General features: G+C 39.7%; 51 protein-coding genes and 1 tRNA gene (1 of these 52 only partly in view). 13 read left to right on the top strand and 39 right to left on the bottom strand.

From position 1 onward, the window contains the following. Nucleotides 1–339, top strand: partial view of a response regulator gene (locus KO513_RS00265; RefSeq protein ID WP_215911795.1) — the 3' portion only. 306 nt of this gene lie to the left of the window's left edge; the window shows 339 of its 645 coding nt (coding positions 307–645); the start codon falls outside the window, past its left edge; it ends in the stop codon at nt 337–339. On the opposite strand, the gene KO513_RS00270 is transcribed toward KO513_RS00265, so the two are convergent. The 6 genes from KO513_RS00270 to KO513_RS00295 form a co-directional block, all read right to left on the bottom strand. After that, complete coding sequence (locus KO513_RS00270; protein ID WP_215441266.1) at nt 340–849, bottom strand: PepSY domain-containing protein; 510 nt, start codon at nt 847–849, stop codon at nt 340–342. It abuts the gene before it with no gap. 21 nt (nt 850–870) lie between these two features. Next, the gene (locus KO513_RS00275; protein WP_252735625.1) at nt 871–3,252 is read right to left on the bottom strand and encodes an outer membrane beta-barrel family protein; all 2,382 of its coding nucleotides are present in this window, start codon (nt 3,250–3,252) and stop codon (nt 871–873) included. A gap of 134 nt (nt 3,253–3,386) precedes the next feature. Beyond that, complete coding sequence (locus KO513_RS00280) at nt 3,387–5,381, bottom strand: heavy metal translocating P-type ATPase (RefSeq protein WP_215911796.1); 1,995 nt, start codon at nt 5,379–5,381, stop codon at nt 3,387–3,389. 142 nt (nt 5,382–5,523) lie between these two features. Beyond that, nucleotides 5,524–6,720 carry an efflux RND transporter periplasmic adaptor subunit gene (locus KO513_RS00285; RefSeq protein ID WP_215911797.1) on the bottom strand — a complete coding sequence of 399 codons (1,197 nt, stop codon included), beginning with the start codon at nt 6,718–6,720 and terminating at the stop codon, nt 5,524–5,526. A 3-nt stretch (nt 6,721–6,723) separates the two neighbouring features. Then, on the bottom strand, nt 6,724–11,061 hold the full coding sequence (locus KO513_RS00290; RefSeq protein ID WP_215911798.1) for a CusA/CzcA family heavy metal efflux RND transporter: 4,338 nt from the start codon (nt 11,059–11,061) through the stop codon (nt 6,724–6,726). Nucleotides 11,062–11,189: 128 nt separating this feature from the next. Further along, on the bottom strand, nt 11,190–11,498 hold the full coding sequence (locus KO513_RS00295) for a DUF6660 family protein (protein WP_215911799.1): 309 nt from the start codon (nt 11,496–11,498) through the stop codon (nt 11,190–11,192). Nucleotides 11,499–11,723: 225 nt separating this feature from the next. Between KO513_RS00295 and KO513_RS00300 the strand changes: the two genes are divergently transcribed. Continuing rightward, nucleotides 11,724–12,686, top strand: a complete 963-nt coding sequence (locus KO513_RS00300; RefSeq protein WP_215911800.1) for a tRNA dihydrouridine synthase — start codon at nt 11,724–11,726, stop codon at nt 12,684–12,686. Between the two features lie 80 nt (nt 12,687–12,766). On the opposite strand, the gene KO513_RS00305 is transcribed toward KO513_RS00300, so the two are convergent. The 15 genes from KO513_RS00305 to mraZ all read right to left on the bottom strand — a co-directional run bounded on the left by KO513_RS00305 (nt 12,767) and on the right by mraZ (nt 28,900). After that, nucleotides 12,767–12,840 (bottom strand) — tRNA-Arg (locus tag KO513_RS00305). Nucleotides 12,841–12,844: 4 nt separating this feature from the next. Next, on the bottom strand, nt 12,845–13,291 hold the full coding sequence (locus KO513_RS00310; RefSeq protein ID WP_215441255.1) for a GatB/YqeY domain-containing protein: 447 nt from the start codon (nt 13,289–13,291) through the stop codon (nt 12,845–12,847). A 98-nt stretch (nt 13,292–13,389) separates the two neighbouring features. Beyond that, nucleotides 13,390–15,351: a cell division protein FtsZ gene (gene ftsZ, locus KO513_RS00315; protein ID WP_215911801.1), complete on the bottom strand. Its 1,962-nt coding sequence runs from the start codon at nt 15,349–15,351 to the stop codon at nt 13,390–13,392. A gap of 36 nt (nt 15,352–15,387) precedes the next feature. Beyond that, a complete protein-coding gene (gene ftsA, locus KO513_RS00320; RefSeq protein ID WP_215911802.1) occupies nt 15,388–16,731 on the bottom strand; it encodes a cell division protein FtsA in 1,344 nt (447 codons plus the stop codon). A 3-nt stretch (nt 16,732–16,734) separates the two neighbouring features. Continuing rightward, the gene (locus tag KO513_RS00325) at nt 16,735–17,454 is read right to left on the bottom strand and encodes a cell division protein FtsQ/DivIB (protein WP_215911803.1); all 720 of its coding nucleotides are present in this window, start codon (nt 17,452–17,454) and stop codon (nt 16,735–16,737) included. Beyond that, nucleotides 17,444–18,796, bottom strand: a complete 1,353-nt coding sequence (gene murC, locus KO513_RS00330) for a UDP-N-acetylmuramate--L-alanine ligase (RefSeq protein WP_215911804.1) — start codon at nt 18,794–18,796, stop codon at nt 17,444–17,446. Before murC ends, KO513_RS00325 begins: the two co-directional genes overlap by 11 nt. Before the next feature lie 20 nt (nt 18,797–18,816). After that, on the bottom strand, nt 18,817–19,920 hold the full coding sequence (gene murG, locus KO513_RS00335; protein ID WP_215911805.1) for an undecaprenyldiphospho-muramoylpentapeptide beta-N-acetylglucosaminyltransferase: 1,104 nt from the start codon (nt 19,918–19,920) through the stop codon (nt 18,817–18,819). Continuing rightward, nucleotides 19,907–21,106 (bottom strand): FtsW/RodA/SpoVE family cell cycle protein, encoded by a 1,200-nt coding sequence (locus tag KO513_RS00340; protein WP_215911806.1) that lies wholly within the window; start codon nt 21,104–21,106, stop codon nt 19,907–19,909. Before KO513_RS00340 ends, murG begins: the two co-directional genes overlap by 14 nt. 12 nt (nt 21,107–21,118) lie before the next feature. Then, entirely contained in the window at nt 21,119–22,453 is a 1,335-nt protein-coding gene (gene murD, locus KO513_RS00345; RefSeq protein ID WP_215911807.1) for a UDP-N-acetylmuramoyl-L-alanine--D-glutamate ligase, read from the bottom strand. 1 nt (nt 22,454) lies between these two features. Further along, entirely contained in the window at nt 22,455–23,675 is a 1,221-nt protein-coding gene (gene mraY, locus KO513_RS00350; protein ID WP_215441245.1) for a phospho-N-acetylmuramoyl-pentapeptide-transferase, read from the bottom strand. Nucleotides 23,676–23,712: 37 nt separating this feature from the next. Next, the gene (locus KO513_RS00355) at nt 23,713–25,176 is read right to left on the bottom strand and encodes a UDP-N-acetylmuramoyl-L-alanyl-D-glutamate--2,6-diaminopimelate ligase (RefSeq protein ID WP_215911808.1); all 1,464 of its coding nucleotides are present in this window, start codon (nt 25,174–25,176) and stop codon (nt 23,713–23,715) included. Then, on the bottom strand, nt 25,173–27,179 hold the full coding sequence (locus tag KO513_RS00360) for a penicillin-binding protein (protein WP_215911809.1): 2,007 nt from the start codon (nt 27,177–27,179) through the stop codon (nt 25,173–25,175). Before KO513_RS00360 ends, KO513_RS00355 begins: the two co-directional genes overlap by 4 nt. After that, nucleotides 27,179–27,505 carry an FtsL-like putative cell division protein gene (locus tag KO513_RS00365; RefSeq protein ID WP_215911889.1) on the bottom strand — a complete coding sequence of 109 codons (327 nt, stop codon included), beginning with the start codon at nt 27,503–27,505 and terminating at the stop codon, nt 27,179–27,181. The genes KO513_RS00360 and KO513_RS00365 overlap by 1 nt, the downstream gene beginning before the upstream one ends. A 17-nt stretch (nt 27,506–27,522) precedes the next feature. After that, on the bottom strand, nt 27,523–28,449 hold the full coding sequence (gene rsmH, locus KO513_RS00370) for a 16S rRNA (cytosine(1402)-N(4))-methyltransferase RsmH (protein ID WP_252735635.1): 927 nt from the start codon (nt 28,447–28,449) through the stop codon (nt 27,523–27,525). Then, a complete protein-coding gene (gene mraZ / locus KO513_RS00375; protein WP_215441241.1) occupies nt 28,427–28,900 on the bottom strand; it encodes a division/cell wall cluster transcriptional repressor MraZ in 474 nt (157 codons plus the stop codon). The genes rsmH and mraZ overlap by 23 nt, the downstream gene beginning before the upstream one ends. A gap of 255 nt (nt 28,901–29,155) precedes the next feature. Between mraZ and KO513_RS00380 the strand changes: the two genes are divergently transcribed. Then, nucleotides 29,156–29,920, top strand: coding sequence for an alpha/beta fold hydrolase (locus KO513_RS00380; protein ID WP_215441239.1), 765 nt, complete (start codon nt 29,156–29,158; stop codon nt 29,918–29,920). 33 nt (nt 29,921–29,953) lie between these two features. Beyond that, the gene (yihA, locus tag KO513_RS00385) at nt 29,954–30,571 is read left to right on the top strand and encodes a ribosome biogenesis GTP-binding protein YihA/YsxC (RefSeq protein ID WP_215911810.1); all 618 of its coding nucleotides are present in this window, start codon (nt 29,954–29,956) and stop codon (nt 30,569–30,571) included. Here yihA and KO513_RS00390 read toward each other — a convergent pair. Continuing rightward, entirely contained in the window at nt 30,568–30,948 is a 381-nt protein-coding gene (locus KO513_RS00390) for a GTPase (RefSeq protein WP_215441235.1), read from the bottom strand. The genes yihA and KO513_RS00390 overlap by 4 nt on opposite strands. A gap of 49 nt (nt 30,949–30,997) precedes the next feature. On the opposite strand from KO513_RS00390, the gene bla reads away from it, so the two are divergent. The 3 genes from bla to KO513_RS00405 are packed head-to-tail and all read left to right on the top strand — an operon-like array spanning nt 30,998 to nt 34,107. After that, nucleotides 30,998–31,738, top strand: a complete 741-nt coding sequence (bla, locus tag KO513_RS00395; RefSeq protein ID WP_215911891.1) for a subclass B1 metallo-beta-lactamase — start codon at nt 30,998–31,000, stop codon at nt 31,736–31,738. Nucleotides 31,739–31,763: 25 nt separating this feature from the next. Then, nucleotides 31,764–33,389, top strand: a complete 1,626-nt coding sequence (locus KO513_RS00400; protein ID WP_215911811.1) for an alkaline phosphatase D family protein — start codon at nt 31,764–31,766, stop codon at nt 33,387–33,389. Between the two features lie 4 nt (nt 33,390–33,393). After that, nucleotides 33,394–34,107 (top strand): pirin family protein, encoded by a 714-nt coding sequence (locus tag KO513_RS00405; RefSeq protein ID WP_215911812.1) that lies wholly within the window; start codon nt 33,394–33,396, stop codon nt 34,105–34,107. A gap of 5 nt (nt 34,108–34,112) precedes the next feature. On the opposite strand, the gene gldC is transcribed toward KO513_RS00405, so the two are convergent. Next, nucleotides 34,113–34,448 carry a gliding motility protein GldC gene (gene gldC / locus KO513_RS00410; RefSeq protein WP_215441230.1) on the bottom strand — a complete coding sequence of 112 codons (336 nt, stop codon included), beginning with the start codon at nt 34,446–34,448 and terminating at the stop codon, nt 34,113–34,115. Nucleotide 34,449: 1 nt separating this feature from the next. After that, nucleotides 34,450–35,433, bottom strand: coding sequence for a gliding motility lipoprotein GldB (gene gldB / locus KO513_RS00415; protein ID WP_441375522.1), 984 nt, complete (start codon nt 35,431–35,433; stop codon nt 34,450–34,452). A 71-nt stretch (nt 35,434–35,504) separates the two neighbouring features. Between gldB and nadE the strand changes: the two genes are divergently transcribed. Together nadE and KO513_RS00425 are read left to right on the top strand one after the other, a co-directional pair. After that, nucleotides 35,505–36,293: an NAD(+) synthase gene (gene nadE, locus KO513_RS00420; protein WP_215911814.1), complete on the top strand. Its 789-nt coding sequence runs from the start codon at nt 35,505–35,507 to the stop codon at nt 36,291–36,293. A 169-nt stretch (nt 36,294–36,462) separates the two neighbouring features. Next, nucleotides 36,463–37,092, top strand: coding sequence for a response regulator (locus KO513_RS00425; protein ID WP_215441227.1), 630 nt, complete (start codon nt 36,463–36,465; stop codon nt 37,090–37,092). Nucleotides 37,093–37,178: 86 nt separating this feature from the next. On the opposite strand, the gene dnaG is transcribed toward KO513_RS00425, so the two are convergent. After that, nucleotides 37,179–39,158 (bottom strand): DNA primase, encoded by a 1,980-nt coding sequence (dnaG, locus tag KO513_RS00430; RefSeq protein ID WP_215911815.1) that lies wholly within the window; start codon nt 39,156–39,158, stop codon nt 37,179–37,181. Nucleotides 39,159–39,329: 171 nt separating this feature from the next. On the opposite strand from dnaG, the gene KO513_RS00435 reads away from it, so the two are divergent. Continuing rightward, nucleotides 39,330–39,755, top strand: coding sequence for a hypothetical protein (locus KO513_RS00435; protein ID WP_215441225.1), 426 nt, complete (start codon nt 39,330–39,332; stop codon nt 39,753–39,755). A 56-nt stretch (nt 39,756–39,811) separates the two neighbouring features. Continuing rightward, on the top strand, nt 39,812–40,420 hold the full coding sequence (locus KO513_RS00440) for an SIMPL domain-containing protein (RefSeq protein WP_215911816.1): 609 nt from the start codon (nt 39,812–39,814) through the stop codon (nt 40,418–40,420). A gap of 62 nt (nt 40,421–40,482) precedes the next feature. Here the strand turns inward: KO513_RS00440 and KO513_RS00445 are convergent, their stop codons facing one another. The 9 genes from KO513_RS00445 to rsgA all read right to left on the bottom strand — a co-directional run bounded on the left by KO513_RS00445 (nt 40,483) and on the right by rsgA (nt 51,132). Next, complete coding sequence (locus KO513_RS00445) at nt 40,483–41,460, bottom strand: polyprenyl synthetase family protein (protein WP_215911817.1); 978 nt, start codon at nt 41,458–41,460, stop codon at nt 40,483–40,485. A 178-nt stretch (nt 41,461–41,638) separates the two neighbouring features. Next, nucleotides 41,639–42,679, bottom strand: a complete 1,041-nt coding sequence (gene rlmN, locus KO513_RS00450; RefSeq protein WP_215911818.1) for a 23S rRNA (adenine(2503)-C(2))-methyltransferase RlmN — start codon at nt 42,677–42,679, stop codon at nt 41,639–41,641. A gap of 85 nt (nt 42,680–42,764) precedes the next feature. Next, on the bottom strand, nt 42,765–43,814 hold the full coding sequence (gene queA / locus KO513_RS00455; RefSeq protein WP_215441218.1) for a tRNA preQ1(34) S-adenosylmethionine ribosyltransferase-isomerase QueA: 1,050 nt from the start codon (nt 43,812–43,814) through the stop codon (nt 42,765–42,767). 171 nt (nt 43,815–43,985) lie between these two features. Continuing rightward, nucleotides 43,986–45,215, bottom strand: coding sequence for a 3-phosphoshikimate 1-carboxyvinyltransferase (locus KO513_RS00460; RefSeq protein ID WP_215911819.1), 1,230 nt, complete (start codon nt 45,213–45,215; stop codon nt 43,986–43,988). A 103-nt stretch (nt 45,216–45,318) separates the two neighbouring features. Continuing rightward, entirely contained in the window at nt 45,319–45,645 is a 327-nt protein-coding gene (locus KO513_RS00465; protein WP_215441214.1) for a nucleotide pyrophosphohydrolase, read from the bottom strand. Beyond that, nucleotides 45,611–47,671, bottom strand: a complete 2,061-nt coding sequence (locus tag KO513_RS00470; protein WP_215911820.1) for a DUF3857 domain-containing protein — start codon at nt 47,669–47,671, stop codon at nt 45,611–45,613. The genes KO513_RS00465 and KO513_RS00470 overlap by 35 nt, the downstream gene beginning before the upstream one ends. Before the next feature lie 29 nt (nt 47,672–47,700). Continuing rightward, on the bottom strand, nt 47,701–49,611 hold the full coding sequence (locus KO513_RS00475; protein ID WP_215911821.1) for a DUF3857 domain-containing protein: 1,911 nt from the start codon (nt 49,609–49,611) through the stop codon (nt 47,701–47,703). A 79-nt stretch (nt 49,612–49,690) separates the two neighbouring features. Next, nucleotides 49,691–50,143 carry a D-aminoacyl-tRNA deacylase gene (gene dtd / locus KO513_RS00480; RefSeq protein WP_215911822.1) on the bottom strand — a complete coding sequence of 151 codons (453 nt, stop codon included), beginning with the start codon at nt 50,141–50,143 and terminating at the stop codon, nt 49,691–49,693. Nucleotides 50,144–50,178: 35 nt separating this feature from the next. Continuing rightward, a complete protein-coding gene (rsgA, locus tag KO513_RS00485; RefSeq protein WP_215441206.1) occupies nt 50,179–51,132 on the bottom strand; it encodes a ribosome small subunit-dependent GTPase A in 954 nt (317 codons plus the stop codon). Between the two features lie 175 nt (nt 51,133–51,307). Between rsgA and KO513_RS00490 the strand changes: the two genes are divergently transcribed. Further along, nucleotides 51,308–51,751, top strand: coding sequence for a hypothetical protein (locus KO513_RS00490; RefSeq protein WP_215441336.1), 444 nt, complete (start codon nt 51,308–51,310; stop codon nt 51,749–51,751). A gap of 58 nt (nt 51,752–51,809) precedes the next feature. Here the strand turns inward: KO513_RS00490 and KO513_RS00495 are convergent, their stop codons facing one another. Genes KO513_RS00495 through KO513_RS00510 form a run of 4 tightly spaced genes read right to left on the bottom strand, consistent with a single transcriptional unit; the run spans nt 51,810 to nt 55,745 of the window. Then, nucleotides 51,810–52,892: a bifunctional 3-deoxy-7-phosphoheptulonate synthase/chorismate mutase type II gene (locus tag KO513_RS00495; RefSeq protein WP_215441204.1), complete on the bottom strand. Its 1,083-nt coding sequence runs from the start codon at nt 52,890–52,892 to the stop codon at nt 51,810–51,812. Next, nucleotides 52,892–53,752, bottom strand: coding sequence for a prephenate dehydrogenase (locus KO513_RS00500; protein WP_215911823.1), 861 nt, complete (start codon nt 53,750–53,752; stop codon nt 52,892–52,894). Before KO513_RS00500 ends, KO513_RS00495 begins: the two co-directional genes overlap by 1 nt. Before the next feature lie 23 nt (nt 53,753–53,775). Further along, nucleotides 53,776–54,921 carry a pyridoxal phosphate-dependent aminotransferase gene (locus KO513_RS00505; protein ID WP_215911824.1) on the bottom strand — a complete coding sequence of 382 codons (1,146 nt, stop codon included), beginning with the start codon at nt 54,919–54,921 and terminating at the stop codon, nt 53,776–53,778. Next, nucleotides 54,918–55,745 (bottom strand): prephenate dehydratase, encoded by an 828-nt coding sequence (locus KO513_RS00510; protein ID WP_215441198.1) that lies wholly within the window; start codon nt 55,743–55,745, stop codon nt 54,918–54,920. The genes KO513_RS00505 and KO513_RS00510 overlap by 4 nt, the downstream gene beginning before the upstream one ends. Before the next feature lie 431 nt (nt 55,746–56,176). Between KO513_RS00510 and gldA the strand changes: the two genes are divergently transcribed. After that, nucleotides 56,177–57,073, top strand: a complete 897-nt coding sequence (gene gldA / locus KO513_RS00515) for a gliding motility-associated ABC transporter ATP-binding subunit GldA (protein WP_215911825.1) — start codon at nt 56,177–56,179, stop codon at nt 57,071–57,073. Nucleotides 57,074–57,129: 56 nt separating this feature from the next. On the opposite strand, the gene KO513_RS00520 is transcribed toward gldA, so the two are convergent. Then, nucleotides 57,130–57,597, bottom strand: coding sequence for a hypothetical protein (locus KO513_RS00520; RefSeq protein WP_215911826.1), 468 nt, complete (start codon nt 57,595–57,597; stop codon nt 57,130–57,132). Nucleotides 57,598–57,671 lie beyond the last annotated feature (74 nt).

Genomic DNA, 57,671 nt, shown 5'->3' on the forward strand with positions numbered 1-57,671 from the left:
GACGGTTATGTTCCAAAAAACGCCGAAAAAGATGAGCTCCTGACCGCTATGCGAACCATTGTAAAGGGCGAAAAGTATTTCTCTCAAGAAATTAAACGCGCATACACGGATGCTATGTTCGAAAACAAAAAACAGGAGGAGGTTCACCTTACGGACCGTGAAAAAGAAGTACTAAAACTCATTGCCAATGAATATACCACTCAAGAAATTGCGGACGAACTATTTCTGAGCAAACACACCATAGAGAGCTACCGCAAAAATCTCATTTCTAAATTAGAAGTGAAAAATTTAGCCGGGCTCACCAAACACGCCATTAAAATTGGACTCCTGGATTCTTGATTAAACAAAGAGCAAAATAAGGGTAAGCACCAGACCGCCAAGAGCAAAGTAAATGCCCTTCTTAAATATAGGTGCGCTAGGGCGAAACATCCAAAAAGCGGATACCACAAAAAACAGTAACGCAGCCCCAAAGAAGATATTTAGAAAATACAAAGGCTGGCTAGAAGTTGCCTTGTGTATTTTGGTCATCTTGTCTAAAACGAAGGGTAATTTTTTTTCGGTATAATTGGCCACTCCGGTTTTACTATCGTACGTACCTCCTTCAAAATGAACCATATTACCTTCTTCTTTTTGAAGTTTAAAATGCTTTATTTTTAGAGCCTTACCTACTTCATTGGCCTTTATATTTGGCTTTATGGTCTTCTCAACAGCTACTTCTTTCTTAAGAAAATCGGTATTTCTATAAATTAACACAATACCGCTAATTGCATACATGGCCATTATACCCGCTAGGAAAAAGCCTAGGTATCTGTGATAGGTACGCATTTTTTCTTCAGTTTTTCTTCCCATTTTTAAAAGTAGTTAGTTGATTTATCTTCGTCTTCCAGAATATTCCATGGCCTCTCCTTTACCAAAGCCATAGCTAAAGCCAAATGTAATAAACCTGCCTCTTTGTCTCCGGTTATAACTTGAAAAAGTTTCCTGAAAAGTTTCGGACTCTTCTATACGTGAAGCAAATAAATCCCTGATGCCTAAATTTACGACTCCCTTACCCTTTAAAATTTTCTTACGCGCTCCAAGGTCCAAGAATACGTTTTCGCTGGTCTTTCCCTGCACTGTTTCATAACTACTTTGATAATTGCCCGTTGTCTCAAAATCAATATCTGCAGGCAGTTTAATTTTGGTCATAAGCTTAGCGGACCACCTATCCGCATCAAAATCAAACACCTGAGTACCCAGACTGCCGTCCCTAACAAACTTGTTATAGTTTAAGTCTGTAGTAACGGTAAACCATTTAGCCGGACTATACTTTCCATTGAACTCAAGACCTGTGGCTTTATTGGTCCCTATGTTCTCCGGTTTACTTATTTTTACGTCATCTTCAAAAGTAAAAATGCTCTCGATCACCTCTGTAGTGTAGCGATGGTATATGCTAAAATTCAACGAGGCTTTTCCTAAAACATATATACTGGTCACTTCATACGAATCTGTAAATTCCGGTTGCAGATCCGGGTTACCTTGCCGGATATTAAAATTGTTCCTGATATTAAAGAAAGGGTTCAAATCCCACAGGCCTGGTCTATACACCCTTCTTGAGTATCCCGCCTGCATAGAAATCTTATCGTTAAACTTGTAAGAAGTATGTGCACTTGGAAAAAGGTTGGTATAATTCTGTTCGTTTCTTTCGTTGGTGTTTTTCAATAATGTATTCAGGTTGGTCTGCTCTGCCCTAACACCAGCTTTAACACCCCATTTTCCACCCTCATATGCAGCAGTTCCGTACGCTGCCAACACCTTTTGATCATACTCAAAAACGTTGGTCAAATCAGGATTGGATTGGTAATCTCCGTTCACAAAATCATCTACTTCATAATCATTGCTAACATCGTTCATAACATATTGACCACCCGCTTCCATAGTCCATTCTTCACTGAACGGACGGGTGTAATCTAACTTAAAAGTATACTCGGCCTCCTTAAACTCGGTACGTGTGCGCTGCAAGGCATCATTATCCTCTCCAGAAATAGTAACATCTTCAAAATCCGAAGACTGGTCTTTTCCGAAAAAATTACCCAAAGCACTGAATAAAAGGTCATGATCTTCATGATCCTTAAAATCGCTCTTATATTGAAGTTCATATTGATACTTAGGGTTGGTAGCTTCGGTGGTTTCTGTACGTTCCCATTCGGAGACCAATTGGTTGCCGGCATCAAATGACTTAAAATTTGTATTGGATGGCTGGTCCTCTATTTCATAGGCAAAATTCCCCGAAAGCGTTACTACATTATTCTCGTTAATGTAATAATCCGTACCAAGGATAACATTATAAAACTCCTCGTTTCTAAACTCCTCACCTACTGAAGAAATAGCTGTACCGTCAACCAAATTCCGGTTAATATTCTCTACATCGTTAGGTAACTCCCTATATCCTGCACCCAACTGACTGAACAAATTAAAACGTTCCGTGCGGCGATTGAGACTTAATCCAAAACTATGATTGTCCGGCGAACCTGTATTTAAGCTAATAGAGCCATTAAGCCCCTCGCGTTCTTCTTTCTTTATGACGATGTTGATAATTCCGGATGTACCCTCTGCATCATATTTTGCGGATGGGTTGGTAATGACCTCTACCCTTTCTATCATATCCGAAGTAATCGTACCCAAGGCATTCCCCCCTTCTCCCGTAAGAATTGAAGGTTTACCGTTAATTAAAACTTGCACACCTTGGCTACCGCGCAAGCTAATTTGGCCTTCTATGTTTACGTTTACAGAAGGCACGTTATTCAGCACTTCTAAAGCACTTGCCCCGGTACTACTAATATCCTTACCTACATTGAATACACGTTTATCCAACTTAAACTGTGTTCTAGAAACCTCGCCCTCCACTACCACTTCGGAAAGTTGTTGGGCGTCTTGATTTAACTGAACCACACCCAGCTCAATTTTTCCGTTGGCGGGCACGAGATTATCAAAACGCTTCTTCTCGAAGCCGATAAAACTAATTTCTACGAAAAAATCCTGAGCATCTGTTTTTATACTAAAACTACCATCATCTAAAGTAGTGGTGCCGGTAATTCCTTTTTGAGTAGCCTTTTCCCCTATAAGTACCGTGGCAAATGCCACCGGTTGTTTACTTCCTGTTTCCACTACCGTACCGGTAATCTCCGTTTCTCCGTTTTGGGACAAGCCCCATTCCGAAATCATTACGATACAAGCAAACGCAAAAAATGTGCGGGTAATTTTCAAATTCATGGTCTAAGTTGTTTGGAACATAAAAATGCGCAAAAAAAACATCCAACGAAACTTAGAAACTGCTATTTAACAATTTTAACAATATCGCATGAGCCTGATAAACACAAGGAATATCAAGAATTTGAGCCACATCTCTAATCCCATTTCATGTTCTGTAAACGAACTGCATTTAAAATCGCCAATAATGCCACCCCTACATCTGCAAAAACGGCTTCCCACATGGTAGCCATACCACCGGCACCAAGTATCATGACCAAGGCTTTGACCCCAAATGCAAGACCGATATTCTGCCAGACTATTTTTCTGGTAGACTTCCCTATTTTTATGGCCTGTGCTACTTTGGCCGGCTCATCGGTCTGAATGATAATATCTGCGGTCTCAATGGCCACATCACTTCCCAAACCGCCCATAGCAATACCAACATCGCTTGCGGCCAATACCGGAGCATCGTTTATTCCATCACCAATAAAAGCCACTTTTGTTCCGGAGACACGCTTTAGGTTTTCAACTTCGTTGAGTTTATCCTCTGGTAGAAGTCCGCCCTTTGCCCAATCTACGCGCAGTCCGTTTGCCACTTTTTGCGTAATGGCATCTTTATCTCCGGACAACATTACAATTTTTGACACCCCAGTTTTCCGTATACGCTCAACAGCAGCCCCAGCACCCTCTTTAAGTGCATCGGAAATAACAACATAACCCACAAACTTTCTATCAACAGCAACCATTACTACACTTTCTACAACATCCTCCGTCTCTTTTGGTACTGATATTCCATTAGCAACCATTAGTGCCCTATTTCCAGCTAAAACGGATTTACCGGCTACCGTACCTGCTAAGCCTTTACCTGCAATTTCAAATACATCTTTTGCTTTACTGGTTGCTCCTTCCTCCTTATATTCCAGAATGGCCTTTGCTATGGGATGGGTAGATTGTGCTTCAATGGCCATGAGATACTCCATAAAATCCTTTTCGGTTAAGGACGCACCAGATTCCTGAGCATTAGCCTGTAAAACAATTTCCTTAATTTGGAACACGCCCTTAGTTACAGTTCCCGTTTTGTCCATTGCCAAGGTGTTAATTTTGGTAATGGTATCAAGAAAAGAAGCGCCTTTGAACAAAATACCGTTGCGGGAAGCAGCCCCCAGTCCCCCAAAATATCCTAAAGGAATAGAAATTACCAAGGCACAGGGACAAGAAATCACCAAGAAAATTAAAGCACGGTACAACCAATCCCTAAAGATATATTCCTCCACAAAAAAGTAAGGTAGCAGGGTTACACCAATAGCCAAGAAAACCACAATTGGAGTATAAATTCTAGCAAACTTCCGGATGAAAAGTTCTGTTTTTGATTTGCGGGCAGTGGCATTCTGGACCATATCCAAAATACGGGCAATGGAACTATCCTTAAATTCTTTAGTAACTTCAACTTCAATAACCCCATCCAGATTGATGCTTCCTGCAAATACTTTCTCGGTCTCAACTATACTTGATGGTTTACTTTCCCCGGAAATTGCCGCCGTATTCAAACTGGCCCTAGCCGACAACAATTTACCGTCTAACGGAACTTTTTCACCTACACGAACTTGAATACGCTCGCCAATTTCTACAGCCTCCGGAGCTACTGAAATAAAAATACCATCACGAAGAACCATAGCCGATTTAGGCCTCACATCCAATAACGCCTTAATATTTCCTCTGGCCTTTGTTACCGCGGAATGTTGAAACAGTTCTCCCACCGCATAAAAAAGCATCACCGCCACACCTTCCGGATATTCCCCTATAGCGAAAGCACCAACCGTTGCAATGGTCATCAATAGAAACTCGGTAAAAAAATCTCCGTTCACAATACTCTTCCAGCCCTGTTTCATTACCGGAAGCCCCACGGGCAAATAAGCAATACCGTACCAAACTATACGCACCCAATCCGTAAAGAAAGGCACGTTAAAAACATCTAGAGCAATACCTGACACCAATAAAACAAAGCTAATACCAGCTGGAAGATATGGAGAAAACTTAGTGGGCTTTTCACTTTCACCACTACCACAACAACTCCCACAATCGCCATTAGCAGCTTCATCTGGATGTTGATGAGTATCTAAATCCTGAAGGTTGACCTTCTTCTTTTTCATGATTTTTCCAAAATTGTAAATTCTTAAATACACTCCTTCACCTGAGCGGCACATACCTTAAATAAACACGACTACCCGTGAAATAAGGACCTCAAACACAAAAATTATTGAGCGAAACGAGTTCATTAACCATGCTATTGGCTTAGTGGCTATGTTCCGCTTCTCCCTTTTTAATCTCCGCCATTAAATAGTATGCGTTATTGAAAGCAAACTTGGAACTATTGACTATTGGAGTCAAAAAATTGACTGCCACCCAACCATCATCTTCAGTACCTAAAGTTACTTCATGTGGAACAAAACGAAACGCATCTGCCTCCTTTTCTACAGTAAAAACAAAGGTTTTATCTCCGTCTTTGGCAATAGCACTTTCGGGAACGGCTTTTACCTCATTAACAGCTATCTGGATTCTCCCTTTTATATACATTCCTGGAATTAGGTTTCCCTCCTTATTTTCTATTTCTGCATGTACATGTAAGGCCTTGGGACTTTGCTCAAAGGTTTTTCCAATAGAATAAATCTCTGCCGTAAACTCTTTTTCTCCTAACGATTGCACAAAGAACTTCACGCTCTGCCCCTCCTTTATCTTAAAAACATCCTTCTCAAAAACCATGAGATCGGCATGCACATGATGAGTGTCCACTACTTGAAACAGGTCCGTTTGGGGATCTACATATTGTCCCGTTTTTACCTCCACCTTTTGCACATGGCCTTCAATAGGGCTACGCAATGCCACGCGCTGGTAAATAGTTCCTTTTTCTACTCCGCCTGCGTTTATATTCAACTGCCGTAATTGAGCCGCCAAACCTTTAACCCTACCTTGCGATGCTTGATATTGGGCTTGCGCTTTCTGAAAATTCAACCCACTGCCCACACCGGCATCATACAACTTTTTTTGTCGTTCATATTCCCCTTTCAAAAACTGACTATTACTAAAAGCATCCAAATAATCGGTCTGTTTTTGAATAATATTGGGGTGCGATAAGTAGGCCACCGCTTGACCTTTGGCAACTTTATCGCCCTCAATAACCTCAATGGACACCACATTTGCCCCTACCACCGAGGTTATTGTAGCTTCGTTCTGCGGAGGCACCTCCAATTGCCCGTTTGCCTCAACATAACCGCTCATATTTCGCATATGCAAAGTATCGGTCTGCATTTGCAAAGCTTCAAACTGCTGTTGGCTAAGCATGACTTCCTGCTCTTCCTCTTTGTGACCTTCAGATTCCTCATGCCGGTGATTTTCTTCTGTGTTTTCTTTTGTCTTGCTCTTGCCACATGAAGTAACTGCCAGCATCAAAAGGAAGAAGGCTAAAACTTTATATGTATATGGATGTTTCATGTTTTATTGATTGAAGTATTGTAATTCGTATATAGATTCTAGGTAATTGTCCAGCGCGTCCAGCGCGTCCATTTCGGTTTGTATGGCATCCCTAATAATCTGAGTGAAGCCCAAATAATCTACCGCGCCCTCTTTAAAGGCTAAAAGCGCCCCCTTGTGTTGCTGCTCGGCAAGCGGAAGTGCCTCGTTCTTATAGAAGGACCAAGACGTCTTCCATTTTTGATAAGAAACTAACGCTTGTTGATATTCAGACCTTAGCTGTTTCTGCTCAAAATCGGATTTCGTCTTTTCAATTTCGCTATGGATTTTAGCCGATTTTTTCCTGCTACGTGCCGTTCCCGAAAAAAATGGAACCGACACGCCGGCCTGATAACTATAAAAACCATCCGCTCCGTTCACTTTCTGAAGACCACCTTGCAAATTGAATTTAGGCAACAATTCTGCCTTTGCTGCTTTATAATCCGCCTGTGCTTCGTCAATACGTTTTTGTGATAATTGATATTTAGGGTGATTTTTCAAATTAGGTTGAACCTCAAATACCATGTCCATCTCATTACCCAAATCATCAGGAACAGAATAGAAAGTTTCAGAAGCCAACCAAAGGTTAAACCGTTGCAAGGCAATATCATAATCGGCCTGTGTTTGCTGGTATTTGTTCCTGATCTGTAAAGCCTGGTTCATAGCCGAAGTATATTCCAATTGGGAAATAGCCTCAACTTCATAGTTAAGTTCAATTGCCTTTTTGAACTGCCCATAAACGGAATCCAACTTTTTGTACAAGAGGTATCCTTTCTTTGCCTTATAGGCCTTAGCCCAAGCTTTCTTGACCTCCTGCTCTACCTGAAGCTCGGATAGGTTATATGCCGCTTCTGCCAGAGCAATCCGTTGTTGGTACAATTTTTTCTTCGCCCCAATCCCAAATAGGTCTATCTTTTGTTGCCCCAGACCTACCAAAGTATACACCCCACGGTCATCGGAAATTTCCTCACCTCCGCTAAACACCTGTGTAGTTCCCAAATCATAGATTTCGGCCTTTTGCACAGATTGTCTTTCTATTTCCAATTGTTCTGATTTCAGTAATGGATAATTTTGTTTGGCTGTCTCTACCGCTTTATCCAAGTAGATAACAGGTAAAGAAGCTTCCGTTTCTTGGGCCAATCCATTGAATGTCATCGCCATAAAACCAATAACAACAAAGGCTGTTTTTAACGATGGATTCAATCTTAACTTTCGCTCTTCCCTATTTTCTACCCATTGATAAAAAATAGGAAGTATAAAGAGCGTTAATAATGTAGACGTCAACAAACCACCAATAACCACGGTTGCCAAAGGCCGCTGCACTTCCGCACCCGCCGAAGCCGAAATGGCCATGGGCAGGAAGCCTAAAATATCCGTAAAGGCCGTTAGCATGATAGGACGAATACGTCTTTTTGTGCCTTGAACAATCCGGTCTTTTAAATTAACAACTCCTTCTTCCTTCAACTCGTTCAATCCGGATATCATGACCAATCCGTTTAGAACCGCAACTCCAAAAAGCACAATAAAACCCACACCGGCTGAAATACTAAAAGGCATATCCCGCAACCAAAGGGCAAAAACCCCGCCAATAGTCGCCATAGGAATTGCCAAGTAAATCATAATGGTCTGAGGAAGTGATTGCAAAGCAAAATAAATCAGGATAAAAATGAGCAGTAACGCAATAGGGACCACCACTTGCAATTTTGCACTTGCCCTTTCCAAATTTTCAAAAGCGCCCCCGTACCGTATAAAATAACCCGCAGGCAATTTAAATTCCGCATCTAGCTTTGCTTGAATATCCTCAACAACAGATTTCACATCCCTATCCCTAATATTAATTCCCACATAAGTTCTGCGGTTGGTGTTGTCCCTACTTATCTGCATTGGACCCGGTTCATAACTGATGGTCGCCAATTCACGAAGGGGAATCTGAGAGCCATCATCCAAGTTCACGAACAGATTTTGAACATCTTCAATACTGTTCCGGTTTTCTTCATGCATGCGCACTACCAGATCAAACCGCTTTTCGCCTTCAAAAATCACACCTGCCTTGCCGCCTGCAAATGCAGTCTGGATTAAACTATTTAGCTGATTGACGCTAACTCCGTATTGGGCCAATTTGCTACGGTTATAATGAATTGTAATTTGCGGCAGTCCGTTTGTGGCTTCGACCTTCATATCTGCCACACCGGGAATGTTGGCAATAAGTTTTCCCATTTCATCGGCCTTACTGGCCAACACCTCCATATCCTCACCAAAAATCTTAATGGCCACATCTTCACGAACTCCCGTAATCAGTTCATTAAAACGCATTTCTATAGGTTGGGTAAATTCATAATTCACTCCTGGCAGAATACTAATAGCTTCTTTGATTTCTTGTATTAATTCTGCTTTGCTTCGGCCGGACTCCCATTCAGTTTGCGGTTTCAAAATGGCAAAAATGTCCGCAATATCCATAGGCATGGGGTCTGTGGGAACATCTGCAACACCAATCCTGCTTATGACACGTTCCACCTCAGGAAACTTAGCCTTTACGATTTGTTCTATTTTTGTAGTGGTATCAATACTTTCGGACAAGGAACTACCCGGTTTTAAAATGGCATGAAAAGCAATATCGCCTTCATCCAGTTGCGGAATAAATTCGCCGCCCATGCGGGTAAAAGTGACTATCGCCAAAAGAAAGAGTACCACCGCGCTAGCAATAATCAATCTGGACTTTGTCAACGATTTTAACAACAGAGGCTCATAAGCCCTTTCTACCCCATGCACAAACCGGTCTCCGTAAGATGTTTTTTGAGATTTAGGAGCTCTTAAGAACCATGCCGAAATCATAGGCACATATGTGAGACACAAAATCATGGCCCCGATCATGGCAAAAATAAAGGTGAGTGCCATGGGCCGGAACATTTTTCCTTCTACCCCTTCCAAAGCCAAAATGGGCAGGAATACAATGAGAATTATCAACTGTCCAAAAAATGCGGCATTCATCATCTTTTTTGAAGCATTGGCTGAAATTTCATCGCGCGTTTCCGCAGTAACGGTTTTCTTTTTTACCACGTAAGAATACATTAGAAAGACCGTTCCCTCAACAATAATTACTGCACCATCTACAATAATTCCAAAGTCTATAGCGCCCAGACTCATGAGGTTTGCCCAGACATCAAAAAAGTTCATTAAAATAAAGGCGAACAAAAGCGATAAAGGAATAGTAGAGGCCACAATAAGACCACCACGCCAATTGCCCAATAAAAGAACCAATACAAAAATTACGATTAAACCACCTTCTAAAAGGTTGTTCCTTACCGTTCCAGTGGTCTCCGCAATCAGCTCGCTACGGTCAAGAAATGGTTTTATCTTGACACCTTCCGGTAAGGAATGCTGAATCTGTTCCATCCGTTGGATAACATTCTCGATTACCTCATTAGAATTAGCTCCCTTTAACATTAAAATCATGCCTCCTACCGCTTCTCCAGTACCATCTTTGGTTAGTGCCCCATAACGAACGGCGCTACCCATACGAACCGTTCCTATATCCTTTATTTTAATGGGCACTCCGTTAACGGATTTGACCACCATATTCTCAATATCCATAATGCTTCTGGCCAGACCTTCGCCTCTAATGAAATTGGCCTGATGATTACGCTCAATATAAGCACCACCTGTATTCTGGTTATTCCTTTCCAACGCTCTAAATACCTCAGAAATACTTATACCTATGGCCCGAAGCTCATCCGGGTCAACTGTTACCTCATATTGTTTTTGATTACCGCCAAAGGCATTTACCTCTACCACACCGGGTACCATGGCCATTTGTCTGCGAATGATCCAATCTTGAAACGTACGCAGATCCGTTATGGAATACTTGTCTTTATGTGCAGCATCTACTTCCAGTACATATTGATAAATTTCACTAAGGCCTGTGGAAATTGGCCCTATGAAAGGTTTACCAAAACCTGCGGGAATTTGTTCCTGTACTTCGGGTAGTTTTTCCGCTACCAGCTGCCTAGGGAGATAGGTTCCTACTTTATCATTAAAAACTATGGTTACTACGGAAAGCCCAAACCGGGAAACGGAGCGTATTTCCTCTACATTGGGCAAATTACTCATGGCCACCTCTACAGGATAGGTCACGAATTGTTCTATATCTTCCGTACCCAAATTGGGCGACTGCGTAATGACCTGTACCTGATTATTGGTAATATCAGGTACCGCATCTATGGGCACTTGGGTCATGCTCCAAACGCCGGCACCTATGAGGGCAAGCGTAAATAGACCCACAATAAATTTATTATGGATTGAAAAATCAATGATTCTATTGATCATATGGATTGCTATAATTCAGTTAGACAATGTCTGTTTCAGCCATGCTATAAACACAACAAAAACTAGGGTAATGAAATCCGAAACGGATTCATTACAACGGGATATAGGTATCCTATAAAAAAACTGAATTATGCCCTGGGAGGTTGCAGAAGGTCTAGAACAACATCTTTACCAAGACTATCAAAATGCGCCAATTCCTCCTGGGAAATTAGTGATTGAAAAGGCTCAAATGTTAGTATTTCAAAATTTACCGTATGTGTATGGCAACAATGACACATGCAGAAAGGAGAACACAAATCAACAGATTCATGTCCGTGATCCATACCATTATCAACAGATACCGTAACCTGATCTTCGGTAACGGAACCTTCATCACTACAAGGCACAACGTTAAGTGCCAAGAAGTAAACGGATAATATGATGGCGAATAATCTCACAATACAAAGATAGAAAGATTTTGATCGGTGACTGATACTCAAACCGTTAATTTGGCAGTAATCTAGTCCGCGCCCAGTAATTTGCAAGCGATTCTTGGATAGATTCCTGTTATCCAATACGCTTTATAAATCCATGAATCCTTAAAACACCAAAAATTACACTCCCTATTTATCGCTAGGGTTACTGCTCATATTCATTTATCTTTGCGCGCTCAAAACCAATTCATGTCCTACTCACTTCTATCCTCACCTTTGCAAGGTTTTACAGATGCCACGTTCCGTAATGCACAGCAAAAGTTCTTTGGCGGTATAGATACCTTTTACGCCCCTTACATTAGGTTCAATAGGAAAATGATTATTAAAGGGTCATACCAACGCGATTTAAACCCGGAGGTGAATACCAGCTTAGAATTGATTCCCCAGGTAATGACCGCAGATGTGGAGCACTTCCTATTCGTAATCAAGTACATTGAGTCCTTAGGGTATACTGAGCTTAATTGGAATTTAGGCTGTCCATACCCTATGGTTACTAACAGCGGCATGGGATCAGGACTCATTTGTAATACCGAAAAAATAGATCATATTTTGGACCGCGCACATAGCGAGACCAATGTTACCATATCTATGAAAATGCGTCTAGGGTATGAAAACAGTACCGAAATCCTGGATGCCTTCCCCATTCTTGAAAAATACCCGCTAAAGAACGTAGCGATACATGCACGTCTTGGAAAACAATTATATAAAGGTGGTGTAGACCTAGAAGCTTTTCAGAAATGCATAGACGTTGCCAAACACACTTTATACTATAATGGCGATATTACCACGGTAGCACAATTTAAAGCCATGAGAGAGCGCTTTCCTTCAATTGAACATTTTATGATAGGCCGCGGGCTTATAGCCGACCCATTCCTGCCCAGTATGATCAAAGCGGACACCACGGCATACCCTGCCAAACGATGGGACATCTTTAGAGAATTCCATGACACTATTTACCAACAGTATGATGCCATACTCTCCGGACCTACCCCAATTAAAATGAAAATGTTAGGCTTCTGGGAATTCTTTTCACAATCTACACACAACCCCCAAAAAGTATACAAGGCCATAAAAAAAGCAGGAAACCCTATGAAATACAAACAAGCTGTAGGAGAAATTATAGCTACCCAAAAAAGAATGATAACAGCTTAGGAACTCCGAACAAGAACCGAAATACACCTAATAAAAAAAGCTCTTTAAAACTAATGTTTAAAGAGCTTTGAATAAAATTGTGACCCCGGCAGGATTCAAACCTGCAACCCTCAGAGCCGAAATCTGATGCGCTATTCAGTTGCGCCACGAGGCCAATTTTATGCTAATTTCTGTTTTACTATGGCAGATATGGTTTTACCATCTGCCTGTCCGGCCAATTCTTTGGACACTATGCCCATAACCTTGCCCATATCTTTCATGCCGGATGCTCCTGTTGCATCTATGGTCTGCACTACTACTTTTTCAATTTCTTCTTCCGTAAGTTGTTCCGGTAAAAACTGTTCGATTACCGCAATCTGTGCCAATTCCGGTTCAGCAAGATCTGCTCTTCCCTGTTCCGTAAAAATAGCCGCACTGTCCTTACGTTGCTTTACAAGTTTTTGAACCAGCTGAATTTCATCTTCCTCTGTCATCTCCTTGTCCGTACCACTGGTCTGTGCCATAAGCAGGGCCGATTTTATAGCGCGAAGTGATTCCAAAGCAACACTATCCTTTGCTTTCATTGCCGCTTTCATCTGCTCCATCACCTTTTGTTGTAAGCCCATCCCTTTTTTATTTAGGACTGCGAAGATAAAAAATAAACCCGAAAAAAAATTAATTTTTTCGGGTTTAAGCTTGAGTTAGTTAGTTTATTTTAAAATATCTAATCTACATTATCGTGTAAAAAAGAATTGTTGGAACGTAACCTAATTTCATCGTTGCTATCCTCTCCCAACGTAGTTCTTGAAACCTTGCTCTCTTCTCTTCTAGCATCGCTTAAATCAATACCCTGACGTTTGTAAGCCGGCTCCTTTTCAATTTCGTCAATGCTGCTTACACTGTTTTGAAACTTATAATTGAAGTCCTTTAACTTTCTTCTTCGCTCATCCGCTCTCTCCCTTAAAAGATCATCAATTGGGCTGTTCATTGGGTCTACCTCTGCCGGTGCTTCACTTTGAGGTGTTTCAACACGCTTTACTTCCATTTTAGGCTCTTCCCTAACCACTGGTTTAGGTTGTTGCGGTCTTGGAGTAGGCTTTGGTGCCGGTTTGGCATTGGCAAGCTTTTCCTCCATTTCCATATAGTCGTCCAAACTATACCGCTTTTCGCCTTCCTCGTTATATTCAAGAACAGGAATAACTTCTACGTGACTGTTAACGTCTATATCCTTAACATCATCATCCAGACTAAAAGTAATAACATTATCTTGTGCTTCGTCTTCCACTTCATCTTTTTGAGTGAAAGGCATATCAAAACTCATGGTAATCTGCTCTTCCTTAAGTTTATCATAAGATACTGTCATTGGGTCTATGACCTCAATATCATTGATAGCATCTTGGGCATTAACGATTACAAAATCGTCTTCAGAAGTATTTACCTCTGCAACTTCTTCTAAAACTTCTTCATAAAAAACGTTGAAGTTTTTAATATAACTAGTAGTCTCTATTAAATCCATGCCCGGCTCCTCTGGCGCATCTTCTTCAAGAGTGTGCTTGATAACCGGGGGTTCTTCCTTTACTTTTTCAATTGGCAATTGGTGAACTACGTTCTTTCTTGCCATTAAATCATGCTGGGCACGTTGCTCATCTTCCAACGTGTGAATGATTTTTTTAGTTTCGGTATTTACAATTTCATCTTGCTGATCTACATCAAAACCTGTTGCAATAATGGTTACGGCAATAGCCTCTCCTAAATCTTCATCTTCACCTACACCCATGATGATGTTAGCACCATGACCTGCTTCTACTTGAATGTAGTCATTAATTTCACCTATTTCATCAATAGTAATTTCTTGAGAACCGGAAACAATAAGCAACAATACGTTCTTGGCCCCACTGATCTTGTTATCGTTCAATAATGGAGAATCCAACGCTTTTGTAATGGCCTCATGCGCCCTTGCAGAACCTGTTGCCTGAGCAGACCCCATAATGGCAGTACCACTATTGGAAAGTACGGTCTTGGCATCCCTAAGGTCAATATTCTGTGTATAGTGATGCGTAATTACTTCTGCAATACCTCTAGCAGCTGTAGATAATACTTCATCCGCTTTAGAGAAACCGGCTTTAAAACCTAGGTTACCATATACTTCACGAAGTTTGTTATTATTGATTACGATCAATGAATCTACATTGGCACGTAATTTTTCAATACCGATACGTGCTTGTTCGCAACGCATTTTACCTTCAAACTCAAAAGGCATGGTAACGATGCCCACGGTAAGCACGTCCAATTCTTTGGCTTGTTTAGCTATTACAGGAGCAGCACCTGTACCGGTACCACCACCCATACCAGCGGTAATAAATATCATTTTGGTAGTAGTGGCAAGCATCTGCTTGATTTCTTCCATACTTTCCAAAGCGGCCTGTTCACCCACCTCAGGGTTGGCACCAGCACCCAATCCTTCTGTTAGTGAAACACCTAGTTGTATTTTTGTTGGCACAGAACTATTGTTCAAGGCTTGGGAATCCGTATTACAAATTACGAAATCTACGCCATTGATGCCCGACTGAAACATGTGGTTGATCGCGTTGCTACCACCGCCCCCTACGCCGATTACTTTAATTACATTGCTTTGATTCTTTGGAAGATCAAAGGATATTCCATCAAATTCCGTGTTGTTGTTCATAGTGTATTTTTATTACTGGTTAATGTGTGTCATACTTTACTCGGCGTTATCCAAAAAGTCTTTCAACTTCTCGGACCATTTGTCAAATACCGATTTGCGTTCTTTTTGAACTTTTGCCACTGCTTGCGGTTGCTGACGTTCTTCTTCTTCATGGCCTGCCATAACAAGTTCTCCCTCGTCTACAGGCTCCTCTTTAACTTCAACAACCTTACCTTTTTTTTCATTCGCTACGGCATTCATCAATAGACCAACTGCTGTAGCGTATAAAGGACTTGCGATTTCGGCATCCGAATCGCCCGCCAAATGTTCGTTAGGGTACCCAATACGTGTATCCATACCCGTAATGTACTCTACCAATTGCTTTAAATGCTTTAACTGGCTTCCACCACCTGTAAGCACAATACCTGCAATCAGTTTCTTTTTTTGTTCATCATGACCGTAGTTTTTGATCTCGGCATAAACTTGCTCAATAATCTCAACTACACGTGCATGAATAATTTTGGATAGGTTTTTAAGGGTAATCTCTTTAGGCTCCCTACCACGTAAACCGGGTATAGAAACAATCTCATTATCCTTATTTTCTCCTGGCCAAGCGGAACCGAACCTTACCTTTAAAAGTTCTGCTTGTTTTTCAATAATGGAACATCCCTCTTTAATGTCTTCGGTTATTACACCACCACCAAAAGGAATTACCGCCGTATGCCGGATAATACCATCTTTAAAAATGGCCAAATCCGTTGTACCGCCTCCTATATCGATCAATGCCACACCGGCCTCTTTTTCTTCCTTGCTCAATACGGCATCGGAAGAAGCCAAAGGCTCCAATGTAATATTACCTAAATCCAGACCGGCGCTTTTAATACACCTGCCTACATTTTTGATTGAGGAAACCTGTCCTACAACCACATGAAAATTAGCTTCCAAACGGCCACCGTACATACCAATAGGCTCCTTGATCTCTGCCTGCCCGTCCACTTTGTATTCTTGTGGAAGCACATGAATGATCTCTTCGCCCGGAAGCATCACCAATTTGTAAACTTGGTTACACAGCTTATCCAAATCGTCATCATTGATAACTTCTTCAGAATCTGCTCTGGTGATATAATCGCTATGGTGCAGACTTCTTATATGCTGCCCGGCAATACCCACCACAACAGAACCGATTTTAAGACCTGAGTTAAGCTCAGCTTCTTCTACGGCTTGTTGTATGGACTGTATAGTCTGTGTAATATTGTTTACAACACCGCGATGCACACCTAAACTTTTAGATTTGCCGATGCCTAGAACCTCAATCTTACCATACTCGTTTTTCTTACCGATTATGGCTACGATTTTGGTTGTTCCAATGTCCAATCCTACCGAATAATTACCTACTTCCATAACTTAAATTTTGGTGCACACTACTTGATTGTCAAACTCTAAACTAACAACATCATAGTTCTGCAGAGTTTTGTCTTTATTTGCTTTGGCGTAAAATGCCTTGAAATTGCTAAACTTTTCTTTCAACCTTTCTACATCTCCCAAATTGACAATAAACTCTTCGGTTCGAAAGCGAAGCTGGTATTTCTCCTCGCTTACGATATGTATCCCAATGATGTTTTTCTTAAGAAACTCGTCCGTATTGATGTAGGTCAAAACCTTATAGACATCCGCTAAGCCTTCATCCGTTATCCGCCCGGTAATTATAGGTACCCGTGCAGAATAGCTATTTGACAATGGCATTTGCTTTCCGTCCTCGTCAAGATAAAATTTTGAATCCCCTTCTATACGTCCGATTGGTGTGCGTTGAATGATTTTCGACGCTAATTCACCGCTTACTGTAAGATAAACTTGGGCACTTTTTACCATTTTGTTGGCCTCAATGGCCTTCTCCAGGTTATTCAAAGCTAATTTTTCTTTGGGCAAGTTTTCAAGGCTACCGAATTTTTGTATTAACAATTTATTAACCGAGCCTTCGGTGATGAATAAATTTTGATTTTCTACGAATTCAATCGTTATTCCTTTTACATTTCGCTTCGCGCTTCTTTGGTTAGAAAATGCGTAAAGCCCCGTTATTACAACGATTAAAGCCAAAAACTTTATGTAGTTATAATTAATACGCATGTTGCAACTCTTTTGTGATCTTACTAACTTCCAAACCTATATCTCCCGCACCCATGGTAATAAGAACCTGCGGATTTTGTTCTTTTATTTCGTTTATTAATTTGGATTTCTGAATTGTTTTTACTTGAGCTCCCTTCATCTTATCCAACAACCATTCCGAAGTTATTCCTTCAATAGGTTTTTCCCTAGCCGGATAGATATCCAACAACAGAATACTATCAAACTTTGAAAGGCTTTTCGCAAATTCATCTCCAAAATCTCTAGTCCTTGAGAAAAGATGGGGTTGAAAAATAGCCAATGTTCTCTTGTTCGGGTGCATTTCCATTACCGCATCATAAACGGCATCTATTTCTGTGGGATGATGCGCATAATCATCTATAAAAACAAAATCTTCGTTTTTTATTTTATAGGAAAACCGTCTTTGCACCCCTTTAAAGGTTGCCAGTGCACCAACTAATTTATTTGCGGATACACCAGTGCGCAAGGCCATAGCAAAAGCTACCAGTCCGTTTAATAGATTATGTCTTCCCGGTTTACTGAACTTCACATCTATTAAAGTCGCATCCGGAGTTTTCAAATCAAAAATATAGCTTCCATTCTCGATTTTTAGATTGTTAATACAGTAATCCGCATTATCATCTATCCCATATGTAATTCCGGCCAACGGCAACCCTTTTCTCACGAAAAGTGCTCCATCCGGCGCCACTCTGTTGGCAAACTCAACAAACGATTTCTGTAATTCCTCTGGGTTGCCATAAATATCCAAATGATCTGCATCCATAGAGGTTACGCAAGCCACATTAGGAAACAACCTTAAAAAAGACCTATCAAACTCATCTGCTTCCACAACGGAATAATCCGTGCCTTCAAAAACAAAATTACTATTGAAATCTTCGGAAATTCCACCTAAAAAACCTGTAAAACTAACCCCTGTTTCTTTTAGCAAGTGCGCCAAAATACTTGTAGTGGTAGTTTTACCATGTGTACCCGCAACCGCCAAACAGAAGCTGCCTTTGGTTATCAATCCTAAAACTTCTGATCGTTTTTTAATTTCAAAACCATTGTTCTGAAAATATTGATATTCCGTATGCTCAACAGAAACCGCAGGCGTATATACCACAAGGGTATTTTCCTTATTTTTAAATAAATCCGCTACATCATTAATATCATCTTGATAATGGATATCCATATCCAGACCGGAAAGTTCTTCCGTAAGCGGAGTTTGTGTTTTATCATAGCCGGCAACATTCTTTCCTATAAACTTAAAATAACGTGCCAATGCAGACATACCAATGCCTCCAATGCCAATAAAATATACGTTATGTATGCGTTTTAAGTCCATTTCTACCAATCTTCATGCCTCTAGTTACGGGCGGCATTCCCAATTAATTTTTCTATTTCGTCTACAATATCCTTAGTTGCATTAGGCAAGGCCAACCTTTTAATATTTTCGGCCAGACTTACTTGCTTGACTTTATCTTGAAAAAGCTGCGTAAACTCGTTTTCAAATTTCGCGTCCAGCTCACTTTCCTTCAATAAAATAGCCGCATCTTCATTAGCAAGTGCACGTGCATTTTTTGTCTGATGATCCTCTGCCACGTTGGGCGAAGGAATAAATATTACCGGCTTGCCCACAATGCACAGTTCCGATACGGAACCGGCACCAGCACGCGATATAATGATATCGGAAGCAGCGTATGCATAATCCATCCGGTTCATAAAATCCAACACCTTCACCGTTTCCGAGTTGTATTTGGCATACTCATCTATATAAAGTTTACCGCACTGCCATATTAATTGAACACCTATTTTCCCAAAGAAATCAAGGTTAGCCGCTATCAATTGGTTGATGCGTCTTGCACCAAGACTTCCGCCTAAAACCAAGAGTGTAGGCACTCCCGTTTTCAATCCAAAGAAATCCAACGCTCCATTTTTATCAGCTGTCATTTCCACTAAATCGCCACGGACCGGATTCCCGGTCTTTACAATTTTATCCTTTGGAAAAAACCGATCCATCTCATCATAGGCCACACAAATTTTGGCCACTTTATCCTTTAGTAATTTGTTAGTAATACCGGCATACGAATTCTGTTCCTGCAATACACAGGGCACGCCTTTACCAGAAGCCACGCGCAACATAGGACCACTGGCAAAGCCCCCTGTACCAATTACGGCATGGGGCTTGAACTTTCGGACTATTTCACCTGACTTTAACAAACTACTTATTACTTTAAATGGAAACATTAAATTTTTAAGGGTCAGTTTCCGTTGCAACCCGCTAATCCATAATCCTTCAATTTCGTAACCTGCTTGCGGCACCTTCTCCATCTCCATACGGTCCTTTGCACCCACAAATAAAAATTGTGCGTCAGGATGCCTCCTTTTCAATTCGTTGGCAATGGCGATTGCCGGGTAAATATGCCCGCCCGTACCACCACCGGAGAGTATGAATCTATAATTGCCCACTTAGTACTTCTAAAGGATTAGTTTCATCTATATCTGCGGATGATTTTTCCGCATTTGAAATTTTATTACTTACACTTAAAATAATACCAATAGCCAAACAGGTCATCCAACTGCTGGTACCACCACTACTGATCAGCGGTAAGGTTTGCCCTGTTACAGGAAAAAGCTCAACCGCAACGGCCATATTTATCAATGCCTGAAAAACGATAGGAAGCCCCACTCCAAGGGCTACGAGTTTTCCAAAAATAGTACCACTACCATTGGCCACTACCACGATCCGGAATAAAAGGAACATGTAAAAAAACATTAGCGCAAATCCTCCGACAAGTCCATATTCCTCAACAATTATGGCATAAATAAAATCCGAGGAACTCTGTGGCAAAAAGTTCTTCTGAATACTTTTACCTGCACCCTTCCCCACGATACCGCCTGTGGCAATAGCAATCTTGGCCCGTTCAATTTGGTAATCCGCTTCCGTATCTTCTGCATCGGCAAAATTTTCAACCCTACTGATCCAAGTATCTACACGATTAGGAAACAAACCAGGAATTGCCTTGGCAGTTAGTATAAAAAATGCAAGGCTCAACACACTCGCACCTATAATTCCGATAAGATATTTAAGAGGATATCCTCCTAAAAAACACAACAAAAGCACCATAGAAAATATAATGGCCGCAGTTGAAAAGTTTGCCGGTAAAATAAGGGCCACCGTTAGAAAAACAGGAATCCACAAAGGCAAAATGCTCTCCTTAAATTTCACGTCTTTAAGACGGATCTTACTGAGATATCTAGCTACATAAATCATTAACACCACGGCAGCCAGATTAGAGGTCTGAAACGAAATACCCACTAATGGCACACTGATCCATCTACTGGCATTGGCACCTCCTATAGTAGTTCCTTGAGCCAAAGTAAACACTAACAAAACCAATACAATAGGCATGGCAATAAGAGAAAGTCCCTTAAAAAAATGCGAAGGAATACGGTGCACACCATATATAATACCAAAGCCCAATGACAACAACAATGCATGTTTTACCAAATAACCAAAAGTGGTTCCGTTCCCCACAACATACACCAGGTTACTACTGGCACTGTACACCGGCAAAAACGAAAACAAGCCCAAGAGGGCCGCAATGGCCCAAATAGCTTTATCTCCTTTGATATTTTGAAAAAATGCGTTCACTCTATATACTTTTTACAATGCTTTTACAGCTGCTTTAAATTGGTCGCCACGATCTTCATAGTTCTGAAACAAATCAAAACTGGCACATGCGGGAGACAATAAAACCGTATCGCCACGTTCGGCAATTTTATAAGCTACCTTGACAGCTTCTTCCATAGCAAAGGTCTCCACCATCAAATCCACCACGTTACCAAAGGCATCTTTGATTTTTTCGTTATCAAGTCCTAAACAAACTATAGCCTTAACTTTTTCACGCACTAATGGCATCAATTCTTTATAATCATTGCCTTTGTCCTGCCCTCCAACAATCCATACAATAGGTGTTTTAACACTATCCAATGCGTAAAATACAGAGTTTACGTTGGTTGCCTTAGAATCGTTTATATACTGTACGTGATGTATTTTCAATACGTTTTCAAGGCGATGTGGCGCTCCCTGAAAATTAGCGATACTCTCACGGATCGATGCTTTTCTTATCCCTACTAATTTTGCAGCAGTCATTGCCGCCATGCTGTTCTTTAAGTTGTGTTTTCCTTCTAGTGCTAATGTCTCTTTTGTCATTTCCAATGTCTCGTTAGTTGAGTTCAGTATTATGTTATTGTTCTTTAAGTAAGCTCCTTCTTCCAATTCTCGCATAATGGAAAAAGGGAGCAATTTTGATTTAATGGGGTGCTTTTCAAGCCATGCGACAATCACCGGATCATCTGCGTCATATATAAAAAAGTCGTCTTCGGTCTGGTTCTCCGCTATGCGGAATTTTGAAGCGACATAATTTTCAAATTTGTAATCATACCGGTCCAAATGGTCCGGAGTAATATTTGTTAGAATGGCGATATGCGGTTTAAAATCTACAATACCATCCAACTGAAAACTGCTTATTTCCAAAACATAGAAATCAAAATTGTTCTCCGCTACCATTTTGGCATAACTATCACCAATATTCCCCGCCATTCCTACATTTGCACCTCCTTCTTTTAAAAGGTGATTTGCCAACATAGTTGTGGTGGTCTTACCGTTACTTCCGGTAATTCCTATTAAAGTAGCATCTGTATATTTTGATGCAAATTCGATTTCCGAAATAACAGGAATACCTTTTTCCTGCAAGGCCTGAACCAATGGCACCGTATCAGGTATACCCGGACTCTTCATTACCAAATCCGCATTTAGGATTTTCGCTTCGGTGTGCTTTTCAGCTTCCCAATCAATATCAAAATGTTCAAGAACGTTTCTATATTTTTCTTTAATTTTTCCTCTGTCGGACACAAAAACCTCGTATCCCTTTTTCTTTCCCAAAATGGCCGTGCCTACTCCACTTTCGCCTCCACCTAAAATCACCAACCTTTTCATCTTATCTTACTTTCAAGGTAACGATGGTAATAATGGCCAATAGGATACCTACAATCCAAAAACGGGTTACGATCTTACTCTCATGATACCCTTTTACCTGATAATGATGATGAATGGGCGACATAAGAAAAACACGTTTCCCCTCTCCAAATTTCTTTTTGGTATACTTGAAGTAACCCACCTGTATCATAACCGATAAAGACTCGGCAAAAAAGATTCCGCATAAAATGGGAATCAATAATTCCTTTCTAATAATGATGGCGATTACCGCAATGATTCCTCCAATTGTTAAACTACCGGTATCTCCCATAAACACCTGTGCAGGAAAGGCATTGTACCAAAGAAACCCTACCAAAGCCCCTACAAAAGCAGTTATAAAGACCACCAACTCCCCTGAATTGGGTATAAACATGATATCTAAATAATTGGAAAATATGACGTTACCGGATACCCACGCAAAAATGCCGAGCGTAAATACGATAATTGCCGATGTACCCGCTGCTAGCCCATCTATACCATCCGTAAGGTTGGCTCCATTGGAAACCGCAGTTACAATAAGTATTACGATAGGAATGAATATCAACCACGCATAATCCCTAGCACTTTCTCCGGCCCAACCAATAAAATCACTATAATCCAGTTCATTGTTCTTGAAAAAAGGAACCGTAGTCCTTACGGATTGAATTTCCTTCCCCATAACGTCACGTACTTGAAGCTCCTCCGTAATCATAGTGCTAGAGTCTTCTCTCATGGTTACTCCAGGGTGAAAATATAGGGTAGCTCCAACACCAAGCCCTAAAACTACCTGACCCAAAACCTTAAACCTTCCTTTAAGCCCTTCCTTGTCCTTTTTGAACACTTTAATGTAATCATCCGTAAAACCGATGAAACCCATCCAAAGCGTGGTGACAATCAACAAGATGATGTAAATATTATCCAACTTAGCGAACAGAAGAACCGGTATTAAAGTAGACATGATAATGATGAGTCCGCCCATGGTAGGGGTTCCCGCCTTTTGTTTCTGCCCTTCAAGACCAAGGTCTCTTACACTTTCGCCTATTTGCTTCTTTTGAAGAAAAAGAATAACGCGCTTACCATATACCGTAGCGATTATCAATGAAAATAGAATAGCCATAGCTGCTCTAAAGGTGGTGAACTGAAACAAGCTCGCCCCCGGCAACTGGTATTGTTTTTCTAAATATTCGAATAGGTAGTATAGCATCTTTTAAGCTTCTAGTCTTTTTCTTATTTGGTCTTTGTTATTTATCCAAACTTTTGAGAACGTCTTTGACCATTTCAAAATCATCAAAGTGAATACGCTTTCCGTTGGTTTCCTGATAGGTCTCATGACCTTTACCCGCAATGAGGATAATATCTTCGGCATTGGCCAATTGGCACGCCGTTTTTATAGCCTGTTCCCTATTTTCTATGGATAGGATTTTCTTTACGTTCTGTGGCTCCACTCCTTCTTCCATAGCTTCAATTATGGAGGACGGCGACTCACTTCTAGGATTATCCGAAGTAAAAATGGCCTTGTTGCTCATTGCCGAAGCAATATGACCCATTACCGGACGCTTAGATCTGTCTCTATCGCCACCACACCCCACAACGGTGATGACGTTTTCATTTCCAGTTCTCAAAGTGCTGATTGTTTCCAACACATTTTTTAGCGCATCCGGCGTATGGGCATAATCCACTATGGCAGTAATCTTTTTACTAGATATAAAATATTGAAAGCGGCCGTCCACATTGTCCAATTCACTCAGCAACCTTAAGGTTTCCAGAGTTTCCATACCCAACAAATCCGCGGTAGCGAAAATGGCCAACATATTATAGGCATTAAAATGACCTATTAACCTAGACCACAGTTCATGCTCGTTTATTTTTAAGAGCGTACCGTTAAATTGACTCTCCAATACTTGCGCACGATAATCCGCATACGTTCTTAGCGCGTAGGTATATTTTTTTGCTTTCGTATTCTGAAGCATGACAGCCCCATTCTTATCGTCTATATTGGAAACGGCAAAAGCACTTTTTGGCAATTGATCAAACAGTATCTTTTTGGTATCCCTATACTCTGCAAAGGTCTTATGGTAATCTAAATGGTCATGGGAAAGGTTCGTGAAAATAGCCCCTTCAAAGACCAACCCTTGTGTTCTTTTTTGGTGAATTCCGTGCGAACTGACTTCCATAAAACAAAACTCCACACCAGCCTCGTTCATAAGGTACAGGTGCTCATTAATTGTCAAAGCATCCGGAGTGGTATGGCTTGTTGCATAAACCTCATCATCTACCATAATCTTGATAGTTGATAAAAGCCCCACTTTGTATCCCGCTTTTTTAAACAATTGATACAGTAAGCTAGAAATAGTGGTCTTACCATTGGTACCCGTTACCCCAACTAATTTTAAATTCTTTGAGGGATTACCATAAAAGTTAGAAGCCATCATTGCCAAGGCAGTATTGCCGTCCTTTACCTCTACATAGGTAACCCCATCTATGGTTTGCTCTGGTAGCGTCTCACACACAATAGCTTTTGCACCAAGGTCTATAGCCTTAGCTATATACAAATGACCATCTGTTACCGTGCCTTTTATAGCCACAAAAACATCATCCATCTTAACTTTTCTGGAGTCAAAACAGATAGCGTTCACCAAAACATCGGTAGAACCGATTACGTTGGTGAGGCTTGCGCCGAACAATATGTCTTTTAGCAACTTCACGATAATTCTAGTGTAATTTTTTTGATATCCTTAATATCCGCTCCTTGTGAAACGGACTGTCTTTTTACTTTGCCATTGCCCCTTACCTCTACCTCAATCCCTAAATTTTCTAGAATGGAAATAGCATCCATACCGCTCATTCCCTTAACATTAGGCACTTGCTTATAGCTCTTTTGGGCCTCTGCATAATATTTCTGGTACGATTTATCCAATCGTTGGTCTTTCATCTTTTCCATATCTACCTCATCTACCAACGGCGATGTAGCGTACACCTTCTGAGCAACCGATTTAAATACCGGCCCGGAAACATCCGCCCCGTAATACCCCACACTCTTGTCCGGTTCATGAATAACCACTATACAGGAGTATTTTGGGTTTTCCGCCGGAAAGTAGCCTGCAAACGAGGATATGTATTTTAATTTGTCCGGATCCTTGGACACATAGTTTTTCTGTGCCGTACCCGTTTTCCCTGCCATTGAAAAATTAGGTGAATACAGACCGTGACCCGTTCCATATTTTTTCTCCACTACATTCTTTAACAACTGCTGAACTTTAGCCGCCGTTTCTTTAGAACAAACCGATGGATTAATCACCTCTTTATCAAATTTCTGAATGGTAAGATCCCACTCACGCACTTCTTTTATCAACCTAGGCTTTACCATTTCACCATCATTGGCGATAGCGTTATAAAATGTCAACACTTGTAAAGGCGTCATTGAAACCTCATACCCATGGGACATCCAAGCCAACGAAATACCGGACCAACCTTTATCCCCAGGAAATCTAATAACCGGCTCTCCTTCACCCTTTATAGGCAAATCAAGCTTTTTGTTGAGATTCATACTCATAAGACGATTGACGTATTTTTCCGGATCGTTCTTGTAATTGTTATGAATCATTTTTGCAAACGCCGTGTTGGAAGAAACCTCAAAAGCATGGCCTGCAGAAATCTTACCGTAACCGCCCCACTTGGAATCCTTTACAATTCTATCATAGATTTTCCAACGTCCTTTTTCCGTATCCATTACGGTACTGGTATCAATTACCTTATCTTCTAGCGCGGCCACAAGCGACATTAATTTAAAAGTAGACCCAGGCTCACTAGACTCCCCAATAGCATAATTTAAGCGCTCATAATACTTACCGGACTCCGTTCTTCCCAAATTTGAGATAGCCTTTACCTCTCCGGTTTCCGTTTCCATTACAATAACACAACCATGGTCCGCTTTGTAATGCTCCAGCTGCCCCAGCAAAGCGTGATGGGCGATATCTTGAATATTAATATCGATGGTAGACACCAAATCATACCCATCTTTAGGCTCTACGATATTCTCCCACCCTATTGGCTTCCACTGACCTTTGGCAATCTTTTGTTTTAGTCTTTTTCCTTCAACACCTCTCAAATATTCCCCATAGGCCCTTTCCAGCCCCACACCGGAATAGTACCCATCCTCATCTACATTCTCGTACCCAACGCTACGTTCGGCAATCTTACCTAACGGATGCTCCCTTACCGTTTTCTGCTCAATGATCAATCCTCCTTTATACGGACCTTTATTGAACAAAGGAAAATCCTTAACCATTATATATTCTGAATAATCCAGGTTTCTAGCGATAAGTGCATACCTATTTTTATTCACTTTAGCCTTGCGCAATAATTTTTGATAATGCGATGAAGGCTTACCCAACATTTTTGAAAGCGAATTGGACAATGGCACAATATTCTTTCTAAAATCCTCATCGCTTACGGTAACCGCATCAAAACGAATAGTGTAACGCGATACCGAAGTAGCCAACAAACTACCATCATCCGAGTACAGATTACCCCTATTAGGCGCAATAGTGAACATTTTCTCCGTACGCTCCATAGCCAAAGCCTTATACTTCTCCCCTTGCACGAACTGAATGTTCACCAATTTGAAAAGTACTGCTACAGCAAACAGGAACATGAACGCCGTTACAACGTACAACCGGGTCAATATGCTTTTTTCGGTTACAGCCACTATTCTTCCTCTTTGTTTGATATTACCCTAATCTGTTTGGGCGGCACCTGTGAAGGAAACAACCCTTTCTCCGCAACGATCTGCATCACGGTAGATTCCAACTTTAATTGCTGAACATCCGATCGTACATCTACAAATTCATTCCGAAGCTCTTTCACCTCTTCGTTCAAAGCGGCAATTTGATGTACTTTTTTATCCGCACTATGCGAGCTACCGATCATTACCGTAGCCAGAAAAGAAGTGAAAATGATGAACAACCAGTTCTTAGGCGCGTCATCACTCACCAAAAACCTACCTTTAAGTATGTTCAACAATCCTTTTTTCATGTTTTTCTTCTCTCTTTTCAATTTTTAAGATTCACTTTTTCTATGCGCTCCGCAATTCTCAATTTGGCACTTCGCGCACGATTATTCTGTGTTATTTCCTCTTTGGACGGAACAATTAACGGCCCCACTTTTTTAAAAGGAACATCTATATTTCCGTAAAAATCTTTTGGCGCCTCGCCCTGAAACTGCCCTTCTCTAATGAACCGTTTTACCAAACGATCCTCCAATGAGTGATAGCTTATTATACTCAACCTACCTCCTGCATCTAGCAACTCTGGAGTTTGCAACAAAAATTCCTCTATCACAGCAATCTCCTGATTGACCTCAATACGAATAGCCTGATAAATTTGGGCCAATATTTTATGCTCTTTTGCATTGGGCAGAAATGAGCGCAACACCTCTTTTAACCTGTCCGTTGTCTTTATAGGCTCTTCTTCTCGCTTTGCCAAAATGGTCTTTGCCATGGCATTCGCATTTCTTAAATCGCCATACTGAAAAAGAACTTTTCTTAAATCGTCATAATCATATGTATTGACCACATCATAAGCGGACAAAAGATTCCTTTTGCTCATGCGCATATCCAAATCAGCTTCAAAACGGGTAGAAAATCCGCGTTCAGCTTTATCAAACTGATGTGATGAAACACCAAAATCGGCTAAAATTCCATCCACCTTTCTAATGCCATAGAACTTAAGAAACTGCCTTATGAACCTAAAGTTCTCATTGATCAATGTAAACCTTGGGTCCCCTAGCGTATTTGCAAGCGCATCTTCATCTTGATCAAAGGCAAACAATTTACCCTCGCTTCCCAATTGCTTCAATATGTGCTTGGAATGCCCTCCGCCACCAAAAGTGACATCAACATACACGCCGTCTTCCTTTATATTGAGACCGTTTACGGACTCTTCCAATAAAACAGGATTATGATACATAGCTTTCGTCATCTCCGTCATCCCCCATCACCTCTTCTGCCAGTTCGGCAAAATCCTCAGCAGTTTCTTCCAATACTTTCTCATAACTATCCTTGTCCCAAATTTCAATTATGTTGATTGCCGAACTCAAAACCACCTCTTTAGAGATATTGGCAATCTCCACAAGGTTCTTAGGAATTAGCATTCTACCTGTAGCATCGATCTCTATGACCTTTACCCCAGCAGAAAAACGACGGATAAAATCGTTGTTCTTTTTCTTGAAACGGTTTTTCTTGTTCATCTTCTCCATAAGAAGATTCCACTCTTCCATAGGATATAATTCCAAACAAGGCTGAAAAACAGATCTTTTGATGACAAAACTTTGATTTAAAATAGGAGACATCTGATTTTTTAGGGCAACTGGTATCATTACCCTACCTTTGGCATCGGCCTTACAATCGTATGTCCCAATGAAATTTATCACTTAAAAAAGCTGTTTTACAATACTATAACTCAAAACTACAAATTTTATTACCACATTTTACCACTAATTACCACTTTGTTAATAACTAGTGGCTTTTGGGCATAAATTATGGACAATTTAGTGCCCTGAAAAAAGAGCGAATTTTAGTCGTAATCAAAAAATAATGGGCAATTCTCGCTTTATTGGCCTATACTTGTATAATAGTCATTGTAGGATTATGTCTATCTTTGACGAACAGACCAAGAAGTATCTTGAATGGAAGAAAATTTAATTAAGGAAGGAAAATTCCGGTATATAGAGATAGGCGAAGGTACACCTATCATTATTTTACACGGTCTTATGGGAGGGCTTAGCAACTTTCAAGGTGTTACTGAATACTTTCCGAAAAAGGGTTATAAAGTACTTATTCCAGAATTACCTATCTACGATATGCCCATGCTTAAGACGAACGTCAAGCAATTTGCTAAATTCCTAGCCAAATTCATTGAGTTCAAAGAGCTTAAAGATGTTATATTATTAGGAAACTCTCTGGGAGGGCACATAGGCCTACTCCACACCAAGCTGTACCCTAAACTGGTAAAAGCCCTCGTAATTACAGGCAGTTCCGGTTTATATGAAAGTGCCATGGGAGACGGCTATCCAAGACGTGGCGATTATGAATTTATAAAGAAAAAAGCCCAAGACGTTTTTTACGATCCCGCCATTGCCACCAAAGAAATTGTAGACGAGGTATTTGCAACCGTAAACGACCGAAAAAAAATTATAAAAACATTGGCTATCGCCAAAAGTGCCATACGCCATAACATGGCCAATGACCTACCCAAAATGAATACACCAACCTGTATCATTTGGGGCGAGAACGATGGGGTAACCCCACCGGACGTGGCCGATCTTTTTCATGAATTGCTACCTGATTCCGACCTTTATTGGATTGAAAAGTGTGGTCATGCCCCAATGATGGAGCATCCTGATAAATTTAACGAAGTTCTGGACAACTGGTTGACCCAACGTAAATTTTAGCAACCACACTACCCAATTAAATAGTTTCCGAAGGTGAATATTAAAACGGCTAATTTTATAATCAGTAATACTGATGTGGCAAGATGCCCAAAAGAACCCCTACCCGAATATGCTTTTATTGGCCGATCTAATGTGGGGAAGTCTTCTTTGATAAATAGCCTTACCGAAAGAAAAAGTCTTGCAAAGACCTCTGGCCGTCCCGGAAAAACCCAATTGATCAATCATTTTAAAATCAATGAAAATTGGTTCCTTGTAGATTTGCCGGGTTATGGGTACGCCCGTGTTTCAAAAAAGAGTAAAAAGACATTTCAGAAATATATAACCGATTACTTTCTTAAACGAGAGCAACTGGTCTGCGCTTTTGTTTTAGTCGATATTCGTCATGAACCGCAAAAAATTGACATGGAATTCATGGAATGGCTTGGCGAAAACGGCATTCCGTTCTGTATTATTTTCACCAAGGCCGATAAACTGAAGCCTAACGCCATTGAGAAAAATGTTAACAGTTACGTTACCGAATTACTGAACGGTGTTTGGGAAGAAGCCCCAAAGTACTTCATAACCTCATCTTCTAAAGGATATGGCCGTGATGATGTTCTGGACTTTATAGAAAACATAAACATAGATTTTTTCAAAGACAAAAAAATCTAGGCTTCCATCCTCTTTGTAATTAAATCTACGAGCGATTCCGCATTTTCAATCGTATTCATCTCTTCAGTACCCACAAATACTTCCAAATCATTGTTTGTCCGAGCCAGAATAATCGGAAACGTAAACTTGTTACCAAACTTAGAGGCATACTGTTTTTTGTATTCGTCCCTGTGCAGAAACTCCATTTCCATACTTGTAGACTCTCTAAAACCCTTCCAAACTTTGTTCTCCGTAAATACTCCGAACGTTATGTCGCACAGGTTGCAATCATACGTACTAGGGCTTAAGATTTTATGAGCACTATCCAATAGAGAGTTTTTTAAACCTGAATCTGCATTATATATAAAAACGAGTTTTTGAATATCTGAATCTTTCATTAGTGCAAGGTAAAACTATATATTTATGAAACTTAAAGAACAAAACCTCATGAACTACAAATCGCCACTTATAATTTTGCTTTTTTCTGTTCTGCTACTAAGTTGTAAGTCCCAAAACGGAAATAGAACTTACAGCAGCGAAACCCTAAAAATAATTCCTATTTCCCAAAACAGCTACATTCATGTTTCATATCTGCAAACAGAAGATTATGGCAAAGTAGCTTGTAACGGATTAGTTTACATGAACGCCGGCGATGCCGTAGTTTTTGATACACCAATAGACACGGAGACTTCTAACGAACTTATTGATTGGATCACAAAAACGAAGGAACATAAAATTAAAGCAGTGGTCGTAAATCATTTTCACGATGATTGTCTTGGGGGAGTTGACGCCTTTCATCAATTGAACATCCCATCCTATGCCAACAAGAAAACCATTGAACTAGCAAATAAAGAAGGAAACCCGTTGCCACAAATAGGTTTTGACCAGGTAAACGAAATCATCCTAGGAAATAAAAAAATAATCAACCGGCATTTTGGGGAAGCCCACACCAGAGACAATATCGTTAGCTACATTCCAAGTGAACACCTCCTTTTTGGTGGATGCCCCGTTAAATCCTTGAACGCCACAAAAGGATATCTGGGCGATGCCAATACCGATGAATGGAGCGGCACTATCTCTAAAATCAAAACAGCATATCCAGACCTTAAAATCGTCATTCCAGGACATGGAGACCATGGTGGCACGGAGCTGTTGGACTATACCATATCACTTTTCAAAACCAAATAACAACCTTTACAGAACCTTAACGAATATGAAAAAGAGTCTTTTAATCCTGTTTTTAACCTGGTTCTTCACCAATCCTATAGCGGCACAAGAGCTAAAACCTCCTGTAATTGCACCTTTTGACAATGTAGACAAACTATCTACAAACGATTGGTGGAACCGCGATGAAAACCCCATAATCAATCTAAAGGTAAATCGGGATAGTGTAGTTGCTTTTGGCATCTATACCGTTGCCCAACAAACATTGAAACTCAGCGCACAGCTCTACCCTCTTTACCCCAACGAAACACGGGTGGTACGATTGGAAATTAAAGAGAATGGTTCATGGAAAGAGCTTCAGAAGCAAAACGTAAACGATTTAGGGTGGTCCGCTCTTTTTCGTATTGAGGACTGGGACGACACAAAAGACATAAAATATCGTATACGGCATGGTAATAAAGCCACTTATGAGGGATTGATTCGCAAAGACCCAAAAGAGAAAGACGAAATTGTTCTTGCTGCCCTTTCCTGCAACTCTAATCAAGACCGGGGTATGAGAGAAAACTATGTCCGCAACATTAATCATCAAAATCCGGATCTGATATTTTTTGCCGGGGACCAATCCTATGACCATACCGAACATACGGCGGCTTGGTTAAAATTCGGCCTTCAGTTCAAGGAAACTTTCCGCAACCGCCCCGCAATCAGTATTCCGGACGACCATGATATTGGGCAAGGAAATCTTTGGGGAGAAAACGGAAAAATATCACTCGTAAAAGGGTCTAACGATGGTGGTTACACCTATCACCATGAATATGTAAAAATGGTAGAGCGTTGCCAAACGGCACATTTACCAGACCCTTATGACCCCACTCGTATTCAACAAGGAATTGGTGTTTACTATACCAATTTACCTCTTGGCGGTATAGACTTTGCCATTCTGGAAGACCGAAAATTCAAGTCTGGCCCTAATGGAAAAATACCCCAGCAAGGCCCACGACCGGACCATATTAGAAATCCCGACTATGACCCGTCATCTATAGATTTGCCCGAACTTAAATTGTTGGGCGACCGTCAGCTTACATTTTTGGACAACTGGGGAAAAACAAATACAGAGTCACTTAAAGTAGTTTTATCACAAACCGGTTTCTGCGGTGGCGCACATATTCACGGTTCTTTGGATAACAGGCTTCATGCCGATTTGGACAGTAACGGATGGCCGCAGACAGGGAGAAACAAAGCCCTACAACTTATAAAAAACGCCAATGCGGTTCACATTGCCGGAGACCAGCATTTGGCAACCGTAATCAAGCAAGGCATCCATGAATTTGGAGACGGGCCATGGTCCTTTATCGTTCCTGCTATCGTAAACGACTACTATAGTCGTTGGTGGTGGCCAGAAGATGAGAAAGCTGGAGAAAACCCTAATACCAATACATCACTTCCTTGGACGGGCGACTATCTAGACGGATTTAACAATAAAATAAGCATGATGGCCTATGTGAACCCGGAAAGTAATTCCAAGGGAGGTGGTTATGGTCTGGTTCGGTTTAACAAAAAAGATAAAACAACCACATTTGAATGCTGGCCCAGATATGTAGATGTAACGCAGCCAGATGCCCAACAGTTTGAAGGATGGCCCTTTACAATTCCTATGGAATACCCAAAAAATTAAAGACATGAAAAGTACACTTCACAAAGCCAATACCCGAGGCCATGCCAATCATGGCTGGCTCAATAGCTATCACACTTTTAGCTTTGCCAATTACCACAATCCAGACCGTATGAACTTTGGGGTCTTACGTGTCTTAAACGACGATGAAGTTGCTGCGGGAATGGGTTTTGGAACCCATGGCCATAGCAACATGGAAATCATCTCTATTCCACTTGAAGGTGATCTAGAACACAAAGACGATATGGGAAATACCACCATTATTCGCCAAGGAGACATACAGGCTATGAGCGCAGGTTCCGGAATACAACATAGCGAAAAGAACAAAAGCCGAGAGAACAAGGTAAAGTTTCTACAAATCTGGATACTTCCAAATAAGGTTAATGTTACACCACGTTACGATCAGATAACCCTAGCTTCGGGTAGTTTAAGCAATCGCTTGCAGCAAATTGTATCTCCCAACCCCGATGATGACGGTATTTGGATTCATCAAAACGCTTGGTTTCATCTAGGGGAGTTTCACAAAGGAAAAACCCACACCTATACACTGAAAAACACGAACAACGGGGTTTATGTTTTTCTACTTGAAGGTAAATGTACCGCAAACGGCATCGCATTGGAAAAAAGAGATGGACTTGGAATTGAAGCCACCAAGACAATTGACTTTACCTATAGCGAAAATTCAAAAATCCTATTAGTGGAAGTTCCTATGGCCAATTAGAATTTTTATTTTTTCAACTCTAATTTTTCAGCAAAATATTCACAGAAATCTTTCATGGTAGCCGTCATTTTTTCATCTTGGGTAGCCTTCATGAAAGTATCGGACAATGAAACTAAGGTCTGGTGAAAGAATATTTTCATCTCGTCTACAGGCATATCTTTGGTCCAAAGGTCTATTTTGAGCGACTCTTGGTTTTTGCTGTCCCAAACGGACAATAGCATTGCTTTAGCCTTTTCATTGTTTATTCCACCGTCTTGAGCGGACCACGTAAGTTCTTCGGGTACGCGGTTTTCATCTAAACCTACCTTTAATGTTATTTCTGAAGTATGAAGATTTGCCATGTTATTTTTTAGGTTTGTAATTAGATTTTTTAAATATTTCATCTGCCGGTAAGCTCAACATCTGTTGTAACGTTACCTCATTCTTATCCATAAAGGCACGCACGATTTGCCAACCAATATAGCGACCAATACGCCCTGGAGACTCATTATCCAACTCCAACCCAAACTTGGAAAACGGAGCCGGGTCTAAAAAACGTCTCGCCAAGGTATTATCTGTACTGTATAGATATTCACTCTCAATAAAATTCCTCCAAATGGGTTGCTCATTGGCTTCCGACCAAGTCCACTGCTCTTCTGTGAAATTTATCTTTTGAGCATCCGTAGCCAAAGGAAGCAACCTATCCTTTAAATACAGTTCCTTGCCATAGTAGATAAGTTGCGCAAGAAAGCTACGTTCCTGTGGCTTGGGCACCACCTTTTTTGCAAAAGCACTAGCAACGTCCACAGCTAAATACTTCCTATCCAAATCTGCGCTTATATACCTTTGGATATCCCGGTAAAACCTATGTTCTGGCCCCAAATAATTATCTAGACCAATGAGCAGCAAGGTGTCCGTTAAGATAATTCTGTTACTGTAATCCACATCCGAAGTTACGGTCACTACTTTAGGTGCCTCAAACTTTGGAAAATAGTATTTGATATGCTTAAAGAGGAGTTCTAAAGATTGTTCTTCTTCTGAAAAATCCGAAAATGTCTTTTGCACTTCGGACAATAACTCCATCTGTATGGTATCTTTCATTTTGGCCACCCAGACACTATCCGGATACTGTGCGGGAAACAGATATGGGTATTGTTTTTTTAAAACGGGAAGATCCTCTGGTGTTGTTTCCGCAAACTGCGTATCAAACCTATTAACCTGCAAATCAACTTTTATTTTCTGTACATCTTCAGAGACCTTTGGCCCCTCATTACACCCAAAAAAGGCGAATAAAATTATAAAAATGGCAAAAACTGGCATTTGTTTGCAAAGTAATTTCCGATACATTTCAATATTTAACCGCAAGACGTTATTTTTAAGCTCACAAAGTTAGTCGATCTAGACATAATGAACATCCTATGCAGACAGAAAAGGTAGTAGATTATATAGTAAACTGGTTAAAGGAATATGCGGTAAATGCAAACATGAAAGGTTTTGTTATTGGAATATCAGGCGGAATAGACTCTGCAGTGACATCCACGCTCTGCGCTAAAACCGGTCTTGAACTCATGTGTTTGGAAATGCCCATACACCAAGCTGAAAACCAAGTAACCCGAGCATCACGCCATATAGACTGGCTGCAAGCTAATTTTAACAAGGTAAGAAGACAACCGGTAAACCTCACCCCAGTATTTGACAGTCTTGTATCCTCTCTTCCAAAAGTAGATAATGAAGAAGAACGTTTTATGTCATTGGCCAATACAAGAGCCAGATTACGCATGACCACCCTTTACTACTTTGCGGCTCTGGAAGGCTATTTGGTAGCAGGCACAGGAAATAAGGTAGAGGACTTTGGTGTAGGATTTTACACCAAATATGGTGATGGAGGTGTAGATTTGAGCCCCATTGCAGACCTTTTAAAGACTCAAGTATACGAAATAGCCAAATACCTGAATATCAATACAGCTATCCAAAATGCGGCTCCTACAGATGGACTTTGGGGAGACGACAGAACCGATGAAGACCAGATAGGAGCAAGCTACCCTGAGCTAGAATGGGCTATGAAAATGCAAGATGAAGGAAAAAAGGTGAGCGATTTTACTGGCAGAGAGAAGGAAGTATTCTCAATATACACGAAATTTAATTCAGCTAACCAACACAAGATGAATCCGATACCCGTTTGCGAAATTCCTGACGCTCTATTTTAGCGATATATCCGTAAATAAGGTAATCTAATCGAATAAATTCATAAAAGAGGCTAATTTTATGAAAAAAACACCAATTTTGTTTAAGTAATTAGATTTTTAAACCTTACATTGCATGTCAGTATTTTAGACGGGCGAAAGAACGTTTATAATCTAGGTTAAAACTATCAACATGATTAAAGTATTAATTGCAGACAACCATCCCATTATTAGAATGGGTGTGACTAATGTTCTTGAATCTGCTAATGGATTTGAAATAGTGGGTGCGGTATCCACTACTTCTGAGCTCTTCGACAAGTTGGAGAAATCAAATCCTGATGTAGTAATGCTGGAGATGGACATTCCGGAAATTAACGGAATAGCCACGCTGCGAAAAATCAAAAAAGAACACCCGAGTGTAAAAGTATTAATGTATAGCGGTCAATCTGAAGACGTTTATGCACTAAGTACTATTCGCGCAGGTGCCTTTGGATATCTTTCAAAAGCCTCAGACATAGACTACATCATAACAGCAGTTAAAAAAGTAAGCGAAGGCAACATGTTCATTACAAATGAACTTGCACAACGTTTAGCATTTGATGAAGGTACCCAAAAACCCAGAAGGTTCTTTAGAAAACTTTCTACCCGTGAGGTTGAAGTACTTAAATTATTGGCTAGCGGTAAGCGTAACAAAGATGTAGCCATCGGTTTGAACTTAAACGAAAAAACAGTGAGTACCTACAAGGCTCGTTTAATGAAAAAGTTAAACGTAGACAACATGGTAGATCTTTTGCAACAGGCAAAAGCATTGGAACTTTATTAAGAAGTTAACATTCGTAACGTGTACAGACCCTGATGATTTCGTTAGGGTTTTTTTATACTCTAAACTCAAGCTTTCACACCTAATTCTTAAGAGAATACCCTATTCAACTTTTTATTGAGCAATTTGTTCAATTGAAGATAATTCATGATTTCTTCAAGCGTTTCCCTGTGATCTTGTTGACTTTCCTTGGTATGGTCTTGCAAGGCTGTCATACGTTTTTTTATTAAAAAACATCGCAAGGTCAGGATAGTTTCACTTACCAATTGCGCCACGCCTACCTTTTTTTCTTTAGGATAAATATCCTTCCTTTCCCAACTGTGCAATGTATACTTTTCCTCTTCCATTAAAATAGAAGACACCTCAGAAACCAATTGTTGCTCTAGTCCGCTTAAAAATGTACTTATCGTAAAATCAGAATCTTGGTTCAAGACCTCAATAAGTTTATAGTAAATCTGCCGGAATTGTTCATTTGCCAATTCAATCTCATCATCCTGTAAATCCAAAAAAATCTTTTCATACACCTTAGCTTCAACCGACTCAGGCTCCAGTATCAGGTCTCCAGATTCATTTTCTTTTAGCACTAAATCCTCAAACTCTTCTTTTTCATTCCCATACAGCAACAACAGTTCAATAATTTTGCGTTCCAGTAAATACTGCACATCTACTTTCTCCTGTGGAGCCTCGTTCTTGACTACATCAAAAGCTTTTTGTTCCGGTTTTTGAGTTTTAGAATCTGCTGAAGCTCCCTTTTTGCCCATTTGTGCCAACGTACTAAAGAGTACGCCCTCGGAAACCTTCATGATACTAGCACATTCTTGAATGTAAATTTCCCGCTTAATGGCGTCCGGTATTTTGGAAATACTCTGAATAATATCCCTGACCGTATCCGCCCGCTTTATAGGATCATTGGCCGCCTCTTGAGCCAAAAGTCCTGCTTTAAATTGTATAAAATCCTGCGATTTTTCTTCTAAATACTGTTGAACATCCTCAAGGGCATTGTTTTTAGAAAAACTGTCCGGGTCTTCTCCTTCAGGAAACGTGCAGACCTTTACGTTCATGCCCTGCTCCAAAATTAAATCAATACCACGTAAAGAAGCCCTAAGGCCCGCTGCATCACCATCAAAAAGTACTGTTATATTTTTTGTGAGCCTGTTGATTAGACGTATTTGCTCTGGAGTAAGTGCCGTTCCACTTGACGATACCACATTATGAATACCACGTTGGTAAAACTGGATAACATCCGTATAGCCTTCAACCAAATAGCAATTGTCCTCTTTGGCAATAGCCTGTTTAGCATGATAAATACCATATAACACTTTGCTCTTATGATAAATATCGCTCTCTGGGGAGTTTAGATATTTTGCCGCCTTTTTATCATTACCTAAAATTCTACCTCCAAAACCTAAGACCCTACCGCTCATGGAATGTATAGGGAACATTACCCTTCCTTTAAAGCGATCAAAAGTTTTTGGGCTGTTGGGGTTTTGCGCATCCTGTTTTACAATGGTAAGTCCCGTTTGCTCCAAGTACTTTAATTTATACCCTTCATCAAATGCGGCTTTTGTAAAACCGTCCCATTGATCCAAACAATAGCCTAGATTGAATTTTTTTATAGTCTCCTCGGTAAATCCCCTTTCCTTAAAATAACTAAGACCAATGGCTTTACCTAATTCTGTATCCCACAACATATGGGAAAAATGCTTTTGCGCAAATTCCGAGACCAGGTACATGCTTTCGCGCTCATTGGCTTCTTGCTTTTGCTCATCCGTACGCTCTGTCTCTTCTACTTCAATGTTGTATTTTTTGGCAAGGTATTTAATGGCCTCTGGATAGGTAAAATGTTCGTGTTCCATTAAAAACGCCACTACATTACCTCCTTTTCCACTGCTAAAATCTTTCCATATCTGTTTTACCGGAGACACCATAAAACTAGGTGTTCGCTCATCTGAAAACGGACTAAGTCCCTTAAAATTAGAGCCCGATTTTTTCAATTGTACAAAGTCTCCTATAACCTCCTCTAAACGGGCAGTTTCGTAAACTTTATCTATTGTTGTTTTTGAAATCAATGTAATTGAAAATTTAATTTGGAAGTGAATCCAACAAAGATAAAAAGAAAAGATTGCCTCCCTGTTTTCAGGGATGGTATTTTCACTACTACAAGTGAAACTCCACAACTCATATAGCCGCAACTTTGTCCTATAGATTTTTAACCCTATTACAAACCTAAAAACAAAATTATGATCTGGGGAATTGCATTAGTATTATTAAGTATTGTAGCCGTACCGTCTTTATTGCTATCAAAAAAACCGAATGCGGGAGAACTTTTAGAAAAAATTGAGCCTTACCAAGGATGGATCGGAATTATATTCTGCTTCTGGGGTGTTTGGGGCCTTATCACGGCCGTTCTTAATTTAGGGTGGTTAAGCACCTCTCCTATTTGGTGGGCTACGTTTTTAGCCGGCAATCTGGTATCTGCCGCTTTAGGCTTTATGTTGGGATCAGGCTTAATAAACAAATTGCTCTTGTCCAACAGCCAGGCCGCACGTGTACGAGCTGAAGAACTACGTGCCAAGATTGCCCCTAAACAAGGAAAATTGGGTATTCTGGGCATAGTTGTTGGCAGCTGGATGATCGTTGCTTCATTTTTATACTCGGTAGTATAAGTTTCCACCTATAAAAATCGTTAATCACTCAATAGAATAAATCTAAAAATAATATCATGAAAAAATTAATAACAGGTATTGCACTACTAGCTTGTACAGTTATGACTTTCGCACAAAACACTTTTCAAAACAATATTAATGTAAATGGCTCACATGAGTACAGTATATCACCTGAATACTCAAGTAAAATGATTGTTAGCCTTAACAACGTATACTATGATGCCCAGACCATGAGTCTTGATGAAGTTAAGACCGGATATATGGAGAAACTCAAAAAGGCCAATATAGATACATCTCAGCTTGTAGAAGCTCCTCTTTATTATGCCCTTCTAGGATATGAGAAGGAAGGTACCGTGTATGAATTTAAAACTAAATCTTTAGAGGAAATGCAGAAGTTCCTTAGTGTGAAAGCTATTGGTGTTACGCGTTCGGACACCAACTTAGAAGCCGAACTTAGTGAAGCTCAAATGGCCGAATATGCCAAATTAGCTTTTGATGACGCTAAGGTCAAAGCCACTGCCATTGCTAAAAAAATTGGGAGGAAAATTGGAAAAGCCATTTACATTAACGACACGAACGTAAAAAAAATAACCGAATCTATGTACTATGGAAATGCTGAGCAGAAAAGAAACTATTACTTATCCGTTTCCTTTGAGTTGTTATAAAATAACTTGTTCTTAAAAACAGTCCTTCGTAAAGCAGTCAAAAAAGGCTCTTTTACGGAGGATTATTTTTTTCGGTCTACCACGTAGTTTACCATTAACTCAAGAGAATCCCTATAGGCAGATTCTGGATATGTGGCCAGTATTTTTAATGCCTCTCCCTTAAAGTAAAGCATTTTTTGAACAGCGTAGTCCAAGCCTCCATTATTCCGAACAAAAGCAATTACCTCTTTTACGCGCTTTTTGTCCTTATTATGGTTTTTTACCGAATTGATAAGCCATTTTTTATCCGCTTTTGAGCAGGTATTTAGCGTATGAATCAGTGGCAAGGTCATTTTTTGTTCTTTAATGTCAATTCCGGTAGGCTTTCCTATTTTATCCTCGCCATAATCAAAAAGGTCATCTTTAATTTGAAAAGCCATGCCACACAGCTCCCCAAACCTTCTAAAAGTCTCCACACTTGGGGATTCCGGCTGAACAGAACATGCTCCTAAACTACAGCAGGCCGCTATTAAAGTTGCCGTTTTTTGCCTGATGATGTTATAATAGACATCTTCTGTAATATCCAGTCTACGTGCCTTTTCAATTTGCAGCAATTCGCCTTCGCTCATCTCACGTACGGCAACGGATATGATTTTCAGAAGGTCAAAATCTTCGTTGTCAATTGACAATAAAAGTCCCTTAGACAATAGATAATCACCAACTAGCACTGCAATCTTATTTTTCCATAGCGCATTTATGGAGAAAAAACCCCTACGCTTGTTACTTTCATCCACCACATCATCATGTACCAATGTAGCGGTATGAATTAACTCTATAACGGAAGCGCCACGGTAGGTGCGTTCGTTTACCTCTCCGTTGTTGAGCATTTTGGCCGTAAGAAATACGAACATAGGTCGCATTTGTTTTCCCTTACGATTTACGATGTAGTAAGTAATACGATTCAGTAACGCCACTTTTGAGGACATTGCCTCACGAAACTTTTCCTCGAAAAGTTCCATTTCGTGATTTACCGGCTCCTTTATCTGCGATACTATTTTCAAAAACCTGTGTTTTGTTCGCTACTTGCTTTAGCGTATAAATTTAGGAAAAAACAAGCGAGTACCCTGTATGCTTCAACCACTATTCGCAAAAAGTATAAAAGATAATTCTTTTAGGGAATTTCAAGGTAGAAAACACCTATCACATAAGACCAATAAAAAAGCAAATATCTTGTGCGCCCTATTGTTTATTGGCCAACTGACCACATGCCGCATCAATATCCTTGCCCCTAGATCTTCTAACCGTAACCACAATGCCATTACGTTCCAAAGTTGCCACATACATTTCTATTGCGCTATTGGCCGCTTGTTGAAACTCACCATCATCTATGGGGTTATACTCTATAAGGTTAACTTTGGAAGGCGCAAATTTACAGAAGTTCACCAAAGCATCTACATCCTTCTGGGTATCGTTAATACTCTGCCAAACCACATACTCATAGGTAATTCTGCTCTTTGTTTTTGCATACCAATATTCCAACGCCTCCCTAAGGTCTTCTAAAGTAAAGGTTGCGTTAAAAGGCATTATTGAAGTACGTATTTCATCTACTGCCGAATGCAGGGAAACGGCAAGTTTAAACTTTACCTTATCATCGGCCATTTTACGTATCATCTTGGGCACACCAGATGTAGAAACCGTAATGCGCTTGGGAGACATACCCAAACCTTCCGGAGATGTAATCTTATCAATAGCTTTTAGCACATTGTTATAGTTCATAAGCGGCTCGCCCATGCCCATAAAAACAATATTGCTCAAAGGTTTATCAAAATACAATCTACTCTCATTATCTATGGCCACTACCTGATCATATATTTCATCAGGATTAAGATTACGCATACGTTTTAAGCGAGAAGTAGCACAGAACCTACAATCCAAGCTACAACCCACCTGACTGGAAACACATGCCGTAGTTCGTGTTTTAGTTGGAATAAGAACCGATTCTACCACTAGGTCATCATGCAAGCGAACGGCATTTTTTATAGTGCCATCACTACTGCGCTGCATTTGATCTACCTTAATATGATTGATCACAAAATTAGCCTCTAGCATATCTCTGGTTTCTTTTGAGATATTGGTCATTCCCTCAAAAGAATGTGCTGCCTTTTGCCATAGCCATTCATACACTTGGTTACCTCTAAAAGCTTTATCTCCATTAGTAACAAAGAAGTCTCGTAACTGCTCCTTGGTAAGTGCCCGTATGTCCTTTTTTTGTGTCTTCACGTTCTAAAAACTAAAAAGCCCTTCTATACTTTCAATAAAATATAAAGAAGGGCTTTAAATTTATGTTTTTACCTTTTGAGTAAAACTAGATTATTAGCATTGCATCACCATACGAATAGAACTTGTACTGCTCTAAAATGGCTTCTTTGTACGCTTTTTTCATTAAATCATGTCCAATAAAGGCAGATACCATCATCAACAACGTAGATTTTGGCAAGTGAAAATTCGTTACCATACAGTTAGCTATACTAAAATCGTACGGAGGGAAGATAAACTTGTTCGTCCATCCATCAAAAGTATTTAAAGTATGCTCGGAAGAAACGGCACTTTCAAGGCCACGCATTACCGTTGTACCAACAGCGCAAATACGTTTTTTGTTCTTCTTGGCATTGTTCACTACCTCAGTAGCCCTTTCATCAATTACCAGCTCTTCACTATCCATTTTGTGTTTGGATAAATCCTCAACCTCAACCGGGTTAAAAGTACCCAAACCTACGTGAAGGGTAACTTCGGCAAAGTCAACACCTTTAATTTCCAATCTCTTCAACAAGTGCTTTGAGAAATGAAGACCTGCAGTTGGCGCAGCTACAGCTCCTTCATGCTTGGCATAGATGGTCTGGTAACGCTCTTCATCTTCCGGTTCTACATCTCTTTTAATGTATTTAGGCAAAGGAGTTTGACCCAAATCACGAAGTTTTCTTCTAAAGTCTATATACGAACCATCGTAAAGAAAACGTAACGTTCTACCTCTTGAAGTAGTGTTATCAATAACTTCCGCTACTAATGTTTCATCTTCTCCAAAGTACAATTTGTTACCAATACGTATTTTACGTGCTGGATCAACCAAAACATCCCAAAGGCGTTGTTCTTCGTTCAGCTCACGTAATAAGAATACTTCAATTCTTGCGCCAGTTTTTTCCTTGTTACCGTATAAACGGGCAGGAAAAACTTTGGTGTTGTTCAAAACCATTACATCGCCTTCATCAAAATAATTGATAAGGTCTTTGAACATTTTATGTTCTATTTTTCCGGTTTCACGGTGAATGACCATTAATTTAGACTCATCCCTATTTTCAGCAGGATACTCGGCCAATAGATTATCTGGTAATTCAAAATTGAAGTGCGATAGTTTCATCTATGAAATTTTGTTAAAAGTTTTGCGGTTGCAAATATACGATGTGCAGATAGGGGTTGTCAAGTAAAACGCTGATTATATTGGTTCTTACCCATTTATCATCAGCCTTTAACATGGAAATTTACAGCACAAACAGCAAAATAAACTCGTAAAATATTGATTAACAGTCTTCTAAATACCTTTAGACACAAAACCCAATTTCTCAAGGTCATTCCAAAAATCAGGGTAGGATTTAGAAACTACACCAGCATCGTTTATGTACAAAGGTACTTTTAGTGCTAAAGGGGCAAATGCCATGGCCATTCTGTGATCATTATAGGTATCAATTGCAACCTCTGTATTGAATGCTTCGGACAAACCTAGAGTTAATTCTTTATCGGTAACCGCTATGTTCGCCCCCAATTTAGAAAGCTCCGTATGCAATGCTTCCAAACGATCGGTTTCTTTGATTTTAAGGGTATGTAGTCCTGTTAGATGACATTCCATTTTCAGACCAAAACAAGTAACGGCAATGGTCTGTGCTATATCCGGAGCATTGCTCAAATCAAATTGAGCTTTCTTCTCAGCAGGATTTTCAACCTTACGTAGCACTACATTGTTTCCTTCAAAATGGGTTTCCACACCAAACTCAGTATACAATTCTTGAAGTACACTATCTCCCTGCAAGCTATTATTCTTATATGCCGATAAGGTAATTTCGCTTCCCACATCAGAAAGGGCAACAATACTGTAGTAGTAGGATGCAGAACTCCAGTCCGACTCCACTACCAAGTTTACATTCTCTACATTGGTCTTTGCTGCAACTTTTATGGTATTGCCTTCAAAAGAATTTTCTACCCCAATCTGTGACAACAGGGCCAAAGTCATTTTTATATAAGGGACCGAAGTTATCTTTCCTACCAGTTCCAATTCCAAACCATTTTTTAGGCTTGGAGCTATCAATAACAAAGAAGAAATGTATTGACTACTAATATTTGCAGGAAGGCTCACTTTGCTTTCAACTAGTTTTTTCCCTTTTATTTGTATTGGCGGATATCCTTCGTTTTTCACATATTTTATTTCCGCACCTAAACTCTGGAGCGCCTCCACCAAAACCTTTACCGGCCTTTCGGTCATACGCTGTGATCCCGTTAGGGTTACTTCTTTTCCTTCTTGAGAAGCAAAATACCCCGTTAAAAAGCGCATTGCCGTACCGGCATGGTGAATATCCACTACTCCATTCTCAATTTTAAGCCCTTTTTGCATCACCTCCGCATCATCTGAATTGGAAAGGTTTTCAATACTAAGGTTCGGGTATAAAGCCTGTAGCAATAATGACCGATTAGACTCACTCTTTGAGCCCGTAATCTGGATGCTATTTTTTAATAAGGTATTGGACGGCGCGGATAGGTGTAGTTTCAAAAGTAATTCTCTTTATAAGGTTCTTAAACGGAACAGGTTTGTTTTTAACCCATTCCGCAGCCCCACCAGTTATGGAGCACAATTTAAGTTGCCAAAGATAATACTATTTGAGCTTTTCATTGTTGTGATGACGGTCATGATCTCGTTTTGTTTTTAAATCGAGTTTTTTGTCAAAAGCCGTCTGTAAATCTACACCGGTCTGGTTAGCCAAACAAAGGGTTACAAAAAGCACATCTGCCAGCTCTTCTCCCAGGTCTTTGTTCTTATCGGATTCTTTTTCACTTTGCTCACCGTACCTGCGGGCTATAATACGCGCTACTTCACCAACCTCTTCCGTAAGCTGTGCCATGTTAGTAAGCTCATTAAAATAACGCACCCCGTGCTCCTTAATCCATTTATCTACCCTTTCCTGTGCTTTCTGTAGTTCCATTGGAAGTAATTTTTGATAAAACTACTTTTTCTGTTTGTTTTTCAACTAAGTTTTTGAAGAATTCTTTTAAATAGGAATAGTGTTCCGCCCCTATTATCGGTTGGTTCAATTTTAAGTCGGCCACAAGCTGCAATTTCTGCCCGCTACCCATAATCTTGTACTGAAATGTACCTATACCATCAATGAGGCCAATGGCCATATCTTCAGGCTTGGAGATAACTTCATAATTCTCCGGAATAGAAATGCTCACCAAATATTTACTTCGCTTAGGAAATGTAAAATCTACGGGATATTTTCTCTCATCCAGTTTAAAAGGGTTCTCGGCCTCTACCAGATGAAACAAAGGTGAAAAATAAATTTTATCGCCAATTACATCTGCCTGCCTGTCCAGAACAAACTCATAGCTCTCTTGAACAGGCTTGTTTATATTCATTTTATTCTTGATTTCATAGTTTGAAATCTCCATACCACTGTTACGGTTCTCCAACTTTTCCAAATAATCTTCTTCATTACTATTTGCATATTTATTTCTGAACAAATAAGCATTGTAATAACGATTGGTCTGTCTTAATTTTCCACTAAGGCTTCCATTATCGTTGAGCTTAACGCTCATTTGTATATTATCTTCAGAAAGTTGTTTAGGAAAAAGATTTATGGAAACCGAAGACCCGTCTTTTTCTATTTTCTTACCAAACCAATTTAATGTCCTTGTTGGTAAAAGGTTTGGCCTAGTGTATTTGTTAGTAGCATCTAGCAACACCATTTCACCATCTATCTCTACCGAAGCAATTACATAATTAAAACCTTCCCTAGTTGGAAACATTGGCACACCATGACTCCTGGTACTTACTAACACTGGACTAGCATCTAGACCTGCCTCCTGAAGCATAGCCGTAAGTATAAGGTTGATATCCCCAACATTGCCCGTTCTCTCTTTATAAGCCGTTTTTACACCTTTGTCTACATGATAACCGTATATATTGTTCCAATTCATGTGGCTTTGAACATGAAAAAATATACCGGCCAATAACTCAATCGGAGAGGAAGCTTTACTTTTTATAGCTTCAAGGTCGTCTTTAAAATACCTGTTGGCTTTTAATTGCACTCCAAACCCTTCGCTCTCGTATATTTTTTTGATTACAGCTTCCCATGTAGTTGCATAATTTTCCATCATCTGATGTGGAAACTGAATATACTGCAATTCATAATCTACAGAACTTCTGTAATTGTCCATATCGTTTACGAACGGCTCTTCTTTTAAGGCTGGCACATTGGTCATAATGTAGTCTGTAGTATTAATCTTAAAATCAATATTTTGATTTGAATATTTTGTAGATGTCACATCAAACCCACCACCAGTAGTTCTATTTTTACTTGTTAAATTTATATTTCCTGATTTTGCCGTGTACTTGGGTGTTACGGCCAAATACCCTTTCATACTTGTCTTAAAATTGAAATACTCCGGAGTAGCAATGGTTATTTCTTGTTTTTTTATGGGAATATCATATTGCAATACTATTTCGTCTATAGAATAGTAAAAGGGGGAAATGATTTTATACTGAAATTCTATAACAGAACCTTCCTTTATATTCGGAAGAGTAAATTTTTCTTCATTCCTATACTTGTTCAATTCAGTAGTAAATACAGCAGATTTTTCCATTTTACTCTTTTCAATCTTACCGTTCACTAAACTGTAAGTGCATGCCTTTAGCCCAGAAATAGACTCCACATTACTATCACTCTTATACAACATTTGTGAAATAGTAGCATAGTCAAATCCCGCTTTATTATATATTTTTATACGTTCAAAAACATCGGTAATAATAGTAAAACCAGCTCCCTGAGCATAATTGAACCTAACATTCTTACTTCTATATAAAACCGTAGCTGCTGCTGAGGAATCACTGGGGTTAAAGGTTTCTCTTAATTCTGCCTCGGAAACTTTTCCGAATTTATAACTCTGGGCATTTGCCGTAAATACTATGGTCAAAAGAACCATTAGCAAGGTTGTTCTAATTTGCATCATGTTATTGGTTTTATGTAAAAAGTGGCTGTTTATTTCTTTAGAAGTACAATCTGCGCATTGTCCGTGCTGGCAACTTCTTTTCTAAAGTCGCGATACGCATTATATTTTTCTTTGGGATAAAATCCTTTTTTCAGGAAAAAACTTCGTTTGTAACTCACGGTATTCTCCGCTTCGTTATAATCAAAATCTACAGTGTATACGCCAAATTCATTTTCGATTTTCTTAGCACTAGGCAGCGCCTCTACCACGTATCCTTCAGGAAGCGTGATAACCGAATTATCCTCATCTAGGTACCCACGTTGAATTTCAAATGGCAGCTTTCTATTGCGGTAACGGTCCGGGACAACATTACGGTTATTAAAGGCATTGGCCGTAAACAAAATTCTATTTCCACTTAAAGAAGCATAGTTAGATGCGCTCAAAGAAACATTTTCATTAAAGACAACTTCTTTTTTATTATTATCAAAGTTATAGTTGGCAACGGTTAGGTTGTTTATGGAACTCCATCTGCTTTTAATCTTTTTTACAATTTCTTCTTCGGTTTCTTCCTCTAACCTAAAATGACTATTGTATCTACTTCCTTTGGTCATGAGCTTCGTTTCTCCAACAATGCTGCCATTAGGTTTTAGCTCATATGATGATGTAATAGATTGATAATTGTTCTCATTAAGGTAGGCTGTTGTAGTAACAATTTCACCACCTTCTGGTTTTACGATCATTACTTTTCTATCGTCCGTAAAACTGCCAACATAACCAAATGGAAGAATCTGGGATGTGCAGTCTACCCAATAGTACCTATCATTATACGGTATGGCAAGAATGACATGATTGCCCTGCGCCAAATCAGCAAAATCATCTTCAAAATCTACCTTATCACCTCCAGCTTGGACCACTGCATAATAAGAGGTAACCCCTACTTCTTTTAACAATGCTTTGGTATAGTTTGAAAGCCCCTTGCAATCTCCATACTTTACGCGGTCTACCTCAACAGCCGCTATAGGCTGAAGCCCCCCTATTCCTATTTGCACACTAATGTATCTGGTATTGTCCTGAACGTATTTATAGATGATTTTCGCCTTTTTCAAATCATCTTGAACGCCATCCACCAATGACTTGGCCTTTGCAACAGTTTGCGGACTTAATTCATCTCTGCCGGACAACAATTTTTCATCTACCCAAGTACCTAAATCTTTCCAGCTATCTACAGAAGCATCAAATCCTTTATAATGAAAATTCTTTATCCGGGTCATTAACCTGGGACAGATTTTCTTAAAAGAGGGACTCATGCTTTCCCGTTTTATAGCTTTAATACTATTTGCAGTATAGGTAATTGAGTTGTTTGTTTCCTCTATATCAAAATCAATATTTACTAAGTTTTTCTCTATGATAGTTGGCTTCAAATTCGCATTTGCATAGGTTATGCTATAGCGACTTTTTTCTACACTTACCAAAAAGCCATTCAAGAAAAACCATGATGGAATCGTGCCCGTATCCGGTGTCTCGTATTCACTTTCAAAAACAAGGGTATACGGGTAATTAACAGGGGTATAATCATAATATAAATGGCGATAATCATTATATAAAGAAAACCCGTCAGCAGCGTTAACATCCTTAAAATCCTTCTTTTTGATTTTTTCTATCTCATTGCCCATGGCGTCATAGACACGAACCTGAATATCCTTTATTTTTTTATCACTGTCATACCCCATACCGGTTCTTGCATGGCGGTCTCCAAGACGATTTAACACAGTAATTACCTGCTTAGTTTTAACCGTCATCTTTTGCTGCGAAAGAAGCTCAATCTCAACTTGATCTAAACGGACTACTGCATTTGCGTTCTCCGTAAGTTCTTTTTTTAATAAAAGGGCATTGTAATTTAATTCTTGAGCTGTAGAAATAATGCCCGTAAAAAATAAAAATGTTATTAGAGAAAGTCGCATTGCCTGTGATTGTCGTGAGAATTCAGAACAAAACACATCTTTTTCTTACAAATTGAAGAAAAAATTCGATAAAGAGAACCTATTCCTTGCTCTTCGTATCTATAGCAATAGTAACCGGGCCATCGTTTAGCAAATCCACTTTCATATCGGCACCAAAAATACCGGTACCAACCTTTTTACCTAGATCCAGTTCAATTTGCGCAATGAACTTCTCATAAAGAGGAATGGCCACATCCGGTTTTGAAGCTTTTATATATGACGGCCTATTACCCTTTTTTGTAGCGGCATGCAAGGTAAACTGGCTGACAACAATAGCATCGCCGTTTACTTCCTTTAGCGATTTGTTCATAACACCATTGGCATCATTAAAAATTCTAAGGTTGACAATTTTTCGGGACAGCCATTCAATATCCACTTGTCCGTCGGCATCTTCAATGCCCAACAAGATTAAAAATCCATTCTGTATTTCTGAAATTTTTTTTCCCTCTACCGTTACACTGGCCCTGAAAACTCTCTGAATAATAGCTCGCATTGCTCTTAATATAATATTTGATATTCCTAAAGACGCTATTTTTTTACGTCATGGATATCTACTCTGTAATTCTCTTCTTCTCCCGTTACCATTTGCACATAGCTACGATAACGGCTCCATGCTACCTCTTCTGCCTCTAGCGCCTCTTTTACGGCACATTTGGGTTCGTCTAGATGAAGACAATTGTTGAATTTACACTCCCCTTTCAATTCAAAGAATTCAGGAAAATAATCCCCAATTTCCTCTTTTTCCATATCTACAATCCCAAAGCCCTTAATGCCCGGAGTATCTATGATGCGAGCACCAAAATCCAAATCAAACATTTCCGCAAAAGTAGTGGTATGTTGGCCCTGAAGATGCTGACCCGAGATTTCCGTAGTTTTTAAATCCAGCTTTGGCTCCAATGCATTTACCAAGGTTGACTTACCTGCACCGGAATGACCTGCGAACATGCTGGTCTTACCCACCATCATTTCTTTTACCTTATCCACATTTTTACCGGACTTTGCCGAAATTCCAATACACGTATACCCTACATTCCTATAAAGTTCAGCCAGGTATTTAATCTCTGCCAATTCTTCAATAGAATAACTATCTACCTTATTAAAAAGTAATATAGCGGGAATATCATAGGCTTCTGCTGTTGCCAGAAAACGATCAATAAAAATGGTATAGGTAGTAGGATTGTTTAAGGTGACCAATAAGAAAACCTGATCTAAATTGGCCGCTATAATATGGGTTTGTTTTGAAAGGTTTACAGATTTCCGAATAATGTAGTTCTTACGATCTTCAATACCGTGAATGGTACCTACGGTATCATCCCCTAGCTTTTCTATTTTGAACGCTACTTGGTCCCCAACAGCAATAGGGTTCGTACTTTTTATACCCTGAATTCTAAATTTACCTTTAATACGGCATTCGTAAAACTCACCCTCTGGTGTCTTTACGGTATACCAACTTCCGGTAGATTTATATACAGTTCCCTTCATTATTATCAATTTCATTACAAAGAAACAACTTTACTTCATACTATCCGTGTAAAACAGGCTGTCTTAAAGGATATTGTCGCAAAAAATTACTTGACCCATTCCTAATTTACTTCTCCTTAATGCAACCTTTTACGAGTTCCGGTTGTCCTTATTAGCATAACTTAAAATTTATATGATGAAAAAAATTGCAGTAATAGCCCTTGTTTTGATTGCCACAACTTTTAACGTAAACGCGCAGGAGATAAAAATAATTACCAGTGTTGAATCCATTGTTCCTAGTGGATTGGGCAGGTCCAGAATTATTGATGCGCAAGAGGATAAAGATTTTGAGGAATTTACTTCTGAGCAGACCGAAGAAGACAATACCCGTAACAAATCTAAAAGAGGTAATATTAGAGTAAAGAATTTTGAAGAAACCAAGCTCCTTAACTTTTATAATATTGCCGGTATCCGTTTTCAAAATATAGCTGCCAACGATGCCGTTATCTCATCAAAACTTACGGATATGCTAAAAGAAGGCTGGGAACTTATTTTCGTGACCAGTGGTGTAGAGGCTGATGCCGGTGATAGCGATTCTCAAGGAATTTTCATTACACGATATGTTTTCAAAAGAGATTAAAAACAAAAAACGGCTTGTTTTTCAACAAGCCGTTTTTTTACATGCAATATAATCTGCACTATCCGTTTACAATCTTCTCTTGATGATTGATAGACTCTTGGTGAATAGCCTTGAACATTTTAAGAACGAATTCTTCGCTTAAACCACGAGCTTCACCCTCTAAGATCATAGCTCCTAAGATTTGGTTCCAACGGTTAGACTGTAATACCGCTACGTTCTTCTCTTTCTTAAGTTCTCCAATGCCATCAGAAACCTTCATACGCTTGCCCATAGTATCTATCAACTGATTGTCAAGAATATCTATCTGCGCTCTTAAGTTGCTTAATTTAGCATTGTACTCCGCTTCACTATCCGATTCTTTTCTGATTTTCAAATCTTTCATGATCTGCACCAATTTAGCTGGCGTTACTTGCTGTGCAGCATCACTCCAAGCATTGTCCGGATCAAAATGTGTTTCGATCATTAAACCATCAAAATTTAGATCAAGTGCCGTTTGAGATACATCAAAAATCATATCTCGCTTACCTGTAATGTGAGATGGATCGCTGATCAATGGCAAATCTGGAAACTTGTTCTGGAACTCAATAGCCAATTGCCACTCAGGAATGTTTCTATATTTTGTTTTTTCATAGGTAGAGAAACCTCTATGGATAGCTCCCAATTTTCTGATTCCAGCGGTATGCAAACGCTCAATACCACCTAACCACAAGGCCAAATCCGGGTTTACCGGGTTTTTAACCAATACAATCTTATCCGTACCTTCCAAGGCATCTGCCAATTCTTGCATGATAAAAGGGCTAACCGTTGAACGTGCTCCGATCCACAATAGATCTACATCATGTTCAAGTGCCAATTCTACGTGTGCACGATTGGCTACCTCTGTAGCAGTTTTCAATCCTGTTTCCGCCTTAACTTTTTGTAACCACTTTAAACCAAGTGCGCCAACACCTTCAAAGTTTCCTGGTCGTGTTCTTGGTTTCCAGATACCCGCGCGGTAGTAATTTACATCGGTATCTTTTAACTCGTGAGCAATACGCAACACTTGTTCTTCGGTTTCAGCACTACATGGCCCTGCTATTACTAGTGGATGGTCTAAACCCATATCATCCAACCATGTTCTCATTTCTTTTGAATTCTCCATTACTTCTTGTTTAGTGGTATTCCGTTTAAAATTTCCTTTATTTTATTAGTGTCGTTCATTTCGTTAAAAATTCCCGTGTAATCTCCTTTTTCCAGAAGTTGTTTAAACTCCTGAAGGTTCTGTATATATTCGGTCAAAGTTTCGACCACATTCTCTTTGTTCTGTTCAAAAATGGGCGTCCACATGGCCGGAGAACTCTTTGCCAGCCTTACGGTACTTTCAAAACCACTCCCCGCCATGTCAAAAATATCACGTTCATTTTTCTCTTTATCGATTACCGTCTTTCCCAACATAAAAGCGCTGATATGTGACAAATGCGACACGTAAGCAATGTGTTTGTCATGCGCCTCTGGATTCATATACCGAATCCGCATTCCTATTTGTTGAAAAAGTTCTAAAGCCCTTTCCTGAAGCTTAAATGCCGTTTTTTCAACTTCACAGATAATGTTGGTCTTTCCTGCATACAAATTTTCTATTGCTGCAGACGGGCCCGAAAACTCAGTACCTGCAATGGGGTGTGCCGCCAAATAGTTTCTTCGCTTTGGATGCGCATCCAATGTTTTACAAATTAAACTTTTGGTTGATCCGCCATCAAAAACCACACAATCATCATTAACTGCATCCAATATCTTTGGAAGCTCCGTAACCATTACTCCTACCGGAATAGTCACAATCACCATATCCGCAATTGCCAAGTCTGTATAACTAGAAGCTACATCTATAAAGCCCAAACTTAAGGCCTCGCTCAAGTGCGATTCGTTGGTATCTATTCCGTAAATTTTACATTCTGGACGTAGACGTTTAATATCCTTTGCAAAGGAACCTCCTATTAACCCAACACCTACTATAAAAACATTCATTTTATAAACTCTAATTTGTCCGTTTAAAACCGACTAATTGCTTCTTTAATTTTATCTTCCGTAACGCATAAAGAGAAACGTATATAGCCTTCCCCATTGCTTCCGAAAATAGTTCCTGGTGTTATGAAGAGATTCTTATCATACAACACCTCGTCTATAAATTCTTCTGCAGACTTGCTTCCTTCCGGTAATTTTGCCCAAAGGAACATGCCCACGGCCTTTGTATCATACGTGCAGTTCAACTTATCCGCTAATTGATACATTAATGCCCTTCTTGAAGTGTATACTTCATTCAATTTATCAAACCACTCTTGCCCACTTTTTAGGGCTTCAATGGCGCCTTTTTGAATTCCGTAGAACATACCGGAATCCATATTACTTTTCACTTTTAGTACCGCATTAATATGCTCTGCACTTCCCAAGACCATGCCTACGCGCCAACCGGCCATATTAAAAGTCTTGCTCAACGAATTCAGTTCCAAAGCAACATCCTTGGCTCCGTCTATAGCCAAAATACTAGAAGGCGAATCGTTAAGGACAAAGCTATACGGATTATCGTTTACCAAAAGAATATCATTCTTTTTGGCAAAAGCTACCAGCTTCTCAAACTGTGCCTTTGTGGCCGTTGCACCTGTTGGCATATGAGGATAACTCGTCCACATAATTTTTACCTTGCTCAAATCATGCTCCTGTAATTCCTCCAAATCAGGAAACCATCCGCCTTCGGCCGTTAGATTGTAATATTTTGCCTCTGCTCCTACCAATTTTGTAACCGATGTATAGGTTGGATACCCAGGGTTGGGAATCAATGCAATATCACCTTCATTTAAAAAGGCCATACTTATGTGCATAATACCTTCTTTTGACCCCATTAAAGGCAAAATTTCAGTAGCTGCATCTGCTGTAACACCAAATTTTAAGCTATAAAAATCGGCTACTGCCTCACGCAATTCCGGCAAACCTTGGTAGCTCTGGTACTGATGCGCACCACCGTCCAAAACGGCCTCTTGAATGCTTTTTATTATAGCTTCCGAAGGTGCCAAATCCGGACTACCAATACCCATATTGATAATTGGTCTTCCTTCGGCCATCAAACCACGAACCTCCCTTAGCTTCTTTGAGAAGTAATATTCCTCAACTGTATGTAAACGATTGGCCGTACGTATCATATTCTCGCATTTTTATATTCACCCAACACCTTAAAGTCTTCCGACATGATGTTCAACAGTGATTTTGCCTTATCAAAATTGTTATAATCGTTAAAAGTTACATCCACAAAAAAGGCATATTTCCATGGTGTCTCTATTATGGGCAATGATTGTATTTTTGTTAGATTCAACCTACAATCACTCATAACATTAAGCACAGCCGCAAGACTTCCGCGTTTGTGGTCCGTTACAAAACGTACCGAGGCCTTATTGATTTCGCCTTTTGGAAGCTCTTTATTTTTTGTCTTTACAATAATAAAACGGGTTGCATTGTTTTGTATGGTCTGTATGTTGTCTGCTACGATGTCCAAATCGTATAAACCGGCCGCTACCTCAGGAGCAATTGCCGCAATATGCTTTAACTGTTGGTCTTGAATACGCTTTGCCGTTTCCGCCGTATCTACATCTTCCACCATTTTTATATGCGGATGATCGCCGAAAAACTCCTTGCATTGCAGTAAAGCCATGGGATGTGACCTTACCTCTTCTATATCCGAAATTTTTTGCCCTTTTAGCACCATCAAATTATGGCTGATGTTTAAATAATGTTCCCCAACAATATGCAGGTTTTTGTGGTACACAAGTGCATAATTGGGTATGATCGAACCCGCAATAGAGTTCTCAATTGCCATTACCCCAACATCGGCTTTTTTTTGCAGTAACTGATCTACCAAGAAATCAAATGACATACATTCTACCAAATCCACATTATCATCAAAATACTCCCGAGACACCTGATGGTGGTTAGATCCCTTGATTCCTTGAATAGCTACTTTTAGCTTCATAATTGACTTTTCTTCCTTGTGCTGACAAACTTTATCCTGAAATTTTCAATAGGTATTGAACAAAAAAAGTCCCGTTTATAACGGGACTCTAATTTGTTTATATCATGCAATATCTTACAACAGTCCCATACCTCTCTTAAAAAAGAAGTAAAAATAAAAACCGTTAAAAAAGAATTGCTTTGTCATAACACACTTAAACTTGGGCTAAAGTAATAATTTTATTTAAAAATAAAACCGATAGCGCTCATTTTTTTCGATTTTATAGTTATCTCGCAGTCAGACATTGATGTTTTTTTGAATTCTACAGTTTAGATATTGTTATAAAGAAAATACAATATTACTTTATTGCTTATTTTTGAAGTAACAATATCGTTTTACATAACAGCCTACGGTATTAAGCAACATTCTAATATTACATACTACACCCCACCATGTCTATAAGCGTTAGTAATATCACCAAAAACTTTGGAAGTCAAAAAGCATTGAATAATGTTAGTTTTGAGTTGAAAAAAGGAGAGATAGTCGGTTTTTTAGGTCCTAACGGTGCCGGAAAATCAACCATGATGAAGATATTGACTACCTATTACACCTCCGATGAAGGTGAGGCAAAAGTTAATTCCTACGATGTTAAAGACGATAAAAAAAGTGTTCAGCAAAGTATTGGTTACCTGCCGGAACACAACCCTTTATATTTGGACATGTACGTTAAAGAATACCTTGCCTTTAATGCCGATGTGTACAAAACGGGCAAGTCTAGAATAGCCCAAGTCATAGAACAAACCGGACTTACACCAGAAGCCCACAAAAAAATAAGCCAACTTTCCAAAGGATACCGCCAACGTGTGGGACTGGCCGCTGCCCTGTTGCACGACCCCGAAGTACTTATTTTGGACGAGCCCACTACGGGACTTGACCCAAACCAATTACTGGAGATACGGAAACTCATTAAAGAAATTGGAAAAGAAAAAACCATATTGCTCTCTACCCATATCATGAAGGAGGTTGAGGCCGTCTGTGACCGAGTGCTCGTAATTAACAAAGGGGTTCTTGTAGCCGATAAAAAACTGAGCGAACTACGTGATGCAGAGGAACAAATTATTGAAGTAGAGTTTGATTATAGGGTTGAAGAGGCTTTCCTGAACAAATTACCCAATGTAACACACGTAAAGAATACGGGCGGTTTTGTTTATGAAATTACTTTTAATACCTCAAAAGACATGCGCCCGGCCGTTTTTGACTTTGCTCATGACAATGAGCTTAAAACATTGCAATTAAGCCGTAAAAACAAAAACCTGGAGAGTTTGTTTACTGAGCTTACTTCTTCCTGAAAACAAAAATCCGGAAATCAATAATTGACTTCCGGATTTTTTTTTGTGAGACTTTTTTAAAATTTCAGAGCTAGCCCAACTCCATTTTCATTAACAGCAGGCACCATCCTGAACGAAGTTCCATTACCTACACTTTCATTATAGTTCAAAATTGCTTCCTTTTTGTTTTTCATGGCATGATGAAAGAAAATTGACCCTATTATTCCCGTTCCCGCAAAGGCTATTGCAGGCCCCGTAACAGGTTTATGGTCATTCTCATTGACCAAAAACCAAATAGCAGTTCCAAAGTTAGCTGCTCCGGCAATCATACCCCCTACCATTTGTTTTTTCGATTTTCCCCAGTTTAACTGAGCAACTTGACTTTCCGACATAATCTTATCAATCTCTTTCCAAGTCAGCTTGTTTTTATCTTGATAAAATTCTGGGCCCCACATGCCCGAAAAAGAAGTGATTTCCTGAGCGGTCATCGTCAGAGTTAAAAGGCCCAACCCAAAGGTTAAAACCATTAATTTTAAATTTTTCATAGCTTTTTTTTATAAAGCTAGGGCATTAAAGTCTAGATAACAACAATCTAACACTCAGAAAACGGGATGTATTA

Origin of the sequence: Zobellia sp. B3R18 (assembly GCF_018860715.1) — a bacterium.
Taxonomy (GTDB): domain Bacteria; phylum Bacteroidota; class Bacteroidia; order Flavobacteriales; family Flavobacteriaceae; genus Zobellia; species Zobellia russellii.

Coding starts and splice junctions, on each gene's coding strand:
- KO513_RS00270 (WP_215441266.1), bottom strand. CDS start 849: ATGGGAAGAAAAACTGAAGAAAAAATGCGTACCTATCACAGATACCTA.
- KO513_RS00275 (WP_252735625.1), bottom strand. CDS start 3,252: ATGAATTTGAAAATTACCCGCACATTTTTTGCGTTTGCTTGTATCGTA.
- KO513_RS00280 (WP_215911796.1), bottom strand. CDS start 5,381: ATGAAAAAGAAGAAGGTCAACCTTCAGGATTTAGATACTCATCAACAT.
- KO513_RS00285 (WP_215911797.1), bottom strand. CDS start 6,720: ATGAAACATCCATATACATATAAAGTTTTAGCCTTCTTCCTTTTGATG.
- KO513_RS00290 (WP_215911798.1), bottom strand. CDS start 11,061: ATGATCAATAGAATCATTGATTTTTCAATCCATAATAAATTTATTGTG.
- KO513_RS00300 (WP_215911800.1), top strand. CDS start 11,724: ATGTCCTACTCACTTCTATCCTCACCTTTGCAAGGTTTTACAGATGCC.
- KO513_RS00310 (WP_215441255.1), bottom strand. CDS start 13,291: ATGGGCTTACAACAAAAGGTGATGGAGCAGATGAAAGCGGCAATGAAA.
- ftsZ (WP_215911801.1), bottom strand. CDS start 15,351: ATGAACAACAACACGGAATTTGATGGAATATCCTTTGATCTTCCAAAG.
- ftsA (WP_215911802.1), bottom strand. CDS start 16,731: ATGGAAGTAGGTAATTATTCGGTAGGATTGGACATTGGAACAACCAAA.
- KO513_RS00325 (WP_215911803.1), bottom strand. CDS start 17,454: ATGCGTATTAATTATAACTACATAAAGTTTTTGGCTTTAATCGTTGTA.
- murC (WP_215911804.1), bottom strand. CDS start 18,796: ATGGACTTAAAACGCATACATAACGTATATTTTATTGGCATTGGAGGC.
- murD (WP_215911807.1), bottom strand. CDS start 22,453: ATGAAAAGGTTGGTGATTTTAGGTGGAGGCGAAAGTGGAGTAGGCACG.
- mraY (WP_215441245.1), bottom strand. CDS start 23,675: ATGCTATACTACCTATTCGAATATTTAGAAAAACAATACCAGTTGCCG.
- KO513_RS00365 (WP_215911889.1), bottom strand. CDS start 27,505: ATGAAAAAAGGATTGTTGAACATACTTAAAGGTAGGTTTTTGGTGAGT.
- rsmH (WP_252735635.1), bottom strand. CDS start 28,449: ATGACGAAAGCTATGTATCATAATCCTGTTTTATTGGAAGAGTCCGTA.
- KO513_RS00380 (WP_215441239.1), top strand. CDS start 29,156: ATGGAAGAAAATTTAATTAAGGAAGGAAAATTCCGGTATATAGAGATA.
- KO513_RS00390 (WP_215441235.1), bottom strand. CDS start 30,948: ATGAAAGATTCAGATATTCAAAAACTCGTTTTTATATATAATGCAGAT.
- bla (WP_215911891.1), top strand. CDS start 30,998: ATGAACTACAAATCGCCACTTATAATTTTGCTTTTTTCTGTTCTGCTA.
- KO513_RS00400 (WP_215911811.1), top strand. CDS start 31,764: ATGAAAAAGAGTCTTTTAATCCTGTTTTTAACCTGGTTCTTCACCAAT.
- KO513_RS00405 (WP_215911812.1), top strand. CDS start 33,394: ATGAAAAGTACACTTCACAAAGCCAATACCCGAGGCCATGCCAATCAT.
- gldC (WP_215441230.1), bottom strand. CDS start 34,448: ATGGCAAATCTTCATACTTCAGAAATAACATTAAAGGTAGGTTTAGAT.
- gldB (WP_441375522.1), bottom strand. CDS start 35,433: ATGTATCGGAAATTACTTTGCAAACAAATGCCAGTTTTTGCCATTTTT.
- nadE (WP_215911814.1), top strand. CDS start 35,505: ATGCAGACAGAAAAGGTAGTAGATTATATAGTAAACTGGTTAAAGGAA.
- KO513_RS00425 (WP_215441227.1), top strand. CDS start 36,463: ATGATTAAAGTATTAATTGCAGACAACCATCCCATTATTAGAATGGGT.
- KO513_RS00435 (WP_215441225.1), top strand. CDS start 39,330: ATGATCTGGGGAATTGCATTAGTATTATTAAGTATTGTAGCCGTACCG.
- KO513_RS00440 (WP_215911816.1), top strand. CDS start 39,812: ATGAAAAAATTAATAACAGGTATTGCACTACTAGCTTGTACAGTTATG.
- queA (WP_215441218.1), bottom strand. CDS start 43,814: ATGAAACTATCGCACTTCAATTTTGAATTACCAGATAATCTATTGGCC.
- KO513_RS00465 (WP_215441214.1), bottom strand. CDS start 45,645: ATGGAACTACAGAAAGCACAGGAAAGGGTAGATAAATGGATTAAGGAG.
- KO513_RS00470 (WP_215911820.1), bottom strand. CDS start 47,671: ATGATGCAAATTAGAACAACCTTGCTAATGGTTCTTTTGACCATAGTA.
- KO513_RS00475 (WP_215911821.1), bottom strand. CDS start 49,611: ATGCGACTTTCTCTAATAACATTTTTATTTTTTACGGGCATTATTTCT.
- dtd (WP_215911822.1), bottom strand. CDS start 50,143: ATGCGAGCTATTATTCAGAGAGTTTTCAGGGCCAGTGTAACGGTAGAG.
- rsgA (WP_215441206.1), bottom strand. CDS start 51,132: ATGAAGGGAACTGTATATAAATCTACCGGAAGTTGGTATACCGTAAAG.
- KO513_RS00490 (WP_215441336.1), top strand. CDS start 51,308: ATGAAAAAAATTGCAGTAATAGCCCTTGTTTTGATTGCCACAACTTTT.
- KO513_RS00495 (WP_215441204.1), bottom strand. CDS start 52,892: ATGGAGAATTCAAAAGAAATGAGAACATGGTTGGATGATATGGGTTTA.
- KO513_RS00500 (WP_215911823.1), bottom strand. CDS start 53,752: ATGAATGTTTTTATAGTAGGTGTTGGGTTAATAGGAGGTTCCTTTGCA.
- KO513_RS00505 (WP_215911824.1), bottom strand. CDS start 54,921: ATGATACGTACGGCCAATCGTTTACATACAGTTGAGGAATATTACTTC.
- KO513_RS00510 (WP_215441198.1), bottom strand. CDS start 55,745: ATGAAGCTAAAAGTAGCTATTCAAGGAATCAAGGGATCTAACCACCAT.
- gldA (WP_215911825.1), top strand. CDS start 56,177: ATGTCTATAAGCGTTAGTAATATCACCAAAAACTTTGGAAGTCAAAAA.
- KO513_RS00520 (WP_215911826.1), bottom strand. CDS start 57,597: ATGAAAAATTTAAAATTAATGGTTTTAACCTTTGGGTTGGGCCTTTTA.